52 protein-coding genes and 1 riboswitch (2 of these 53 running past the window's edge) are annotated in these 57366 nt (G+C 70.7%); of the genes, 37 read left to right on the forward strand and 15 right to left on the reverse strand.

What is annotated here, in order from left to right; all coding sequences use genetic code 11:
- From AB0E94_RS20305 to AB0E94_RS20320, 4 genes are all read right to left on the reverse strand, one after another.
- Positions 1 to 1084: the start of a S24 family peptidase gene (locus AB0E94_RS20305; protein ID WP_360328300.1), read on the reverse strand. Its footprint begins 2000 nt before the window's first position; the window shows 1084 of its 3084 coding nt (coding positions 1-1084); its start codon is at positions 1082 to 1084; the stop codon falls past the left edge of the window.
- A gap of 89 nt (positions 1085 to 1173) precedes the next feature.
- Positions 1174 to 1614 (reverse strand): hypothetical protein, encoded by a 441-nt coding sequence (locus AB0E94_RS20310; protein WP_360328302.1) that lies wholly within the window; start codon positions 1612 to 1614, stop codon positions 1174 to 1176.
- Between the two features lie 17 nt (positions 1615 to 1631).
- A riboswitch (cyclic di-GMP riboswitch) is annotated at positions 1632 to 1706 on the reverse strand.
- Between the two features lie 227 nt (positions 1707 to 1933).
- Positions 1934 to 2353 (reverse strand): ribonuclease domain-containing protein, encoded by a 420-nt coding sequence (locus tag AB0E94_RS20315; protein WP_317788666.1) that lies wholly within the window; start codon positions 2351 to 2353, stop codon positions 1934 to 1936.
- 585 nt (positions 2354 to 2938) lie between these two features.
- Positions 2939 to 4612, reverse strand: a complete 1674-nt coding sequence (locus AB0E94_RS20320; RefSeq protein ID WP_360328304.1) for a hypothetical protein — start codon at positions 4610 to 4612, stop codon at positions 2939 to 2941.
- 648 nt (positions 4613 to 5260) lie between these two features.
- On the opposite strand from AB0E94_RS20320, the gene AB0E94_RS20325 reads away from it, so the two are divergent.
- From AB0E94_RS20325 to AB0E94_RS20340, 4 genes are read left to right on the forward strand one after another with little or no spacing between them, the layout of a single operon-like run.
- On the forward strand, positions 5261 to 7849 hold the full coding sequence (locus AB0E94_RS20325; RefSeq protein WP_360328305.1) for a nitrate- and nitrite sensing domain-containing protein: 2589 nt from the start codon (positions 5261 to 5263) through the stop codon (positions 7847 to 7849).
- Positions 7846 to 8253, forward strand: coding sequence for a roadblock/LC7 domain-containing protein (locus AB0E94_RS20330; RefSeq protein WP_317788663.1), 408 nt, complete (start codon positions 7846 to 7848; stop codon positions 8251 to 8253). Before AB0E94_RS20325 ends, AB0E94_RS20330 begins: the two co-directional genes overlap by 4 nt.
- A gap of 43 nt (positions 8254 to 8296) precedes the next feature.
- Positions 8297 to 8659 (forward strand): DUF742 domain-containing protein, encoded by a 363-nt coding sequence (locus AB0E94_RS20335; RefSeq protein WP_360328306.1) that lies wholly within the window; start codon positions 8297 to 8299, stop codon positions 8657 to 8659.
- Complete coding sequence (locus tag AB0E94_RS20340) at positions 8640 to 9257, forward strand: ATP/GTP-binding protein (protein WP_360328308.1); 618 nt, start codon at positions 8640 to 8642, stop codon at positions 9255 to 9257. Before AB0E94_RS20335 ends, AB0E94_RS20340 begins: the two co-directional genes overlap by 20 nt.
- Before the next feature lie 24 nt (positions 9258 to 9281).
- On the opposite strand, the gene AB0E94_RS20345 is transcribed toward AB0E94_RS20340, so the two are convergent.
- Complete coding sequence (locus tag AB0E94_RS20345; protein WP_360328310.1) at positions 9282 to 10427, reverse strand: uroporphyrinogen-III synthase; 1146 nt, start codon at positions 10425 to 10427, stop codon at positions 9282 to 9284.
- 629 nt (positions 10428 to 11056) lie between these two features.
- Here AB0E94_RS20345 and rplM point away from each other — a divergent pair.
- From rplM to glmM, 3 genes are all read left to right on the forward strand, one after another.
- Entirely contained in the window at positions 11057 to 11500 is a 444-nt protein-coding gene (gene rplM, locus AB0E94_RS20350; RefSeq protein ID WP_014440773.1) for a 50S ribosomal protein L13, read from the forward strand.
- A 20-nt stretch (positions 11501 to 11520) separates the two neighbouring features.
- Complete coding sequence (rpsI, locus tag AB0E94_RS20355; RefSeq protein WP_360328311.1) at positions 11521 to 12045, forward strand: 30S ribosomal protein S9; 525 nt, start codon at positions 11521 to 11523, stop codon at positions 12043 to 12045.
- A 172-nt stretch (positions 12046 to 12217) separates the two neighbouring features.
- Positions 12218 to 13570 (forward strand): phosphoglucosamine mutase, encoded by a 1353-nt coding sequence (gene glmM, locus AB0E94_RS20360; RefSeq protein WP_360328313.1) that lies wholly within the window; start codon positions 12218 to 12220, stop codon positions 13568 to 13570.
- Here the strand turns inward: glmM and AB0E94_RS20365 are convergent.
- Together AB0E94_RS20365 and AB0E94_RS20370 are read right to left on the reverse strand one after the other, a co-directional pair.
- Positions 13567 to 14739: a pyridoxal phosphate-dependent aminotransferase gene (locus AB0E94_RS20365; RefSeq protein ID WP_360328315.1), complete on the reverse strand. Its 1173-nt coding sequence runs from the start codon at positions 14737 to 14739 to the stop codon at positions 13567 to 13569. The genes glmM and AB0E94_RS20365 overlap by 4 nt on opposite strands.
- A gap of 24 nt (positions 14740 to 14763) precedes the next feature.
- On the reverse strand, positions 14764 to 15519 hold the full coding sequence (locus AB0E94_RS20370) for an MmpS family transport accessory protein (RefSeq protein ID WP_360328317.1): 756 nt from the start codon (positions 15517 to 15519) through the stop codon (positions 14764 to 14766).
- Between the two features lie 181 nt (positions 15520 to 15700).
- Between AB0E94_RS20370 and glmS the strand changes: the two genes are divergently transcribed.
- A complete protein-coding gene (glmS, locus tag AB0E94_RS20375) occupies positions 15701 to 17581 on the forward strand; it encodes a glutamine--fructose-6-phosphate transaminase (isomerizing) (protein ID WP_360328318.1) in 1881 nt (626 codons plus the stop codon).
- A gap of 20 nt (positions 17582 to 17601) precedes the next feature.
- Here the strand turns inward: glmS and AB0E94_RS20380 are convergent, their stop codons facing one another.
- A complete protein-coding gene (locus AB0E94_RS20380; protein ID WP_360328320.1) occupies positions 17602 to 19101 on the reverse strand; it encodes an alpha/beta hydrolase in 1500 nt (499 codons plus the stop codon).
- Positions 19098 to 19379 carry a hypothetical protein gene (locus AB0E94_RS20385; RefSeq protein WP_360328321.1) on the reverse strand — a complete coding sequence of 94 codons (282 nt, stop codon included), beginning with the start codon at positions 19377 to 19379 and terminating at the stop codon, positions 19098 to 19100. Before AB0E94_RS20385 ends, AB0E94_RS20380 begins: the two co-directional genes overlap by 4 nt.
- Positions 19380 to 19545: 166 nt before the next feature.
- Between AB0E94_RS20385 and AB0E94_RS20390 the strand changes: the two genes are divergently transcribed.
- The 12 genes from AB0E94_RS20390 to AB0E94_RS20445 are packed head-to-tail and all read left to right on the forward strand — an operon-like array spanning position 19546 to position 30846.
- The gene (locus tag AB0E94_RS20390; protein ID WP_109598675.1) at positions 19546 to 19923 is read left to right on the forward strand and encodes a holo-ACP synthase; all 378 of its coding nucleotides are present in this window, start codon (positions 19546 to 19548) and stop codon (positions 19921 to 19923) included.
- A 22-nt stretch (positions 19924 to 19945) separates the two neighbouring features.
- A complete protein-coding gene (locus AB0E94_RS20395) occupies positions 19946 to 21406 on the forward strand; it encodes an NAD(P)H-hydrate dehydratase (RefSeq protein WP_360328323.1) in 1461 nt (486 codons plus the stop codon).
- A gap of 45 nt (positions 21407 to 21451) precedes the next feature.
- Entirely contained in the window at positions 21452 to 22573 is a 1122-nt protein-coding gene (gene alr / locus AB0E94_RS20400) for an alanine racemase (protein WP_360328325.1), read from the forward strand.
- Positions 22570 to 23652 carry an alpha/beta hydrolase gene (locus AB0E94_RS20405; RefSeq protein WP_360328327.1) on the forward strand — a complete coding sequence of 361 codons (1083 nt, stop codon included), beginning with the start codon at positions 22570 to 22572 and terminating at the stop codon, positions 23650 to 23652. Before alr ends, AB0E94_RS20405 begins: the two co-directional genes overlap by 4 nt.
- Entirely contained in the window at positions 23649 to 24098 is a 450-nt protein-coding gene (gene tsaE / locus AB0E94_RS20410; RefSeq protein WP_360328328.1) for a tRNA (adenosine(37)-N6)-threonylcarbamoyltransferase complex ATPase subunit type 1 TsaE, read from the forward strand. Before AB0E94_RS20405 ends, tsaE begins: the two co-directional genes overlap by 4 nt.
- Positions 24095 to 24778, forward strand: a complete 684-nt coding sequence (gene ung, locus AB0E94_RS20415) for a uracil-DNA glycosylase (RefSeq protein WP_360328330.1) — start codon at positions 24095 to 24097, stop codon at positions 24776 to 24778. Before tsaE ends, ung begins: the two co-directional genes overlap by 4 nt.
- Before the next feature lie 9 nt (positions 24779 to 24787).
- Entirely contained in the window at positions 24788 to 25570 is a 783-nt protein-coding gene (gene tsaB / locus AB0E94_RS20420) for a tRNA (adenosine(37)-N6)-threonylcarbamoyltransferase complex dimerization subunit type 1 TsaB (protein ID WP_360328332.1), read from the forward strand.
- Entirely contained in the window at positions 25567 to 26007 is a 441-nt protein-coding gene (gene rimI, locus AB0E94_RS20425) for a ribosomal protein S18-alanine N-acetyltransferase (RefSeq protein ID WP_360328334.1), read from the forward strand. The genes tsaB and rimI overlap by 4 nt, the downstream gene beginning before the upstream one ends.
- Positions 26000 to 27052 (forward strand): tRNA (adenosine(37)-N6)-threonylcarbamoyltransferase complex transferase subunit TsaD, encoded by a 1053-nt coding sequence (gene tsaD / locus AB0E94_RS20430; protein ID WP_360328336.1) that lies wholly within the window; start codon positions 26000 to 26002, stop codon positions 27050 to 27052. Before rimI ends, tsaD begins: the two co-directional genes overlap by 8 nt.
- Before the next feature lie 9 nt (positions 27053 to 27061).
- Entirely contained in the window at positions 27062 to 27316 is a 255-nt protein-coding gene (locus AB0E94_RS20435) for a hypothetical protein (RefSeq protein WP_317788646.1), read from the forward strand.
- Between the two features lie 42 nt (positions 27317 to 27358).
- Entirely contained in the window at positions 27359 to 29071 is a 1713-nt protein-coding gene (locus tag AB0E94_RS20440) for an ABC transporter ATP-binding protein (protein WP_360328338.1), read from the forward strand.
- Positions 29068 to 30846, forward strand: coding sequence for an ABC transporter ATP-binding protein (locus AB0E94_RS20445; protein WP_360328340.1), 1779 nt, complete (start codon positions 29068 to 29070; stop codon positions 30844 to 30846). The genes AB0E94_RS20440 and AB0E94_RS20445 overlap by 4 nt, the downstream gene beginning before the upstream one ends.
- 29 nt (positions 30847 to 30875) lie before the next feature.
- On the opposite strand, the gene groL is transcribed toward AB0E94_RS20445, so the two are convergent.
- Positions 30876 to 32531: a chaperonin GroEL gene (gene groL, locus AB0E94_RS20450; RefSeq protein WP_360328341.1), complete on the reverse strand. Its 1656-nt coding sequence runs from the start codon at positions 32529 to 32531 to the stop codon at positions 30876 to 30878.
- Positions 32532 to 32603: 72 nt separating this feature from the next.
- Positions 32604 to 32918 (reverse strand): co-chaperone GroES, encoded by a 315-nt coding sequence (gene groES / locus AB0E94_RS20455; RefSeq protein ID WP_014440794.1) that lies wholly within the window; start codon positions 32916 to 32918, stop codon positions 32604 to 32606.
- A gap of 215 nt (positions 32919 to 33133) precedes the next feature.
- Here groES and AB0E94_RS20460 point away from each other — a divergent pair, with 215 nt between their 5' ends.
- The 12 genes from AB0E94_RS20460 (at position 33134) to AB0E94_RS20515 (ending at position 47344) form a co-directional block, all read left to right on the forward strand.
- Positions 33134 to 34318, forward strand: coding sequence for a class I SAM-dependent methyltransferase (locus AB0E94_RS20460; RefSeq protein ID WP_360328343.1), 1185 nt, complete (start codon positions 33134 to 33136; stop codon positions 34316 to 34318).
- Between the two features lie 52 nt (positions 34319 to 34370).
- Positions 34371 to 34862: a Cys-tRNA(Pro) deacylase gene (gene ybaK, locus AB0E94_RS20465; RefSeq protein ID WP_360328345.1), complete on the forward strand. Its 492-nt coding sequence runs from the start codon at positions 34371 to 34373 to the stop codon at positions 34860 to 34862.
- A gap of 330 nt (positions 34863 to 35192) precedes the next feature.
- Positions 35193 to 36293 carry a substrate-binding domain-containing protein gene (locus AB0E94_RS20470; RefSeq protein WP_360328347.1) on the forward strand — a complete coding sequence of 367 codons (1101 nt, stop codon included), beginning with the start codon at positions 35193 to 35195 and terminating at the stop codon, positions 36291 to 36293.
- Positions 36294 to 36409: 116 nt separating this feature from the next.
- Positions 36410 to 37213 (forward strand): ATP-binding cassette domain-containing protein, encoded by an 804-nt coding sequence (locus tag AB0E94_RS20475; protein ID WP_360328348.1) that lies wholly within the window; start codon positions 36410 to 36412, stop codon positions 37211 to 37213.
- Entirely contained in the window at positions 37210 to 38466 is a 1257-nt protein-coding gene (locus AB0E94_RS20480) for an ABC transporter permease (RefSeq protein WP_360328350.1), read from the forward strand. The genes AB0E94_RS20475 and AB0E94_RS20480 overlap by 4 nt, the downstream gene beginning before the upstream one ends.
- Before the next feature lie 42 nt (positions 38467 to 38508).
- Positions 38509 to 39687, forward strand: a complete 1179-nt coding sequence (locus tag AB0E94_RS20485; protein WP_317788629.1) for an ROK family transcriptional regulator — start codon at positions 38509 to 38511, stop codon at positions 39685 to 39687.
- Positions 39688 to 39711: 24 nt separating this feature from the next.
- The gene (locus AB0E94_RS20490) at positions 39712 to 40653 is read left to right on the forward strand and encodes a hypothetical protein (RefSeq protein WP_360328352.1); all 942 of its coding nucleotides are present in this window, start codon (positions 39712 to 39714) and stop codon (positions 40651 to 40653) included.
- Positions 40654 to 40715: 62 nt separating this feature from the next.
- The gene (locus tag AB0E94_RS20495) at positions 40716 to 41639 is read left to right on the forward strand and encodes a hypothetical protein (protein ID WP_360328354.1); all 924 of its coding nucleotides are present in this window, start codon (positions 40716 to 40718) and stop codon (positions 41637 to 41639) included.
- Positions 41636 to 43282, forward strand: coding sequence for an insulinase family protein (locus tag AB0E94_RS20500; protein WP_360328356.1), 1647 nt, complete (start codon positions 41636 to 41638; stop codon positions 43280 to 43282). Before AB0E94_RS20495 ends, AB0E94_RS20500 begins: the two co-directional genes overlap by 4 nt.
- A gap of 21 nt (positions 43283 to 43303) precedes the next feature.
- Positions 43304 to 44245 (forward strand): hypothetical protein, encoded by a 942-nt coding sequence (locus AB0E94_RS20505; protein ID WP_360328358.1) that lies wholly within the window; start codon positions 43304 to 43306, stop codon positions 44243 to 44245.
- A complete protein-coding gene (locus tag AB0E94_RS20510) occupies positions 44242 to 45759 on the forward strand; it encodes an insulinase family protein (protein WP_360328359.1) in 1518 nt (505 codons plus the stop codon). Before AB0E94_RS20505 ends, AB0E94_RS20510 begins: the two co-directional genes overlap by 4 nt.
- 58 nt (positions 45760 to 45817) lie before the next feature.
- Positions 45818 to 47344, forward strand: coding sequence for a molybdopterin-dependent oxidoreductase (locus AB0E94_RS20515; RefSeq protein WP_360328361.1), 1527 nt, complete (start codon positions 45818 to 45820; stop codon positions 47342 to 47344).
- Positions 47345 to 47503: 159 nt separating this feature from the next.
- On the opposite strand, the gene AB0E94_RS20520 is transcribed toward AB0E94_RS20515, so the two are convergent.
- Positions 47504 to 47890, reverse strand: coding sequence for a WhiB family transcriptional regulator (locus AB0E94_RS20520; protein WP_317788622.1), 387 nt, complete (start codon positions 47888 to 47890; stop codon positions 47504 to 47506).
- A gap of 231 nt (positions 47891 to 48121) precedes the next feature.
- On the opposite strand from AB0E94_RS20520, the gene AB0E94_RS20525 reads away from it, so the two are divergent.
- Positions 48122 to 48970: a helix-turn-helix transcriptional regulator gene (locus AB0E94_RS20525; RefSeq protein ID WP_360328363.1), complete on the forward strand. Its 849-nt coding sequence runs from the start codon at positions 48122 to 48124 to the stop codon at positions 48968 to 48970.
- Positions 48971 to 49253: 283 nt separating this feature from the next.
- Here AB0E94_RS20525 and AB0E94_RS20530 read toward each other — a convergent pair whose 3' ends face one another.
- A complete protein-coding gene (locus AB0E94_RS20530) occupies positions 49254 to 49655 on the reverse strand; it encodes a DUF5319 domain-containing protein (RefSeq protein ID WP_360293211.1) in 402 nt (133 codons plus the stop codon).
- 120 nt (positions 49656 to 49775) lie between these two features.
- Here AB0E94_RS20530 and guaB point away from each other — a divergent pair, with 120 nt between their 5' ends.
- The gene (guaB, locus tag AB0E94_RS20535; protein ID WP_360328365.1) at positions 49776 to 51263 is read left to right on the forward strand and encodes an IMP dehydrogenase; all 1488 of its coding nucleotides are present in this window, start codon (positions 49776 to 49778) and stop codon (positions 51261 to 51263) included.
- Positions 51264 to 51290: 27 nt separating this feature from the next.
- The gene (locus tag AB0E94_RS20540; protein WP_360328367.1) at positions 51291 to 52409 is read left to right on the forward strand and encodes a GuaB3 family IMP dehydrogenase-related protein; all 1119 of its coding nucleotides are present in this window, start codon (positions 51291 to 51293) and stop codon (positions 52407 to 52409) included.
- Positions 52410 to 52662: 253 nt separating this feature from the next.
- Here AB0E94_RS20540 and AB0E94_RS20545 read toward each other — a convergent pair whose 3' ends face one another.
- Positions 52663 to 54054: a M1 family metallopeptidase gene (locus AB0E94_RS20545; protein WP_360328369.1), complete on the reverse strand. Its 1392-nt coding sequence runs from the start codon at positions 54052 to 54054 to the stop codon at positions 52663 to 52665.
- Between the two features lie 19 nt (positions 54055 to 54073).
- On the reverse strand, positions 54074 to 55174 hold the full coding sequence (locus AB0E94_RS20550) for an LCP family protein (protein WP_360328371.1): 1101 nt from the start codon (positions 55172 to 55174) through the stop codon (positions 54074 to 54076).
- Positions 55175 to 55303: 129 nt separating this feature from the next.
- Between AB0E94_RS20550 and AB0E94_RS20555 the strand changes: the two genes are divergently transcribed.
- A complete protein-coding gene (locus AB0E94_RS20555) occupies positions 55304 to 57133 on the forward strand; it encodes a S8 family serine peptidase (RefSeq protein WP_360328373.1) in 1830 nt (609 codons plus the stop codon).
- Between the two features lie 37 nt (positions 57134 to 57170).
- A protein-coding gene (gene guaA, locus AB0E94_RS20560) for a glutamine-hydrolyzing GMP synthase (protein WP_360328375.1) crosses the window boundary here: on the forward strand, positions 57171 to 57366 show its 5' end (the start). 1352 nt of this gene lie beyond the right edge of the window; the window shows 196 of its 1548 coding nt (coding positions 1-196); its start codon is at positions 57171 to 57173; the stop codon falls past the right edge of the window.

Here is a 57366-nt window from a genome sequence, read left to right on the forward strand (position 1 = left end):
CCAGCGACTCGGCGCTGCCAGCGAGGGTGAGCGCGAGCGGGGCTAGGTTCAGAGATAGTTGTGGGTCGAATGCGCTACCATCGCTGTGCCTTATCTGTGCGGTCAGTGCCAATGTGATCGGACCCATTTCGGCACCGATTGCCTTGCCTGCATCGACTGCGATCTGCTGCAACGACTGAAGGTCCAGTTGGGTCTCGCCCGTGTATCGGTTGGTGGTGAATTGTTTCTGCTGCGACAGTTGAAGAGTTTTATGCCAGCCGCTCTGAGAGGATAAGCGCGCGATGACTTGGATCCGGCCGGGTCTTCCGGTGTAGGCCATATGCAGATTTACTATCTGTGCAAGTCGTCGGAAGACTGGATCGGGAGAGTGCACGGTTGTGCCGTCATATGCGGCGGATTGTGGAACCTCTGCGGAGTACGAGAAGGTCATCGACTCGCCAGCCGTGCCACCGCTGGAAGCGGTCTCGGTGACCGGCTTCATCCAGCCGAGTATGCCAAGGGCGAGTCCTGAAATTCCGGCGATTGCGGCTGTGTAGGCGACTGCGCGAAGGGCGGGATGTAAGCGGCTGACGGCCTTGAAGATGGCCGTGGCCATTGCGAACGATCCGCCTCCGCCAGACATACCCTTCACTCTCTTCTTTCGGTGACCGCGCGGTATGTTCCGGCGATTATTAGGAAGAGCCGTGCCTGCGCCGAAAAACAGGAATCCGATCATGCCCAGACCGGTTGGGCTGAGTATCGGCTGTAGCCAGGTGCCACCCTTCGGTATGTGTAGTACCGCTTTCCCGATAATCTGCGCAGCAGTCGGTTTTGGCGGATCGACTGCGGCGTTATTGTCTCCTTTTAGGACATAGCCCGAGTCGGCATCGCCACCGATGATGCGGTGCAAGACCTCGAACGTGCCATCGGGGCTATGGTATGCGGCGATCTGCCCCGATTCGTAGGAATGAGACTTGATGACGAACACCAGGTCGCCCTGGGAGTAGGTCGGTTGCATGCTTACGCCGCGGGTGATGACGTACGAGACGCGGTGGGTGCTGATGGCCCACGTGCCAATGGCCGCCATCGCGAGGATGGCGGCCATGGCTACACGCTTCGTTTGTCCGATTTTGACCCCCAGGCCAGAGCGGCTCTCATTGAGGATGCCAGCCCATGGCGGAGGTTTGCCCTACATTAGGAGACTGTGATCGCGAGGCTGGTCAGGCCCGCGTAGTAGCTGGCCGCAGCGTGGGTGTTGTCGCTGTTGAGCGCGGTGATGCAGGTGACCGTGGCCGATCCGATGGCGGGGCAGTAGAACTCGTCCGCTGTGGCGGCGCCGTATGCGCCTCCGCCAGGAACGACGGTGATGGTTTTGCCGTTGGCTGCGGCGTCGTTGAAGGTGATCGTTACACCGGTGACCTGGGTGTTCGAAGGCGCGTTAGCGTACGCGTAGGTGATTCCGTTGATCCGTGCGCCGGATACCGTCTGAGTCACGGAGCCGCCGATGAACCGGCTGGAGGTGGCGGTCGAGGTCTCGGTGAGCCCGAGGCCGGCGCCGGCGGTGAAGGCGGTGCTGCCCGCGGCGACGACTCCGGCGACTGCGACGCCGCCCAGCAGCTGGATCATGTTGCGCATATCTGTGTCTCCCCTTGGTCGGTAGCCCAGCCGGCCTCGTGGGCCCTGTGGCTTTGCGTCCCCGGCTTGCGGCGGGTTTGCGTTTATCGGCCGAGCGGGTGCTCGTTGCTTGCGCCAGATTGTTCGGTCGGGGTGGGGCTCGGCTGATGGTTCGGGGAGCGGTTTTTCGTGTGACTTTCAGGGTTTCGCTGCCTGAGAGCCCGGGTGGTGCTAGGCGGTTGCAAGGCGGTTGCGCGGATCGGGTGGGTGTGAATTCGCGGGCGGAAACGGGGCGCGGCGGCCGTCGGGGGACGGTCGCCGCGCGTACCAGAAACGGGGTTTAAAGCTTGTAGAAGGTCACGTAGTGGTCGGGGGTGAAGTAGGCGACTCGGGTGCTGCGGTTGACCACGATGCGGTAGGCGTCCCGGGAAGCGCCGCGGGCGCGGGAATAGACGTCGTATTCGCTGTACGTGGCGGTGGGGAGCTGGCCCTCGCGGTTGTAGAACTGGCCGCCGGTGTAGTTGTAGTTGCCGTAGGGCCAGGAGTACCAGCCGGCCGACGTGGGCCAGCCGAGGGACTGCCAGCCGGTGAAAGCGGTACGCGCGGCCGAACAGCGACTGATCGTGCAGGTGCTGTAGACGGCCGCCTGAGCTGCGTCGGTCGACGTCGGCGACACGACCGCGGGGGCGATGAGGGCGGTCCCGGAGAGGGCCAGGACCAGGGCCAGGCCGGAGAAGAACCGGCCGATGCGGGTGATCATGTTCGGACTCCCGATGTTCGGTGGGGGGATGAACCCGGACATCGAGCATCGTCACTTCTCTGGGTGCTCCGCGGTACCTCCCGATTCCATCATTCCATCGATGTTCGCGGATGTTTTACGGCGGCGAAACTCAGGCGGCAGGGCTCTGGCCAGGAGTTCACGACGATGCAACCGAGGGAGAGAGTGGCGGCAACGTCGATGTGGCGCGGGGCGTGCCACGAAAGTGGCAGCGGATTGCGTCCGGTCGGCTCGAGGTTCGGCAAAGCGGTGACGGGAGCACACGTTGGCGTTGTGCGTGACCTGGTCGTCGCCAGGGCGTGGATGAACGCGCGCGATCGGCTCAACGTGTGCGCCTGCCTCTGCTCCGGCGACGACGGAAGCCCGCGTTCGGGGATTGTGTGCGCTGGTCGACGCTGCCGATGCCAGGTCTGCCTGCATCAGCAAGATCGGGGATGGCGCCGGCGGCTATCAACGCGACGGGGTGGGGAGTGACGACCCGCAGCGAACGGCGGAAGAGGCGGCGGCCGGGACGAGGTACTAGAAAGGCCCGGACGCGTGTGTGCCCGGGCCTTCGAGATTTCTGGGTCAGGCGCCGCCTAGGCCGTTGACCCAGTTGACGTATTCGTCCTCCTTGCGGACCTGCGGGCTGGGCGCGGTGGGCGGCGGCGCGATCGGCGTCGGCTGGGGCAGGGGGGCGCTGATCGGGGTCGGCTCCGGGGTCAGCGGGGCCCGCTGTGTCACCCGTGGGTGTTCGGCGGTGTCGATGCCGGTTCGCGGGACGGGCTGGCTCGTGGTGAAGCCGTTGAACGAGCCGGTGTCGCCGGTCAGGGCCGGCGACGGTGTGGCGGGCTGGGGTTCGGGGGCGGACTTACGCGTACGCCAGCCGCGTCGGAGACCACCGCCGGCCTTGGCGGGCGCCTGCTGCTGTTGCCCGGAGAAACGTGGCTCCGCCGTCGGGCCGTAGGACCCGGGGGGATAAACGGCGGCCGGCGCGACGCCCGGCGGCAGCGTCGCCGGGGGGTGACCGGCGGCCGCCGACTGCGATTGCGCGGCGAAACCGGCTGCCGCCGGCTGGGGCACGGCGAAACCGGCTGCCGCCTGGGGCGCGGCGAAACCAGCGGCCGCCGGTTGTGGCTGCGCGGTGAAACCGGAGGTCGCCGAGGCGCTCAGGTCCTGCAGCGGGTGCGGGCGTTCGGCGACCGCCACCGGGAGGACGCCGGTGTCCGAGGGGCGCAGCTCGTTCTCCGGGCGGCGTGCCGCGGCAGCCGCGGCCTGCGCGATGGCGGACTGCACGGGCGCGTCCCGGCGGGGCAGCGTGGCGCGGCCGGAGGCGGTGGCGGGCGCCGGCTCGGGCTTGGCGTCGGCGGGCTTGTCGGCGACCGGGGTCTCCGGCTCGGGGGTGCGGGCCGGCTCGGGAGAGCTGCGGATGATGGCGGCCAGCACCGAGCCGAGCACTCCGGCGCCGGCTGCGGTCATCGCGCCCCAGTAGGGGTCGAGGTGGAAGCCGCCGCCCGCGGCCGGGCCGGCGATCAGGTACGCCACGGTCAGCAGAGCCGGGCCGGCGAGCCCGCTGAGGGCCACGGTGAGCGTCGGCATCTTCCGGCCGCGGGCGACCCAGCCGACGATCAGGCCGGCGAGCAGTGCGATGACCGGCATGGTGGCGAACTGGGTGCGCTCGACGACCGCGCCGGGGATGAGGTCGCCTTCGAGCACGCCGAGGCGGGCGGCGTCCTGGGTGCGGCCGGGCAGCAGGGACGGCGCCACCGAGATCAGGGCGACGAACCAGACGGCGACGGTCAGGGTGGCGACGCTCCAGCGGGCGACGGCACGGGCCGCGGTCGCGTAGCCGGCGAAGATGCCGGTGGCCGCGCCCAGGCCGGCGCAGATGCCGATGACCAGGACCGGCTGCACGCCGGCGACCTGGGCTGCGCGGGCCGGCTGCATGGTCAGCGGCAGCACCGCGAGGGCGCCGAGACCAGCCGCCAGGCCCATCGCGAGGGCGCCGCCGCCGCTCACCGGGCGCGGTGACCAGCGGGGGCGCAGACCGGTCGCGACCACGGCACCGATTGCGGCGGCGGTCATCGTGATCCAGGCGACCCAGGCCAGTTGCGCTGTCCATTGGTCACGCTGAGTGAGTTCCAAAGTCTGGTCGAGCCGCACCATGCCCAGCCCGTAGGCGATGCCGAGTTGACCGGCCCCGACAACCGCGGCCGCCGTGGTGGTGGCGGCCAGCAGCTTCAGCCAGCTCCGAAATGCCATGGTGGGCACGTTACGGAATGTTCCGCATGATGCGCCAGTCCGGGGTGGCCTTCTTAAGGCAGCCTAAAGTCGCGTACGTCTATGATCGACGTTCATCGATCAAAAATCGGTGACTTACGGTGACTTCCGGGCAACTCCGGAGCGACTTGCCAGATGTTGAGTCCAGAGTGGACACTGTCGCGCACGGACAACGAGTCCGTCCTGTCACGCCAAACCTTGTCAACGTGTTCATCGAGGTCGCGGGACAGAACTCCCACATAGTGGTTGGAATTCTGATGGTGTCCGGTGATCACGACCTCACGGACGGTCGTGCGTGAGGTATTCGCGCACGTCAACACCGGGCGAGTTGACGCCGAGTGAAGTCGCGCGCACTTATCACCTGGACAGCGGAGCCTTTTACAGGAGGATCCAGACTTCCCAAAAGGCCCGGCGTTCTGATGAAATCGCCGCCGTGCCGGAAACGGCGCGGGCCTTGCTGCGGCCATCGGACGGGGCCGGACCGCGGCCCGGAAAGGGCCGCCTCCCGCCGTGGTGCGGAGCGGGGACGACCGTGAAGGAGATGTCGTGAGCACGGGATCCTCGCCCCTGGCTGCGCGACGTGGCCTGCGGAGTCAACGCCGGCCGCGACTTCGGAGCCGGCTCGCCGGCATGCTGGTCCTTCCCCTTCTCGCGGTGGCCGGTGTCTCGTCGATGCGGCTGCTCCAGGTCGGCCAGGAGGCGAGTGACGCCGAGCGGGTCGCGCAACTCGCCGAGCTGGGCACCGACATCTCCAACCTGAGCCGCCTGCTGCACGACGAGCGGATGGCCGCCGTCGAGTTCCTGGCCACGCCGGACGGGCCGGTCACCGGTTTCCGCGAGGCGGTCAAGGCGGTCGACGCGCAGGCGCAGGAGTTCCGTACCGACCGGGCCGCGATCGTGCTGATCCCGGAACGGGTCGAGACCCGCCTCACCGCCATCGAGGTGCAGCTGGACAGCCTGACCGACCTGCGGGCCGCGGTCGGCGGGCGCAGCGGCCCCGGGGTGGTCGACGCGGCCCGGCGTTACGGCGCCGTGCTGGCCGGCCTCAACGGGTACGAGAACCTGCTCAGCCAGATCGCCGAACGCGGCGAGGTCGCCGACGGCCTGCGTACGGTCGCCGCCTTCACCGAGCTGGAGGGCGCCGCCACCGAACAGGCCGCGGTGGCGTACATCGCCCGGGCCACCAACAGCCTCGACGCCGAGCAGCAGCGGACCCTGATCGCGGCGCAGGCCACCCGAGCCTCGGCCGTCGCCGAGCTGCGCGAGGTGGGCACCCGTGACCAGGTCGCCCTGGTCGACTCGGTGCTCGCCGATCCGGCGATCGCCCGCGCCGACGAGTTGAGCGCCCGCCTGACCGGTGACGGAGCGGCCGACCTGGCCGAGGTCTCGGATGCCTTCGGCGACATGATCGTGCTGTTCCGCGGGGTGGAACGGCAGCTCGAGGAACAGGCCGTCACCCTCGCCGAGGACGAGCGGACCTCCACCACCCGCCTGGCCACCGTCGAGTTCATCACGGTGCTGGTGGTCCTGATCGCGACCGTCACGATCGCCGTCTACCTGGGCCGGTCGCTGCTGCTCTCGGTGCGCCGCCTGCGGGAGGGCGCCCTCGCGGTGGCCAGCCGGGACCTGCCCGAGGCGGTCAGCCTGCTCCAGGACGTGGAGAGCCTCGGTGAGGGCGGCGTCGACCGGATCGTGGCGCAGAGCCGGGACCCGATCGATCTCGCCGACCGCGACGAGTTCGGCGAGGTGGCCGAGGCGTTCAACATGGTCCACCGGGAGGCCATCCGGGTCGCCGCCGAGCAGGCCGCCCTGCGGATCAGCCTCTCCACCATGTTCCTCAGCCTGGCCCGGCGCAGTCAGTCGCTGGTCGACCGGATGATCGGCGAGCTCGACCAGATCGAGCGGATGGAGGAGGACCCGAAGCGGCTGGCCCGCCTCTTCGAACTCGACCACCTCGCCACCCGGATGCGCCGAAACGACGAGAACGTGCTGGTGCTGGCGGGCGCCGAGGTCGGCACCCCGCGCCGCGAGGACGCGCTGCTGATCGACGCGCTCCGGGCCGCCCAGTCGGAGATCGAGCTCTACCACCGGATCGAGTTCGGCACCGTCGACACCGACGTGCTGATCACCTCGGCCGCCGTCAACGACGTGGTCCGGCTGATCGCTGAGCTGCTCGACAACGCCACCCGCTTCTCCGCGCCGGACACCGTGGTGATGGCCCAGGCCGGACGCATCGGCGGGCACGCCGTGGTCCGGATCGAGGACCGTGGCCTGGGCATCTCCGCAGAGCAGATGGAACAGCTCAACATCAAGCTCAGCGAGCCGGCCGAGGTGGACGCCTCGGTGTTCCGGCTGATGGGCATCGCGGTGATCGGCCGGCTGGCGTCCCGGCACGGCATCCGGGTCGACCTGCGGGCCGGCCAGGAGGGCGGTGTCGTCGCCGAGGTGGCGCTGCCGGCCGACATCATCGTCATGCCCGGCGCGCCGAGTCCGCTGCCACCGCGGGCGGCCAGCTGGACCCGGCCGGGACCGCCGCCCCAGTTGCCGATCGGGATCCCGCGTAGCCCGGAGGCACGGCCCGTGGTGCGTACCGCTCCACCACCGGCGGCGCCGCCGATGCGGGCGCCGACTTTGGGCGTACCCATGTCCGAATTGGATCTGAACCCGACGCCGAATCGGCCGAAGTTGCCGACGCGGGTTCCGAAATCCGTGGACCCGGTGCCCGCAGCCGAAGCGACACCACCGCCACCACCCCCACCGCCTGCCCCGGCGCCGCCTGCGTCCATTCAGATGGAGATGCAGCACAGCTGGTTCGAGGGCGAGGAGGAGCAGGCCGACGCGCATGGCATGCCGACTGCGGGATATGCCCCACCGCCGACCCCGCTGACCGTTTCCGAACAGCCGGCCCCGAAGCCGCGCCCGACCAACGGGGACGACCGCTGGCGGACCGCGGCCGACGAGGGCTGGCATCGCGCCAGGGCGGCGTCCGACCCCAAGGACGCCGGCACCACCCGATCCGGGCTTCCCAAGCGGATCCCACAGGCCCAGCTCGTCCCCGGCGGGGTGGAGGCCACCCCGCGGGCGCAACAGCGGCGCAGTCCGGATGAGGTCCGCGGGCTACTTTCCGCGTATCACAGAGGAGTGCAACGAGGGCGGACGGACGGCGTTGCCGAGACCGCCGCCGCGGTACCACAGGCTCCTAAGGAGAACGAACAGTGACCAGGCCCCCCACCATGCACGACATGGGCTGGCTGCTCAGCAACTTCGCGGACAGCGTCGCAGGCATCGCGCACGTGATCGCGGTCTCCGCCGACGGGCTGCTGCTGGCCTCGTCCCGGGATCTGCCAGGCGATCGTGCCGACCAGCTCGCCGCCATCACCTCCGGCGTGGTCAGTCTCACGGACGGCGCGTCCCGGATGTTCAACGCAGGCGCGGTGCAACAGACCATCATCGAAATGGACAGCGGCTATCTTTTCCTGATGTCCATCAGCGACGGTTCATCGATGGCAGTCCTGGCGGCGCGCAGCTGCGATGTCGGTCAGGTCGGCTACGAGATGGCCCTGCTGGTGGAGCGCGTCGGCGCGGCCCTGTCGCCAGCGGCGCGCGAGGCCGTCAGCCACTAGTCGCCGGGGTTGATCGCCCTGGCGGAGACGAGGTGACCGCGACATGACACAGCCGCATGATCCCCGGGGCAACCTGGTGCGGCCGTATGCGGTCACGCGCGGCCGGACCGAACCGAGCCGGGACATCCCGATCGAGGCGCTCCTGTTCGCGAGTCCGCCGGCCGTGCAGGAGGCACGGTTCGCCGGACACGACAAGTACCGCATAGCCGTGCTGTGTGAGCCGAAAGCGATTTCGCTGGCCGAGCTCGCGGCGCACACCCGGTTGCCACTGGGGGTGACCCGGGTGCTCGTCGCCGACATGGTCGCCGACGGATTGCTACAGCTGCACAGTGCCGCTCCCAAGACCGGCTTCACGGAGCGGATGGACCTGCTGGGAAGGGTGTTGGGTGGACTTCGCAAGCTCTGAGGAGCGGCCGCGGCCGAATCCCGCCGAGATCACCTCCGCGAAGATCGTGGTCGCGGGTGGTTTCGGCGTGGGTAAGACGACTCTCGTCGGGGCGGTCTCCGAGATCGAGCCACTCACCACCGAAGCGGTGATGACGGTGGCCGGCCAAGGGATCGACGACGCCTCCAAGGTGCCCGAGAAGGGCAGCACCACCGTCGCCATGGACTTCGGCCGGATCACCATGGCCGAGGACCTGATCCTCTACCTGTTCGGCACGCCCGGGCAGACCCGGTTCTGGTTCATGTGGGACGAGCTGATCCGTGGTGCGGTCGGCGCGGCGGTGCTGGTCGACACCCGCCGGCTCACCGATGCGTTCGCGCCCCTCGACTACTTCGAGAACCGGCATCTGCCGTACCTCGTCGCGGTCAACTGCTTCGACGGCGCGCCCCGCTACGAGCCGGAGGAGGTCCGTGAGGCGCTGGCCATCCCGGCCCGGGTGCCGCTCGTCATGTGTGACGCCCGCCACCGGGATTCGGTGAAGTCGGTGCTGATCAGCGTGGTCGAGCACGCGATGGCGACTCTGGTGGCCGAGCACGAGCGGGCCACGCCGGTCGGCTGATCCGTCCGGGCCGGGTCCCGTCCGTCAGGACGGGATCCGGTAACCGCGTTTCACGACGGTCTGGACGACTCCGGGCACGGCCAGACCGGCCCGGAGCCGGGCCACCGCCATCTCGACGGCGTGCTCGTCGGCGCCACGTGGCAGGGCCTGGAGGAGAGCGGCACGGGACAGGACCCGGCCTGGGGAGTTGGCGAGCGCCCGGAGGACCGCCATCGGGGCCGGCGCCAGCGGGTGCAACTCGCCGTCGACCACCGCGGCATGGCCGCGGAGGGTGATCGAGTGTCCGGACACCTGAAGCGTCACGGCCCGTTTCGGCAATTCATCCACGATGGTACGAACCAGCGCGCTCAGCCGGGCCCGGCCGGGAGTGGCCACCGGTATGCCGTGGCGGCGCAGGGGCGCCGAGGTGACCGGTCCCACACACGCGGCCATCACGTCGTCGCGGAAGGCCTCCAGCAGAGTGTCCGTCCCCGGTCCGGCCGCACGCAGGACGGCCTGCACGGCGGCGGCTGAGGTGAACGTCACGGCGTCGACCAGGCGCCCCATGATCAGATCGGTCAGCCGGTGCAGCGGCGCCGGATCGGTCGGCGGTGCCCAGCGGTAGACCGGCAGCTCGATGACCCGGGCGCCGGCCGACTCCAGGGCCTCGGTGTACTCCGGCTGGCTCTCCCCGTGCAGTTGCATGGCGACGGTCAGGCCGGCCACGCCGCGGGCGGTCAGGTGCTCGACGACCTCCTCGTAGCCCTCACCCTCGGGGGACCACTGGTCGTGCAGCCCGGCCGCGCGGACCGCGGCCCGCGCCTTGGGCCCGCGGGCCACCAGGTAGGCCCGGGTGAGGATGGCGCGCAACGGCTCGCCGAGACCCCAGTTCTCCGCCGCCTCCAGCCAGCCGCGCATGCCGATACCGGTGTTGACCAGCACGATGTCGGGCGGGGTGTCGAGACAGGCACGGGTGGCGGCGCGTAGCTCGGCGTCGTCGGAGATCGGGACGATCCGCAGGGCCGGGGCCAGCACCACCCGGGCGCCGCGCGCCTCCAGGAGGGTGGCCAGCTCGTCCTTGCGACGGTCGGCAGTGACACCGATGGTGTAACCGGACAACGCGGCAGCCGGCTCCGCCAGGGCGGCCGCCGTCAGAACCGCCCGTCGGGCGCCCGGGGTCCGGTCGGTCATCCGATCCCCGGGTCGAGAAGTCGCGGCGTGGCCGAACGGTCCACCGAAGGGCACGCTCGAAGCCCGCCGTCCTCAGCGTAGACCCGCTCCCACGTCACGCTTGCGTTCCTCGCCATGCCTCCGTCCGGGGCACGCCGCGACTCCTCTTCACCGAACCGGCGAGCCGGCTCGGTGAACACCGCCAGGTCCGTCCTCAACCCTGACGGCGGTCTCTCCATGGTGCGCCACGAGGCGCGGCATCGGCCAATGCCGGGCCGCGTCGTTGTGAGCTCCGCACCGATGGCCATGCACCGAAGCGTGCCGGGGTGGAATTTCCTACGAGCGTCCCATTTGTTTCGAGCCTGCTAAGTCGGACCGATGTGCCGCGTGCGACCCGCTGTGAGGTCGCACGCCGCGCGGAGTATGCTGGGCTCGTTTGGAGTTCATCGGGCTGAGGGTTTGCAACCAGAACCTTCGCCGGATGTTTTATGCCCTGAACACTGCCTGTTTTGACCACGCGCCGCGCAGCCGGGTATCGTTGCCTGCTGTTGTGCGACTGATGCGAGTGGTCCCTCTGCGGGGTTGCTTGACGCATCTGCTCGATGCGGCCAGCGCGCACCCTCAGACCGACGACGAGACAAGGTAATTCTGTGCGTACGTACAGCCCGAAGCCGGGTGAAATCGAGCGTCAGTGGCACATTATCGACGCTTCTGACGTCGTTCTGGGTCGCCTGGCCACCCACACCGCGAACCTCCTGCGTGGCAAGCACAAGCCGACGTTCGCGCCGCACGTCGACACCGGCGACTTCGTAGTGATCATCAACGCCGGCAAGGTCGCCCTGACCGGCAACAAGCGGCAGACCAAGGTCGCCTACCGCCACTCCGGCTACCCGGGTGGTCTGAAGCAGGTCGGCTACGAGGAGCTGCTCACCAAGCGCCCCGAGAAGGCGATCGAGCTGGCCGTCAAGGGCATGCTCCCGCACAACAAGCTCGCGCGGCAGATCATCAAGAAGCTGAAGGTCTACCCGGGCGCTGAGCACCCGCACGCCGCTCAGCAGCCCCAGCCGTTCGAAATCAAGCAGATCGCGCAGTGAGCGCGGGAGAAGGCAGCAGCATGTCCGACATCATCGAGCCCGAGGTCGTCGAGGCCGAGACCGAGACCGTCGAGGCCGTCGTCGAGACCGTCGAGGAGCCCGCTGAGACGGTCGTCGTCGTCGAGACTCCCGCGCCGGCCCGCGTCGTCCGTCCGGGTGGACGTCCGATCCAGACCGTCGGCCGCCGCAAGGAGGCCATCGTCCGGGTGCGTCTCGTGCCCGGCAACGGCAAGATCACCTGCAACGGCCGTGACCTCGAGAACTACTTCCCGAGCAAGGTCAACCAGCAGCTCATCCGCGAGCCGCTCGTCACCGCTGAGCGGACCGAGCAGTTCGACGTGATCGCGAACCTCCGTGGTGGTGGCATCACCGGCCAGGCCGGCGCCCTCCGCCTCGCGATCGCCCGCGCCCTCATCGAGAGCGACCCGGACGACCGCCCCGCCCTGAAGAAGGCCGGCTTCCTGACCCGTGACGCTCGGGTCAAGGAGAGCAAGAAGTACGGTCTCAAGAAGGCCCGTAAGGCTCCGCAGTACTCGAAGCGCTGATTTTTGCGCCTCGGTCCGTATCGACGGCCGAGTACGCCCCTTTTCTCAAGGGACGTGCTCGGCCGTCGATGTTTAGGTTCGACTCCCTCCCCAACTAGCCGTTCCGGTACTCGTGACCAGCCGAACAGTGATGCAGGCTTGAGGTCGCTATCACCGGTGAAAGGAAGCCGCCATGGGGCGACTCTTCGGCACGGACGGCGTTCGCGGCCTCGCGAACGGCGAGCTGCTCACTCCGGAACTGGCCCTCTCGGTCGCCGTCGCGGCGGCCCGGGTGCTGGTCGAAACGGACGGCAGCCATCCGCCCCTCGCCATAGTGGGGCGTGACCCCCGGGCCAGCGGCGAGATGCTCGAAGCCGCCGTCGTCGCAGGGCTGGCCAGTGCCGGAGCCAACGTGGTCCGAGTCGGGGTGCTGCCCACACCGGCCGTCGCCTACCTCGTCGGGCAGACCAACGCCGACCTCGGCGTGATGATCTCCGCGTCGCACAACCCGATGCCCGACAACGGGATCAAGCTGTTCGCGGCCGGCGGCACCAAACTGCCGGACGAGCTCGAAGAGCGCATCGAGAAGGCGATCGAGGACGGCCACGGGCTGGTCGGCCGCCCCACCGGCGCCGGGATCGGCCGGGTCAACGACCTGCTCGACGGCGCCGAGTACTACATCAAGCACCTGGTCGAGTCGATCCCGCACCCGCTCGCCGGGCTCAAGGTCGTGGTCGACTGCGCGAACGGGGCGGCCAGCGAGGTCGGGCCGGTGGCGTACCGGGAAGCCGGCGCCGAGGTGATCGCCATCCACGCCGAGCCGGACGGGCTCAACATCAACCTGGACTGCGGCTCCACCCACCTCGACTCGCTCCGGGAGGCGGTCCTCCGGGAGGGCGCCGACCTCGGCATCGCCCACGACGGCGACGCCGACCGTTGCCTGGTCGTCACCGCCGCCGGTGAGGTCGTCGACGGCGACCAGATCATGGCCATCCTGGCGCTGGCCATGCGCGACGCCGGCACCCTCACCGACGACACCCTGGTCGCCACCGTGATGAGCAACCTGGGGCTGCGCATCGCCATGAAGCAATCAGGCATCCGGCTGCTGGAGACCAAGGTCGGCGACCGGTACGTGCTGGAGGAGCTGCAGAACGGCGGCCTCGCCCTCGGCGGCGAACAGAGCGGCCACATCGTGATGCCGGCCTTCGCCACCACCGGCGACGGCGTGCTCACCGGCCTGCACCTGATGTCACAGATCGCTGCGTCCGGCAAGTCGCTCGCCGACCTGGCCGCCGTGGTGCACAAACTGCCGCAGGTGCTGATCAACGTGAAGGTCGGCAACCGGGACGCGGGCGCCTCCGCCCCGACCGTGCAGGCCGCCGTCGCGCTCGCCGAGAACGAGCTCGGTGAGACCGGCCGGGTGCTGCTGCGGCCGTCCGGCACCGAGCCGCTGGTCCGGGTGATGGTCGAGGCCGCCACCGAGGACCAGGCCCGTGCCGTGGCCGAGCGGATCGCCGACGAGGTGCGATCGGCCAGCCCGGCCTAGCTCTTGAGCCTGCGCACCGCCTCGTCGATCACGTCGGGGCGTTTGCAGAAGGCGAAGCGGATGAGGTGCCGGCCCGCGTCCTGATGGTCATAGAAGACCTGGGTCGGCACCGCCACCACGCCGGAGCGGGCGGGCAGCGAACGGCAGAACTCGACGCCGTCGGTCCCGCCCAGCGGGCGGATGTCGGCGGTCACGAAATACGTTCCGTAGGACGGGAACACGCCGAACCCGGCCTCGCGCAGTCCGGCCGTCAGATGATCCCGGTTCGCTCGCATCCTGGCGTTGAACTCGGTGAAATACGCGTCAGGGAGCCCCAGCGCGACCGCCACGGCCGGCTGCAACGGCGAGGCGTTCACGAACGTCAGGAACTGCTTGACCCGCTGCACCGCGGAGACCAGTCGCGCGGGCCCGGTGGCCCAGCCGACCTTCCACCCGGTGCAGGAGAAGGTCTTGCCCGCCGACGAGATGCGCAGCGTGCGTTCCCGCATCCCGGGCATGGTCGCGAGCGGGACGTGCTCGCCTTCGAAGACCAGGTGCTCGTAGACCTCGTCGGTGACGGCGAACGCGTCGTACTCCTGGCAGAGCTCGGCGATCAGCGCCAGTTCGTCGACCGAGAAGACCTTGCCGGTCGGGTTGTGCGGGGTGTTGAGCAGAACCAGCCGGGTGCGCGGCCCGAACGCCGCCCGCAGCGCCGCCTCGTCGAACTCGTACCGCCCGCCCATCTCCGGCCGCAGCGTCACCGGCCGCCGGACCGCCCCGGCCAGCGTGATCGAGGCGGCGTACGAGTCGTAGTACGGCTCGAAGCACACCACCTCGTCGCCCGGCTCGCAGAGCGCCAGGATCGCCGCCGCAATCGCCTCGGTTGCGCCGGCGGTGACCACGACCTCCCCGTCGGGATCCCGGTCGAGGCTCCAGAACCGCTGCTCGTGGGCGGCGATCGCGTGCCGCAAGGCGGGGATGCCGGCCAGCGGAGGGTACTGATTGGCCCCGCTCGCCAGCGCCTCGGCGGCCGCGGCGAGCATCTCCGGCGGCCCGTCGGTGTCGGGGAAGCCCTGTCCGAGGTTGACCGCCCCGGTCCGGACCGCGAGCGCCGACATCTCGGTGAAGATCGTCGTGCCGAACGGGCGCATCCGTTCGACGAGCGGATCCGCCGGGGTCGAGGTGGTCACCGTGCTCCCTGGGCTGCCGTGTGATCAGTAGAGGACGAGGTCGTAGCAGTTGGCCGTGGCCAGGCCGCCCTCGGCGGTGTGCTCGGCGACCGCCTTGCCGTCGACGGTGGCCCGGCAGCTGATCGAACCCGGGTCGACGCTGGATCGGATCGCGATGACCGAGATCACCGACGGGTTCTTCATCGTGGTCGTGATCTTCCACGGCAGCTTGACGTTGCCGACCCGCTTGGGCGTGCCGTCCAGCTTCTCCATGTAGAAGATCTCGGCCGGACCGTCGCCGCTCACCTCATACGTCACCGAGATCTCCTTGCCCTCGCCGAGGCCCGGAATGTCGGTGGGCAGCGCCGGGAGGTCGGGCAGCGCCGGGAAGTCCGGCACGCCGGAGGGCAGCAGATCGGGGAAGGTCGGGTCGGTGATCGGCTCGGCAGCCTTCTTGGCCTCGTCGGTGACCTCCTCGACCTTGTCGACGGCCCGGTTGACCAGGATCACCGACGCGGTCACCACACCGCCGCAGAGCAGCAGCGTGATGGCCAGGACCAGGGCGATCAGCGGCGCCTTGCTACGGCGCGGCGGCCGGCCGTAGCCGGGCTGCGGCGGATAGCCCGGCTGCGGGGGATAGCCGGGCTGCGGCGGGTAGCCGCTGTTCGGGTCGTAGGGCGGCGGCTGCGCATAGCCGGGATCGGAGCCGACCGGCGGGAACTGAGCGGTCGGGGGGTAGTCGGGCGGCGGCGTGAAATGCGGTGGGCGTGGTGGCTGCCGCGGCTCGTTCGGATCGCTCATCTTTCCTCCCGGTGGGGCACCGTCTTCCGACGGTACGCCAGCGCCGCACGGCGAGGTTCAACCACCCGTACGGCCGACAGAGGCGACGACCTGGCTCGACTAAGGTTCCGATCACATATGATGCTCATAAGCGGGCCTCGCGAGCATGACTGGTGAGCGAAAGTCGGTTAGGCTGCCCGTCATGTGTGGGATCGTGGGTTACGTAGGTAATCGTCCGGCATTGAGTATCGTCATCGATGGGCTCCGCCGACTTGAATACCGCGGTTACGACTCCGCGGGCGTCGCCATCATCGACGGCGGCCTCAAGACCGAGAAGAAGGCAGGCAAGCTCGCCAACCTGGAGAAGGCGCTGGCCGAACGGGCCGGCGACGGCATCGAGGCCGGCGTCACCGGCATCGGCCACACCCGCTGGGCCACCCACGGCGGCCCCACCGACCGTAACGCCCACCCGCACGTCTCCGCCGACGGCCGGGTCGCCGTCATCCACAACGGCATCATCGAGAACTTCGCCCGCCTGCGCGTCGAGCTCGAGGCGACCGGCGTCGAGTTCCGCAGCGACACCGACACCGAGTGCGCGGCCCACCTGCTCGCCGCCGAGATGCGCAAGCTGCGCGAGTCCGGCGCCGCGGACGGCCCGGCCCTGCTCGCCGAGGGCATGCGCCGTGTCGCCAACCGGCTCGAAGGCGCGTTCACCCTGCTCGCCGTCGACGTCGAGGTGCCCGACGCGGTGGTCGCCGCCCGGCGCAACTCACCGCTCGTGGTCGGCCGCGGCAACGGGGAGAACTTCCTGGCCAGTGACGTCTCCGCGTTCATCGAGCACACCCGCGAGGCGATCGAGCTGGGCCAGGACCAGGTCGTCCTGATCACCCCGGCCGGCATCGAGATCACCGGCTTCGACGGCTCGCCGGCCACCGGCACCGAGTTCCACATCGACTGGGACGCCTCGGCCGCGGAGAAGGGCGGCTACGAGTACTTCATGCTCAAGGAGATCGCCGAGCAGCCGCAGGCGATCGCCGAGACGCTGCTGGGCCGGCTCTCCGAGCGCGGCGAGATCATCCTGGACGAGGTCCGTCTCACCGACCAGGACCTGCGTGACGTCGACAAGGTGTTCATCGTCGCCTGCGGCACCGCCTACCACGCCGGCATGGTCGCCAAATACGCCATCGAGCACTGGGTACGCATCCCGTGCGAGGTGGAGCTGGCCAGCGAGTTCCGCTACCGCGACCCGATCCTGGACCGGTCCACCCTGGTCATCGCGATCAGCCAGTCCGGCGAGACGATGGACACCCTGATGGCGATCCGGCACGCCAAGGAGCAGAAGGCCCGGGTTCTCGCCATCTGCAACACCAACGGCTCCACCATCCCGCGCGAGTCGGACGCCGTCCTCTACACGCACGGCGGCCCGGAGATCGCGGTGGCCTCCACCAAGGCGTTCCTCACCATGCTGGTCGCCTGCTACCTGATCGGCCTGCACCTGGCCCAGATCCGCGGCGTGATGTATGCCGACGAGGTCGCCGCCGTGGTGTCGCGCCTGCGCCGGACCCCGGACAACCTGCGTGACCTGCTCGGCCGGATGGAAGAGGTGCGTGCCCTGGGCCGCGACCTCAAGACCGCCTCGACGATGCTCTTCATCGGCCGGCACGTCGGCTTCCCGGTGGCGCTGGAGGGCGCGCTCAAACTCAAGGAGCTCGCCTACATCCACGCCGAGGGCTTCGCCGCCGGCGAGCTCAAGCACGGCCCGATCGCCCTGATCGACAAGGGCACCCCGGTGGTCTGCGTGGTGCCGTCCCCGCAGGGCCGCGGCGTGATGCGGGACAAGGTCGTCTCCAACATCCAGGAGGTACGCGCCCGCGGCGCCCGCACCATCGTGATCGCCGAGGAGGGCGACGAGGACGTCCGGCAGTTCGCCGACCACCTGATCTACGTGCCGCACACGCCGACGCTGCTCGCCCCGCTGATGACCACCGTGCCGTTGCAGATCCTCGCCTGCGAGATCGCCTCGGCCCGCGGTTACGACGTCGACCAGCCCCGCAACCTGGCCAAGTCGGTCACCGTCGAGTGACCGGCCGTTGAAGCGCCGGCTCACGGCGCCCCGCCCAGGGTGATCCGGGCGAGGGCGTCGAGGGCCGGCCCGCCCCGGTCCCAGTAGCCCAGGTGGCCCGCGTCGAACTGGCTGGCGAAGACGTGGGCGCCGAAGCCCGGCTCGCTCGGGTTCCGCCCGAACCACAGATGTTTCCGGCCGTCCGGCAGGACGTCCCGCGGGGCGACCGCGAACTGGATCGGGTCGGTCGGCGACGTCGTCGACCACACCCGGTCGGCGGGGAACCGCAGCTCCGATACCGAGTCCACGCCGACACCGGGTGAGCCGACGAAGACCACGCGGTCGGCGCGCAGCCCACCGGCGGCGGCCGCCTCACCCACCACCAGCGAGCCGTAGCTGTGCCCGAGCACCGTCTGATGCGCCGGGCCGCCCTCGTGGGTGGCCCGCAGCGCCTCCTGGAAGCGGATCAGCTCCGCAGCGCCATCGCGCGCCTGACGGTCCGAGGCGGCCTCGTGCACGAAATCCGGGGCGTCGTAGCCGAGCCACAGCACCGCGCTCGCCGGCTCGGCCGGGCCCAGCTCACCGGCACGCACCGCGACCCGCTCGGCCCGGGTCAGCTCGCCACCGAGCGACTTCAGATCCGAGGTCATGCCGGGCACGTGCGTGAGGACGTGCGCGGACCGGTCCGGGTCGCCGAGGGCGACCACCGCACGACCCTCACCATCAAGACCCAGATCGATCAGGTACGCCCGGGGCGCGCCCTCCTCCGCCAGGCGCGCGGTCAGCCGGTCCAGCCCGTCGCGCAGATCACGGACCCGGCCCGGGCCGGCGCCGGCGGTCCGCATCCGGTCCAGTTCGAGCCGGGCGTCGTCGAGCAGCAGCCGGTTCGCGATGTCACGGTCGGCGATCGGGATGCCGTCGGCCCCGGCGAACGCGGCCGGGGAGGCGACCAGCAGCCACGTGCGCTCGGCCGGGGAGAACTGCTCCCACCAGCGCCGGACCTCGTCGGGCGGGGCGGTGCACGGCGGGAACGTCGCCGGCGCCGGGGGAGAGGCGAGCTCGGCCAGGGCGGTGAGCCGGGTGGCGGCGGTGCGGTCCGCCTCGGCGGCGACGGCCAGGGCGCTGGACAGAGCACCGGTGACGGCCCGGACCGCCTCATCCGTGCCGGGGTGGCCGTGGACCGTACCGTAATCGTCGATTTTCAAGCCGTGACCTCGCGCCGTCGCGCCTGCCCGGTCGAGAAGCGCGCGGGCCCGGCGCAGGGCCGCGCCGAATTCGCTGAGCGCCTGGTCGGCCCGCCAGCAGACCACCCGGAAATACGCCGCGCGGCGGCGCAACGCGCCGAGCGTGGCCAGGGCGGCCTCGGCCGCCGCACCCGACCATGAGCCGCGCAACCGGTTGAGCAGGTCGCCGAACTCGGTGCACAGCGCGCCGGCCAGGGCCGCCCACCGGCGCCAGGTCAGCGCGGTGGCCAGCCAGCGGTCCGGGTCGGTGGCCCGGAGCCTCGCGTAGGTGACCGCGGACGCGTCGGCGGCGTTCATCGGGCCAGCCTGGTCGCGACCCGGGTGTCGGTCTCCTCGTAGGCCGCGGCGGCCTCTCGGATCCGGGCGGCCGTCTCGGCGGTGTTGTGGCCCAGCGTGATCACCAGGCGGCGGGCGGAATCGGCGGCGAACGCGGTGGCGGTGGTGGTCGCCCAGCGCGGCGCCGCGTCGGCGACCGGGGCGGCGGCAGCGGCGCCGGTGACCCGGTCGGCGAAGGCGGCGATGGCCGTCGCGTCCCGGTGCAGGCCCACCGTGTCGACCTCAAAATCAGGATTCATCGGGCAAACCTCCTGGAGGGCGAGGGGATGCGACGACGTTAGAGGCTCGCGGAGGCCGCCCGGGACAGCCTGTGGACGACCGTCCACAGGCCTTGCGCCCGCAGACGGCGTCCTGATAGGCGGGCGGCCCCGGGAAAGTGACCGGATGCGCCGATAGGGTGACGTTGTGATCGTGTCTGTCGGCATCGACGTCGTCCTGGTGGAACGCTTCGCCCGCGCGCTGGACCGGACTCCGCTGCTCGCGGACCGGCTCTTCACCGAGGCCGAGCGGCTGACCAGGTCCGGGAACCCGCGGTCGGCCGAGTCGCTGGCGGCCCGGTTCGCGGCCAAGGAGGCGGTCGCCAAGGCGCTCGGCGCACCCGTCGGCATGCGATGGCACGACTGCGAGATCGTCACCGATCCGGACGGCCGGCCGTGGTTGACCGTCTCCGGTACGGTCGCCGCCGCGGCGACCGAGCGTGGCATCGGTCGATGGCACCTGTCCCTGTCGCACGACGGCGGGATCGCCTCGGCGATGGTGGTCGCCGAGGCGGGAAGCGAGTGATCGCCGACAACTAGGAGGAACCTTGCGCCAGGCGTGGCGGGTCAGCGATGTGCGGGCGGCCGAGAAGAACCTGATGGCGACCCTGCCCGAGGGCACCCTCATGCAGCGGGCGGCCGCCGGTCTGGCCCGGCGCTGCGCCCTGCTGCTGGAGGAGACCGGCGGGGTGTACGGCGCACGCGTCCTGCTGCTGGTCGGCAGCGGTGACAACGGCGGCGACACGCTCTACGCCGGCGCCGCGCTGGCGAAACGGGGCGCCCAGGTACGCGCCCTGCTGCTGACGCCGGGGCGGGTGCATCTGGCCGGTCTGGCCGCGCTGCGCCAGGCCGGCGGCTTCACCACCCGTGACCTGCCGACCCGCGCCGACCTGGTGCTGGATGGCATCGTCGGGATCGGGGCGAGCGGCGGGCTGCGCTCCGAGGCGGCGGCGATCGTGCGGGAGATCGGCGGCCTGCACGGCCGGACCGGCGATCGGGCCGTGGTGGTGGCCGTCGACGTCCCGAGCGGTGTGACCGTGGACACCGGCGACGTGCCGGGTGAGGCGGTGACCGCCGACGTCACGGTGACCTTCGGCTGCCTCAAGCCGGCCCACGTGCTCGGCCCGGCCGCGGTCCGCTGCGGCCAGGTCGATCTGGTGGACATCGGCCTCGGCCCGGCCCTGACCGGTGACCCGGCGGTCCGGGTGCCGGACGTCACCGACATCGCCGGCTGGTGGCCCCGGCCCGGCGCCACCTCGGACAAGTACACCCGTGGCGTGGTCGGCCTGGCCACCGGCTCGGCGTTCTATCCCGGCGCGGCTCTGCTCTCCACCGCGGGCGCGCTGGCCGGCCCGTCCGGCATGGTGCGGTACGCGGGCAGCGCCCACCGCGAGGTGGTCCGCGCGCACCCGTCGGTGGTGGTCGCGGACCGGGTGGCCGACGCCGGCCGGGTGCAGGCCTGGGTCTGCGGCTCCGGGCTCGGCGCCGGCGACGAGGCCCGGACCGAGCTGCGCAGCGTGCTCGCCACCTCGTTGCCGGTGCTGCTGGACGCGGACGCGATCAACCTGCTGGTCGGTGGCGAGCACGCCGACGACCTGCGCCGGGACGCCCCGCTGGTGCTCACCCCGCACGACGGCGAGTTCAAGCGGCTGGCCGGGGAGGCGCCGGGCGCGGACCGGGCCGGAGCGGCCGCGCGGCTGGCCGTGTGGACCAACGCCGTGGTCCTCCTGAAGGGTGACCGGACCATCGTGGCCACCCCGTCCGGGCAGATCTGGGCCAATCCCACCGGCAGCCCGGCTCTGGCCACGGCCGGCAGCGGGGACGTGCTGGCCGGGCTGCTCGGGTCGCTGCTGGCGGCCGGGTTGCCGGCGGTCCGGGCTGCGGTCGCCGCCGCCTACGTGCACGGGCTGGCCAGCCGCCGGGCCGCCGAGGACGGGCCGGTCACGGCACCGGACGTGGCCGCCGCACTGCGTTCGGTGCTGGCCGATCTGCTGGCTCACCCCGCCTGAGGACTGTCCGGCGGAAATTGTCATACGCCTCAGTAGGGTGGAGGCATGTGGCAGGCCGAAGTCCGCGTCGATCTGGACGCCATCCGGGACAACGTCGCGATGCTGCGCGCCCGCACCTCCGCCGAGGTGCTGGTGGCGGTCAAGGCCGACGGCTACGGCCACGGCCTGGTGCCGGCCGGTCGCGCCGCGCTGGCCGGCGGCGCCACCTGGCTCGGCGTCGCCACCCTCGACGAGGCGCTCACGCTGCGCCGGGCCGGTGTCGAGGCGCCGGTGCTGGCCTGGCTGCTCAGCCCCGGCCTGCCGCTGCACGAGGGCGTCGAGGCCGGTGTCGATCTGGGCGCCGCGACCACCGGCCTGGTCGACGAGCTGGTGTCGGCCGCCCGCCGGGCCGGGCGCCCGGCCCGCGTGCATCTGAAACTCGACACCGGCCTGGCCCGCGGCGGCGCCGGCTCGGCCGACTGGCCGGCCCTGCTGGAGGCGGCGGCCAAGGCGCAGGCCGACGGCGACATCGAGGCGGTCGGGGTGTGGAGCCACTTCGCCTGCGCCGACGAGCCCGGTCACGAGTCGATCGACAGGCAGCTGGCCGCGTTCCACGAGGGCCTGGCCCTGGCCGCGACCTACGGCATCGCCCCGCGCTATCGCCACATCGCCAACTCGGCGGCCACCCTGACCCGGCCTGACACGCACTTCGACCTGGTCCGGGCCGGCATCGCGGCCTACGGCCTGTCGCCGATCGCGGGCGAGACCTACGGGTTGCGCCCGGCCATGACGGCCCGTGCCCGGGTGGCCCTGGCCAAGCGGGTTCCGGCCGGTCAGGGTGTGTCCTACGGGTTGACCTACACGACTCCGCGGGAGACGACGCTGGCCCTGGTTCCGCTCGGCTACGGCGACGGTGTGCCCAGGCACGCGTCGAGCGCCGGCCCGGTGCGGGTCGGTGGCACGACGGCCCGGATCGCCGGGCGGGTCTGCATGGACCAGTTCGTCGTCGACGTCGGTGACGAGCCGGTCCTGCCGGGTGACGTGGCGACCCTGTTCGGGCCGGGTGACGACGGCGAGCCGACCGCAGACGACTGGGCGGCCGCCACCGGCACGATCAACTACGAGATCGTCACCAGGTTCGGCAGCGGCCGGGTGCCACGCCACTACGTCGGGGAGGCGGCCCGGTGAGAAGCGGGTCGACGAGGCGGTCGCGGGTCGCCAAGAACGCGGGCATTTTCGGGGCTGTGGTGGGCGTCGCCGCGGCCGGTCTGGCCACCGCCTTCGCGGTGGAGCGGGCGCTGGTCCGTCGCTCGGTCAACGCACCCGGTGACCCGTTCGTCGAGGAGCCGTTCGGCGACCAGCCGTTCGATCGGGAGCTGACCGTCACCGCCGCCGACGGCACCGACCTGCACGTGGAGATCATCGAGCCGCCGAGCGCGCCGGGTGAGCCGACGATCGTCTTCGTGCACGGGTTCGCCCTGGACATGGGCACCTTCTACTTCCAGCGCAAGGTGCTGGCCGAGCGGGGCTCACACCGGATGGTCTTCTACGACCAGCCGGGCCACGGCCGGTCCAGCAAGCTCAAATCCGGGACATATGACCTGGCCGCCCTGGGCCGGTCACTGGCCGCGGTGCTGACCGAGACCGTGCCGGAGGGCCGGATCATCCTGGTCGGGCACTCGATGGGCGGCATGACGATCATGGCGTTCGCCGAGCAGTTCCCGGCCTGGTTCGGTAACCGGGTGACCGGTGTGGTGCTGATCTCCACCTCGGCCGACCTCTTCGAGAAGGCAAAACTCGGCATCACGAACGTGGTGGCCCGGGTGAGCGCCCCGTTCTTCCCGCTGTGGGACAAGGCGGCGCAGCTCGGCGGCGGCACCATCGACCGGGCCCGGGTGGCCTCCTCCGACCTGGCCTGGCTGCTGACCCGGCGGTATGGGTTCGGCGAGGCCAAGCCCAGCCCGTCGCTGGTGACCTTCGTGGAGAGCATGAATTCGAAGACCTCCGCGGAGACGCTGACCAAATATCTCCAGACCCTCTACACACACCACCGCTCACCGGCGCTGTCCGCTCTGCGGGGCGTCCCGGTGCTGGTCGTCGTCGGCGACCGTGACTACCTGACCCCGGTCACGCACTCCGAGCAGATCATCGAAAACCTGCCGGAGGCCGAGCTGCTGATGATCGAGAACAGCGGTCATGTGGTGATGCTGGAGAAAGCCGATCAGGTCAACGCGGCGCTCATCCCCTTCCTGGAGAAACTGACGTGAAACTGGCGACTGTCGAGGACACTCGCGAGTTCGGGCGGCGGCTGGCAGCCGTGCTCCGGCCCGGCGACCTGGTGCTGCTCACCGGTCCGCTGGGGGCCGGCAAGACGGCCCTGACCCAGGGCATCGGCGCCGGGCTCGGCGTGCAGGGCCCGATCACCTCACCGACCTTCGTGATCGCCCGGGTGCACCGGGGCCCGGTGCCGCTGGTGCACGCGGACGCATATCGGCTGGGCGACCGCCCGGACCCGCGCGCCGAGATCGACGACCTGGATCTGGACGCCTCGGCCGACGACGCGATCACCGTCGTCGAGTGGGGTGTCGGCCTGGTCGAGCAGCTCAATGACGAATACCTACAGGTCCGGCTGGACCGGCTGGACGACGACACCCGCACTGTCGAACTGTTGCCGCACGGCGGCGACTGGGCACACCGACTGGAGACCATGTGAACCTGACCGAGCAGCTGCCGGCCGAGTGGCGCGCCGAGCTGTCCCCCCACCTCGACGCCGCCGCGACCACCGCCCTGGGGGAGTGGGTGGCCGGGGAGTACGCCACGGAGACGATCTACCCACCGGTGGAGGACCTGTTCGCGGCGTACCGGTTGTGCTCGCCGGCGCAGACCCGGGTGCTGATCCTGGGGCAGGACCCGTATCACGGTCCCGGCCAGGCGCACGGTCTCAGCTTCAGCGTGCGCGAGGGGGTCCGCCGTCCGCCGTCGCTGAGCAACATCTTCAAGGAGCTCAACGAGGACCTGAATGTGCCGAAGCCGCCGGGTGGCGACCTGACCGGCTGGGCGAAACAGGGTGTGCTGCTGCTCAACGCGGTGCTGACGGTCCGGGCGGGCAAGGCCGGGTCGCACGGCAACAAGGGCTGGGAGGCGTTCACCGACGCCACGATCAAGGCCCTCAACGAGCGTGACGAGCGGATCGTGTTCCTGCTCTGGGGCAGCTATGCGAAAAAGAAGGCGGCGCTGGTCACCAACCCGGTGCACGCGGTTCTGGAGGCCGGTCACCCGAGCCCGCTGAACCGGGTCGGGTTCCTCGGCAGCCGTCCGTTCAGCGCGGCCAACAAGGCCCTGGCCGACGGCGGTCGGCCGGTCATCGACTGGGACCCGAAGGCCACCGTCTAGGGTTTCGCTGTGCTGGTACTGGCCTTGGACACCGCAACTCCCGCGTCGACGGCGACGCTCGTCGAGGTGACCCCGGACGGGCTGTCCGGGATCGCCGAGCGCCGCACCGTCGATCCGCGCGCGCACGGGGAGCGCCTGGCCCCGGAGATCGCCGCCGTGCTGGCCGACGCAGGGCTGCGGCCACGTGACCTCACCGCGATCGTGGCCGGGCTCGGGCCGGGGCCGTTCACCGGTCTCCGGGTCGGGCTGGCCACGGCGGCGAGCATGGGGCAGGCGCTGGGCATCCCCACCTACGGGGTGTGCTCGCTGGACGGGCTGGGCCGGGCCGCGGGGCCGGGGCGGGTGCTGATCGCGACCGATGCGCGGCGTCGTGAGGTGTATTTCGCGACGTATGCCGACGGGGAGCGGGTGACCGGCCCCGAGGTGGCGAAACCCGCCGACGTGGCGGGCCTGCTGCAGGGCGCGGTGGGCGGGGCGCTCCCGGCGGGCCTGCTGGTCGGCGCGGGCGAAACGGCGGGTAAGGAGACAGGCGAGCCGGTCCGGGGCGGAGACCACGCCGGAGCCACGGTGGCCGGGCTCGTTGATCGGTCGGCGGGCGAGGGCGCCTTGAAATATGGGGACCTGTTCGGCGTACCCGTCGAGGAGCATCTGCTCTATCCGCCGGGTGCCGCGCTGGTCGCGCTCGCTGCCGATCGCATCCGTGGGGCCGCGCCGAGCGAGATCCTCACTCCGCTGTATCTGCGGCGGCCGGACGCGGTCGAGCCGTCCGCCCGCAAGCCGGTGCTGACGTGACGGAGATCGAGCGGTTCCGCTGGTGGCACATCGAAGAGGTGCTGCCGATCGAGGAGGACCTCTTCGGGCCGGAGAAGTGGTCCGCCGCGATGTTCTGGAACGAGCTGGCGACCGGCCAGTTCTACCTGGCGGCACTCGACGGCGAAGAGGTCGTCGGTTACGCCGGGCTGTCCGTCGTGGACGAGCACGAGTCCTGGGTGCAGAACATCGCGGTCCGCCGGGACGCCCAGCGGCACGGCCTCGGCCGGCGGCTGCTGGAGGCGCTGCTCGCCGAGGCGGCCCGCCGTGGCGCCCGCAAGACGCTGCTCGAGGTGGCCGTCGACAACGCGCCGGCGCAGCGGCTGTACGCGAGTTACGACTTCGAGCCGGTCGGTATCCGGCGCGGCTACTACCAACCCAGCAACACGGACGCCCTGGTGATGATGCGCGATGCGTGACGAACCCCTGGTCCTCGGGATCGAGACCTCCTGCGACGAGACGGGTGTCGGCATCGTGCGCGGGCACACCCTGCTCGCCGACGCGCTGGCGTCGAGTGTGGACCAGCATGCCCGGTTCGGCGGGGTGGTGCCCGAGGTGGCCAGCCGCGCGCACCTGGAGGCGCTGGTCCCGACCATGCAGCGGGCGCTGGACGAGGCCGGGGTGACCCTGGCCGACGTCGACGCGATCGCCGTGACGAGTGGTCCCGGCCTGGCCGGTGCACTGCTGGTCGGGGTGGCCGCGGCGAAAGGGTATGCGCTGGCCGCGGAGAAACCGATCTACGGCGTCAACCACCTGGCCGCGCACGTGGCAGTGGACACACTGGAGCACGGGCCGCTGCCCGAGCCGGCGATCGCGATGCTGGTCTCCGGCGGTCATTCGTCGCTGCTGCTGGTCGACGACCTGACCGCGGGTGTGACCCCGCTCGGCGCGACCATCGACGACGCGGCCGGGGAGGCGTTCGACAAGGTGGCCCGGCTGCTCGGGCTGGGTTTCCCGGGCGGGCCGATTATCGACCGGTCGGCCCGCGACGGCGACCCCGCCTCGATCCACTTCCCGCGTGGGCTGACCGCGGCGAAAGACCTGGCCGGGCACCGTTTCGACTTCTCCTTCTCGGGGCTGAAGACGGCGGTGGCGCGCTGGGTGGAGGCGCGGGAGCGGGCCGGTGAGCCGGTGCCGATCGCCGATGTGTCGGCGAGCTTCCAGGAGGCGGTCTGTGACGTGCTGACCGCGAAAGCGATCGACGCGTGCCTGTCCAACGGGGTGCAGACCCTGGTCATCGGCGGTGGCGTGGCGGCCAACTCGCGACTGCGGGTGCTGGCCGAGGAGCGGGCCGCGAAACACGGGATCGCGGTGCGTGTGCCCCGGCCGGGTCTGTGCACCGACAACGGCGCCATGGTCGCCGCGCTCGGGTCGCACCTGGTGGCCGCCGGGGTCGCGCCGAGCCGTCTCGATCTCCCGGCGGATTCGTCCATGGGTTTGACCGAGGTCAGTGTCCCGGGGTAGGAAGCGTTCATGATCGCGCGGATGTGGGAGGTGCGGGCCTCGCGCAGTGGCTTCAACGAGCTGCTGGCCTGGGTCTGCGACACGGCGGTGCCTGCCCTGGAGGTACTGCCACAACATGTGTCGAGTGACGTCTATTCGTCCACCGATCAACGCATCGTCGTCATCACCAAATGGCGCAACTCGCCGGAGAACCTGCGTACCCCGCCGGAAAACCTGGTGGCACGCGCTCCGCACGTCTGGGATTTCCACCCCGTAGACCGCTGACCAGTCGCAGTCGTCGCACCCCGGCCTTACCGTCGGGGCCTGATGCGAAGACTGCCTGTGCACGATCCCGGTATTCCCGACTTTCGATCCGCCACCCGATATCTCCTCTGGCTGATCAGGCGTTCCCGCCTGACGGTCACCGCCGCCGCGCTGCTGGCGATCACCTGGATGGGGTGCCAGGCGCTGGTGCCCGCGTTCGTCGGACGGGCCGTGGACGCCGCCGTCAACCGGGACGCGGCCACCCTGGCGGCCTGGGCGGCGCTGTTGCTCGGCGTCGGGCTGGTGCAGGCGTTCACCGGCATCGCCCGGCACCGGTTCGCGGTCACCAACTGGCTGTCGGCGGCGTTCCGGACCGTGCAGGTGGTGGTCCGGCAGGCGAACCGGCTGGGCGCCACGCTGCCACGCCGGCTCGACGCCGGTGAGGTGGTGGCGATCGGCACCACCGACATCACCCACATCGGCAGCGCCATCGACATCACCTCGCGGGGCATCGGTTCGCTGCTCGCCGTGATCACGGTCACCGTGGTGCTGCTGCACACCTCGGTGCCGCTGGGGCTGGTGGTGCTGCTGGGCGTACCGCTGCTGATGTCCGTGGTCGGGGTGCTGATCCCGCCGCTGCACCGGCGGCAGCGCGTCTACCGGGAACGGCAGGGCCACCTCACCGGGCGGGCCGCGGACCTGGTCGGCGGGCTGCGGGTGCTGCGCGGGGTGGGCGGCGAGGCGACCATGGCGGCCCGCTACCGGGCCGAGTCACGGGCACTCGGCGCGGCCGGGGTGCACACCGCGCGGATCGAGGCGCTGCTGGAGGCGGCCCAGGTGCTGCTGCCCGGGCTGTTCCTGGTGCTGGTCACCTGGCTGGGCGCGCGCTTTGCGGCGGACGGGCGGATCACCGTGGGGCAGCTGGTGGCGTTCTACGCGTACGCCGCGTTTCTGGTCGCGCCGCTGCGGCAGCTCACCGAGGCGATCGACAAGCTGACCCGCGGGCACGTCTCCAGCCGCCGGGTGGTCACCATGCTGCGCGAGCGCAGCGACCTTCCGGACCCTCCGGTTCCGGCGCCACTCCCGGCAGGCGATCTCTTCGACCCGATCTCTGGGGTACGGGTGACGCCCGGCCGCCTCACCGCGATAGCCGCCACGGCGCCCGTCGACGCGTCCCGGATCGCCGATCGACTGGGCCGGTACGCCGACGGCGCCACCCTGGGCGGTGTCCCGCTGGCCGGCGCGGCCCGGTCCGAGGTGCGCCGACGGATCCTGGTCGTCGACAACGAGGCCCGCCTGTTCTCCGGCAGGTTGCGGGCGGACCTCGACCCGTACCGCAGAGGGGCTTTGGATCCGGCCCTTGAAGTGGCGGCAGCCACCGAGATCGTCGACGGACTGCCGGACGGCCCGGACTCCGTGGTGACCGATCGCGGCCGGTGCTTCTCCGGTGGCCAGCAGCAGCGGCTGCGCCTGGCCCGGGCCCTGATCGCCGACCCGGAGGTGCTGGTCCTGGTGGAGCCGACGAACGCGGTGGACGCGTGGACCGAGGACCGGATCGCCGAGCGGCTGCGCACCGCCCGGACCGGCCGGACCACGGTGATCTGCACGAACAGCCCGCTGCTGCTGAGCCGGGCCGACCACGTGTGTTTCGTCGAGGACGGCCGGGTGATGGCGACCGGCACACACGCCGAACTGCTGAGCGCCGAATCCGCATACGCCGGTCTGGTCCGGCGTGGGAACGGGGCGGCGTCCGATTCGGGAGACGAGGAGAAGTGACCCGGTTGCTGCCGGTCGCGAGCGCCGCGCAGGCCCGCCGCTACGCCCGTGACCTGATCCACCAGTATCCGGGTCTGTTCCGGGCCACGATCTGCCTGCACGTGGCCGCCGCACTGACCGGTCTGGCCGCTCCCCGCCTGCTCGGTGAGCTGGTGCAGGGCGTCCACGACCGGGTCGCGATGTCCGAACTGGACCTGCTGGCGCTGGCCATCGGCGGGTTCGTGCTGGTACAGACGGTGCTGATCAGGTTCGCGCACGTGGCGTCGGCGCGGCTCGGGGAGCGGGTGCTGACCCGGCTGCGGGAGGAGTTCGTCGGCCGGGTGCTCGCGCTGCCGCTGTCCACGGTGGAGCGCGCCGGGTCGGGGGACCTGTTGACCCGCACCACCCGGGACGTGGACGCACTGTCCAACTGTGTCCGGTTCGCGGTGCCGGAGACACTCATCGCCCTGATCACTCTCGGGCTCGTGGTCGGGGCGTTGCTCCTGGTCAGTCCGATCTTCGCGGCGCCGCTGCTGATCGGTGTGCCGATCATGGCGGCCGGGACGCGGTGGTACCTGCGCTACGCGCCACGTGGCTACCTGCGGCAGAACGCCGCCTACTCGGACGTGACCGAGGGACTGACCGAGACCGTGGACAGCGCCCGAACCGTCGAGGCGTTCGGCCGTCAGCGGCAGCGGGTTGCTCGTACCGACCTGGACCTGCGGCGCTCCTGGCGGGCCGAGCGGTACACGCTGCACCTGCGGACCGTGTGGTGGCCGGTCATCGAGATCAGCTACGTGGTGCCGATGGTGCTGACCCTGCTGGCCGGCGGCTGGCTCTACCTGAACGGCCGGGTGACCCTCGGCGCGCTCACCGCCGCAGTGATCTACGTCCAGCAACTGGTCGACCCGCTGGACCGGCTGGTCGGCTGGCTCGACGAACTGGAGGTCGGCGCGGCCGCCCTGGCCCGGCTACTGGGCGTCACGGCCGATCCGGCGCCCGCGGTCACCGACGTCCCGGAACCGGCCGACAACCGGATCGAGGTACGCGGCGTGCGGTTCGCCTACGAGCCGGGGCGTGAGGTGCTGCACGGCGTCGACCTGGTCCTGGAACCGGGCGAACGGCTCGCCGTCGTCGGCGTCTCCGGGGCCGGCAAATCCACCCTCGGGCGGCTCCTGGCCGGGGTGCACCGGCCCACCTCGGGCCGCATCACGGTCGGCGGCGTGCCGCTGGACGCGCTGCCACCGGACCGGCTGCGCGCCGAGGTTGCCCTGGTCACCCAGGAACACCACGTCTTCATCGGGACCCTGCGTGACAACGTGGCGATGGTCCGGCCCACCGCGCAGGAGGGGGAGATCCGGGCCGCGCTCACCGCCGTACAGGCCCTGTCGTGGGTCGACGAGCTGCCGGACGGGCTGGACACGGTGGTCGGCTCGGGTGGCCTGCCGCTCACGCCGGCACAGGCACAGCAGGTGGCGCTGGCCCGGCTGGTGATCGCCGACCCGCACACGCTGGTCCTCGACGAGGCGACCGCCATGCTTGACCCGCGGGCCGCCCGGGATCTGGAACGCTCGCTCGCCGCCGTGGTCAGCGGCCGGACCGTGGTGGCGATCGCCCACCGGCTGTTCGCGGCACACGACGCCGACCGGGTCGCGGTGATGGCGGACGGGCGGATCGTCGAACTGGGGTCGCACGACGAACTGGTGGCCGCGGGCGGGGCGTACGCCGAGCTGTGGAACTCGTGGCAGGGCGGGGGCATGAAAAAGGCGCGCCCGGAAGGCGCGCCTTTTCCCTGAGCCGTCCTATCCCTGAACGGTTGGACCGATCAGAAGCCCGGACCGTGCTGGTGGCCGTGCCCGTGACCGCCGTGGCTGTGGCCGTGGCCATCGCCGGCGGCCGGAGCGGCCTCGGCCGGCTTCTCCACCACGAGGCTCTCGGTGGTCAGCAGGAGCCCGGCGATCGAGACGGCGTTGGCGACCGCGTTGCGGGTCACCTTCACCGGGTCGATGATGCCGGCCGCGGCCAGGTCGACGTACTCGTCGGTGGCGGCGTTGAGGCCGTGGCCCCAGCCCAGCTCGTTGACCTTGCCCACCACGACGTAACCGTCGTGGCCGGCGTTCTGAGCGATCCAGCGCAGCGGCTCGAGCAGCGCCTTGCGGACGATGCCGACGCCGAGCGCCTCCTCGCCGGTGAGGCCGAGGTTGCCCTCGAGCTCCTTGGCGACCTGGGCGAGAGCGGCGCCGCCGCCGGGGACGGTGCCTTCCTCGACGGCCGCCTTGGTCGCCGCGATGGCGTCCTCGATGCGGTGCTTGCGCTCCTTCATCTCGACCTCGGTCGCGGCGCCGACCTTGATCACCGCGATGCCGCCGGAGAGCTTGGCCAGCCGCTCCTGCAACTTCTCGCGGTCCCAGTCGGAGTCGGACGCCTCGATCTCCTTGCGGATCTGCGAGACCCGGTCGGAGACGTCGGAGGAGTTGCCGCCACCGTCGACGATGGTGGTGTTCTCCTTGTCGACGACGATGCGCCGGGCGCTGCCCAGCGACTCGAGGCCGACCTGGTCGAGCTTGTAGCCGAGCTCGGGGGCGATCAGCTCGCCACCCGTGGCGATCGCGAGGTCCTGGAGGATCGCCTTGCGGCGGTCACCGAAACCGGGCGCCTTCACCGCGACGACCTTGATGGTCTTGCGCAGCGAGTTGACCACCAGGGTGGACAGGGCCTGGCCCTCGACGTCCTCCGCGACGATCAGCAGCGGCTTGCCGGTCTGGAGCACCTTCTCCAGCAGCGGGAGCAGCTCCTCGATGCTGGAGATCTTCTGCGTGGTGAGGAGGATGTGCGCGTCCTCCAGCACCGCCTCCTGCGCCTCGGCGTCGGTCACGAAGTTCGGCGAGATGAAGCCCTTGTCGAACTGGAGACCCTCGGTCACGTCGAGCTCGGTGTGCAGCGCCGAACCCTCCTCGACCGTGATGACGCCGTCGCGGCCGACCCGGTCCATCGCGTCGGCGATCAGCTCGCCGATGTTCGCGTCCTGGGCCGAGATGGTGGCCACGTTGGCGATCGCCTTGTGGTCGGCGACCTCGACGGCCTTGGCCAGCAGCGCCTTGGACACGACCACCGAGGCCTGGTCCATGCCGCGCTTGAGACCGATCGGGTTGGCGCCGGCGGTCACGTTGCGCAGGCCCTCGCGGACCAGCGCCTGCGCGAGCACGGTCGCCGTGGTGGTCCCGTCGCCGGCGACGTCGTTGGTCTTCGTCGCCACCTCCTTGACCAACTGGGCGCCGAGGTTCTCATACGGGTCGGTGAGCTCGATCTCCTTGGCGATGGTGACGCCGTCGTTGGTGATCGTGGGCGCGCCGAACTTCTTGTCCAGGACGACGTTGCGACCCCGCGGACCGAGGGTGACCTTGACCGTGTCGGCGAGGGTGTTGACGCCGTGCTCCAGGAGGTGCCGGGCGTTGTCTGAGAAGCTGAGGATCTTCGCCATGAATGGTCCCTTCACGCACCAGCGCCCTGCCCCGAGCTATCGGAACAGGGCGCAAGCGCAATCAGTTAGGTCTTACTTCTCGATGACCGCGAGGACGTCGCGGGCGGAGAGCACCAGGTACTCCTCGCCGGCGTACTTGACCTCGGTGCCGCCGTACTTCGAGTAGAGGACGACGTCGCCGACCTTCACGTCGAGCGGAACGCGGTTGCCCTTGTCGTCGATCCGGCCGGGGCCGACGGCGAGGACGGTGCCCTCCTGGGGCTTCTCCTTGGCGGTGTCGGGGATCACGATGCCGGAAGCGGTCGTGGTCTCAGCCTCGTTCGCCTGGACCACGATGCGGTCCTCGAGCGGCTTGATCGCAACCTTGGTCGCGGTAGTCACGGGCATACCCTCCTGGGTACAGGTTTCGCCGGCCTTGAACCAGGCCGGTCAATGCCTCATGCCACCGGGCGGGGCCGTCGTCGCGGGTGCCGGTCCGCCTGGTGCCTAACCGCCACGGAGGACCCGGGCGGCTGGCACCCTCATGTTGAGAGTGCTAACCGGAGACTATGCCGGAACTAGCACTCCGTCAACCAGAGTGCCAACCTGTCACGCCAGGGAGAATGCCTCTCGTGACCCCCGAGTTGTTGCAACTGTTGCGTACCCCCGAAGGGTTGAAAGCCCTGGCCGCGGCGGCTGAGGTGACCGGCGGTGAGCCGCTCGCCGCGGCCTCGGCCCTGCGGGCCCGGGGCTTCGGCGCGGAGCTCTCCGCGGCCGCCTTGACCCAGGCTAGTTTGCGCGAGCGCGCCGCGATGAAGTTCGGCCCGGACGCCGCCGGGATGTTCTTCACCAGGGCCGGTCTGGAGCAGGCGACCCGGGCCGCGGTCGCCGACCGGAGGGCCGCACGGCTCGTCGCGGCCGGGGTCGAGACCCTGGCCGATCTGGGTTGCGGTCTCGGGTCCGACGCGCTGGCCGCGGCCCGACACGGCATCACCGTGTACGCGGTGGACGCCGACCCGGTCACCGCGGCGATGGCGGCCGCGAACGCCGAGGCCGCCGGGCTCGCCGACCGGATCACGGTGACCTGCGCCGACGCCACCACGGTCCCGGTCGAGCGGTACGACGCGGTCTTCGCCGACCCGGCCCGCCGCCAGGCCGGCCGTGGCCGGGTGTTCGACCCGAAGGCCTACTCGCCGCCATGGGACTTCATCGCCGGGCTCCCCGGACGGACCCCGCGCACGGTGCTGAAACTCGCGCCGGGCATCGACCACGCGCTGTTGCCGCCCGGCGCCGAGGGGGAGTGGGTGAGCGTCGGCGGCGACCTGGTCGAGGCCGCGTTCTGGTGCGGTCCGCTGGCCGGAGCGCCCCGCCGGGCCACGCTGGTCGGCCCGGACGCCGGTTTGACCGGGTCAGGCAACAAAACCGGGGAGGTCGGTCCGGTCGGCGCGTGGATCTACGACCCCGATCCGGCGGTGGTCCGCTCGCATCTGGTGGCCGAGTTCGCCGAGTCGATCGGTGGATGGTTGGCCGACCCGGAGATCGCCTACGTCTACACCGACGAGCCGGTGGACACGCCGTTCGCACGCCGGCTCGGGGTGACCGAGATGCTGCCGTTCTCGCTGAAACGGCTGCGTGCGCTGCTGCGCGAGCGTGGGGTCGGGGTGCTGGAGATCCGCAAGCGGGGCTCGGCGCTGGTGCCCGACCAGCTGCGCAAAGACCTCCGGCTGTCCGGGCCGAACACCGCCGGGCTGGTGCTCACCCGGGTGGCGGGCGCACCTGTCGCGTTGATCACCACGGCGGCGATGTAACTGCCGGAAGGCGGGGACAAGCGGACGGCCGCGGCGATGTAGCTTTCTGCTCATGGCCAAGAAGGCGGCCGGAACGCCGGCGACCGTGCTGCTGAACAGCGAGCGGGTGGCGCACACCCTGCATCCGTACGAGGTGTCGCCGGACGCCCCCAACTACGGCGCGCTGGTGGCCGAGGCCCTGGGTGTCGCGCCGGAGCGGCTGTTCAAGACGCTGGTGGCCGAGGTGGACGGCGCTCTCGTGGTCGGTGTCGTGCCGGTCACCGGCGACCTGGACCTGAAGGCGCTGGCGTCGGCCGCGGGCGGCAAGCGGGCCGCGCTGGCCGACCGGACGGCCGCGGAGCGCAGCAGTGGTTACGTCCGGGGCGGGATCAGTCCGCTCGGGCAGCGGAAGCGACTCCCCACCGTGATCGACGACACGGTGGCCGGGCTCGATCTGATGTATGTGTCGGCCGGCCGCCGTGGGTTGCAGGTGTCGCTCGCCCCGGCCGACCTGATCCGGTTGACCAGTGCGATCGTCGCCCCGATCCGGGCGGGCGCATCCTAGTACGGGCGGATAAAAGTCTGTTCTTCGGGTTTCCGCCAACTTCTTTCGCTGAAACTACTTAGCGTTACTTTGTGCAGACCGGCGGGCGATTTTCGGTAACAAGGCTGCGACCTCGGCGAACGGCCATGTTGCCGGATTGTTATCCCTCGTTACGAGATAGACCGCCGTTGCCGCTTGTGTTCTCCGCCACCATGGGAATACGTTGCCGGGCACAACAAACCGGCACCTGATCCATCGGCGTCATGGCTCAGCAGTGGTTCTCCCAGGCGCTGCTTGTCCTGACAAATCCGAACAAGGCTCCGGATTTACCCCCCGAAAGGACATATAAGGATGCGTAAGGGAATGTTCGCCCTTGCCGCGGCTGGCCTTCTGGTCACGGGAAGCCTGTCCGCCTGCGGCTCCGAGAGCAACTCCGGCACCGGCACCGGCTCCTCGGGCGGCGGCGCCACGGTCGGCGTGATCCTGCCCGATACCAAGAGCTCGGCCCGCTGGGAGACGGCGGACCTGAAGTACCTCACCGACGCGTTCAACGCCGCGGGCGTCAAGGCAGACATCAAGAACGCCCAGGGTGACAAGGCCTCGTTCCAGACCATCGCCGACGGCATGATCCAGAGCGGCGTCAAGGTCCTGATGATCGTCAACCTGGACTCCGGCACCGGCAAGAACGTGCTGGAGAACGCCAAGAAGGCGGGCATCAACACGATCGACTACGACCGTCTCACGCTGAGCGGCGGCGCCGACTACTACGTCTCCTTCGACAACGTCGAGGTCGGCAAGCTGCAGGGCCAGGGCCTGGTGGACTGCCTCACCGAGAAGAAGGTGACCAAGCCGGTCGTCTCCTACCTCAACGGCTCGCCCACCGACAACAACGCCACCCTGTTCAAGGAGGGCTACGACTCGATCCTCAAGCCGAAGTTCGACTCGGGCGAGTACACCAAGGGCCCGGACGACGCGGTTCCGGACTGGGACAACGCCAAGGGCGGCACGATCTTCGAGCAGCAGCTCACCAAGGACAACAAGATCGCCGGCGTGCTCGCCGCGAACGACGGCCTCGGCAACGCGGCCATCGAGGTCCTGAAGAAGAACAAGCTGAACGGCACCGTCCCGGTCACCGGCCAGGACGCCACCGTCCAGGGCCTGCAGAACATCCTCGCGGGCGACCAGTGCATGACCGTCTACAAGGCGATCAAGAAGGAAGCCGACGCGGCCGCCGCGCTGGCCATCGCGCTGGCCAAGGGTGAGACCCCGACCACGGCCACCGGCACCGTGACCGACCCGGAGTCGAAGGCCACCGTCAAGTCCGTGCTGCTCAAGCCGGAGGCGATCACCAAGGCGAACGTGAAGGCGGTCGTCGACGACGGCTTCGTCACGAAGGCCGAGCTCTGCACCGCAGCCTTCACGAAGGCCTGCACCGACGCGGGCATCAGCTGACCCTCAGCACCTCCCGCTGAACTCGGCGACGGCGCCGCCCATGTCACCCCATGGGCGGCGCCGGAGTCGATTCCGCGGACGGAACCGGTCGGTCACCGAACGAAGGAGAAACATCCGTGGCCGCGACACCCCTACTGGAACTGCGCGGGATCGACAAGAGCTTCGGTCCTGTCCAGGTGCTGCACGATGTCGGCCTGAGCGTCTACCCCGGCGAGGTCACCGCACTGGTCGGTGACAACGGCGCCGGCAAGTCGACGCTGGTCAAGTGCATCAGTGGCATCTACACGATCGACGCGGGCACGGTGACCTTCGACGGCCGGCAGGTCTCCATCCACAGCCCCCGGGACGCCTCCGACCTCGGTATCGAGGTCGTCTACCAGGACCTCGCGCTCTGCGACAACCTGGACATCGTCCAGAACATGTTCCTCGGCCGGGAGAAGAAGCGCGGCATCGTCCTGGACGAGCCGACCATGGAGCAGATGGCCGGCGAGACCCTGGCCAGCCTCTCGGTACGCACCGTCAAGTCGCTGCGCCAGCTCGTCGCCAGCCTCTCCGGCGGCCAGCGCCAGACCGTGGCGATCGCCAAGGCGGTGCTCTGGAACAGCCGGGTCGTCATCCTCGACGAGCCGACCGCGGCTCTCGGCGTGGCCCAGACCGCCCAGGTCCTGGAGCTGGTCCGCCGGCTGGCCGACAACGGTCTCGGCGTGGTGCTGATCTCGCACAACATGAACGACGTCTTCGCGGTCTCCGACCGGATCGCCGCCCTCTACCTCGGCCGGATGGCTGCCCAGGTGAAGGCGAGCGACGTCACCCACGCCCAGGTCGTTGAGCTGATCACCGGTGGGCGCAGCGGCAACCTGGGCCTACCGCCGGAGAACCCCACCGACTTCGCAGACATCACGCCGGGAGTTTCGAAGTGACCACGACCCTCGAGACCGCCGGTGGCGTCAAAGTAGTCAAGCCGACCGTAGCCAGCCACCTCCGCGACTACGTGGGCCGGATACGTGGCGGTGACCTCGGCGCCATGCCCGCCGTGCTGGGCCTGGTCATCCTCACCCTGATCTTCGGCACCGCGCGCCCGGAGACGTTCTTCAGCGCCGGCAACTTCGCGAACCTGTTCAACCAGGCCGCCGGCCTCACCATGATCGCGATGGGCCTGATCTTCGTCCTGCTGCTGGGCGAGATCGACCTCTCCGCCGGTTACGCGGCCGGCGTCTGCGGTGCGGTGATGGCGATCATGCTGACCGAGAAGGGGTACGGCGAGCCGCTCGCGCTCACCGGCGCCCTGGTCGCCGGCCTGATCATCGGCCTGGTGCTCGGATTCCTGGTGGCGAAGGTGGGTATCCCCTCCTTCGTGGTCACGCTCGCGGCGTTCCTCGCCTTCCAGGGTGTCCTGCTGAACCTGCTCGGCGAGGGCAAGAACATCTCGATCCCGGACGGCTTTCTCAAGTCGCTCAACAAGGACAGCCTGCCGGTCGTCTGGAGCTGGGCGCTGGCCCTCGCCGCGGTGGCCGTCTTCGCCTTGATCCAGTTCCTGCGTTACCGCGGCCGGGCGGCCCGTAACCTGGTCACCGAGCCGGTCGGGATCATCCTGCTCCGGATCGCCGGCATCGCGGCGCTGATCCTGATCACCACCGCGGTCCTCACCCAGGAGCGGGCGATCAACCCGAACGTCGCCTCGCTCAAGGGCGTTCCGATCGCCGCGCCGGTGATCGGCGGCTTCCTGGTGCTGTGGACGTTCGTGCTGGGCCGCACCTCGTACGGCCGGCACGTCTACGCGGTCGGCGGCAACGCCGAGGCCGCCCGCCGGGCCGGTATCCCGGTCGACCGGATCCGCATCTCGGTCTTCGTGATCGGCTCGTTCATGGCCGCGGTCGGCGGCATCATGCTGGTCAGCCGGGCCGGGTCGGTCGACCCGAACACCGGTGGCAGCAGCACCCTGCTCTACTCGGTCGGCGCCGCGGTCATCGGCGGCACCAGCCTCTTCGGTGGCAAGGGCAAGGTCATCCACGCGGTGATCGGTGGCGCGGTGATCGCGGTCATCGACAACGGCATGTTCCTGATGGACTTCTCCTCCGGGACTCGCTACATCTTCACCGGTGTGATCCTGCTCATCGCCGCAGGTGTCGATGCGCTGGCTCGCCGCCGCGCGGCGGCGACCGGCAACCGGTAACCAGGGCCTGATGGAGACGACGGGGCAGGGGACGGGGCGCTGATGCGGGCCGGCCCGAGCCAGGAAGAGGTACGAAAGCACAACCTCGGGACATTGCTGCGTTACGTGCACATGCACGGCGCGACGTCCCGGGCTGAGCTCACCACCCGGCTGGGCCTCAACCGCAGCACGATCGGCGCGCTCACCGCCGACCTGATCGGCGCGGGGCTGGTCAGCGAGGCGGCGCCACGCGAGACCGGCCGGGCCGGACGACCGTCACTGGTCGTCCGGCCCGAGTCCGGGCGGGTGTACGCCTACGCGCTCAGCATCGAGGTGGACCGGCTGCGCGCGGCCCGGGTCGGGCTCGGCGGCCGGATCCTGGAGCAGTACGAGACCGAACGCCCCCGCGGCATGAGCGCCGGCGAGGCGGTCCGCCCGCTGGCCCGTTACGTCCGCACCATGCGTTCCGGTGTGCCCGCCGACGGCCGGTGCGTGGGCAGCGCCGTCGCCGTCGCCGGCATGGTGCGCCTGGAGGACGGCATGATCCGCCTGGCGCCGACGATCGGCTGGGTGGACGAGCCGATCGGTGCGGCGCTGCGTTCCGAGCTGGAGGAGTTCGGCCCGCTCAGCGTCGGCAACCACGCCGACGTGTGCGCGCTCGCCGAGCATTCCCGCGGGGCCGCGGTCGGTTCGGACAACGTCATCTACCTGTACGGCGACGTCGGTGTCGGCGCCGGGATCGTGGCCGGCGGCCGGCGGGTGCACGGGCACGGTGGCTACGGCGGCGAGGTCGGCCACATGGTCGTCAACCCGTACGGCCGGACGTGCAGTTGCGGCTCCCGGGGCTGCTGGGAGACCGAGATCGGCGAGCACGCGCTGCTGCGCCTGGCCGGGCGGGAGGACCGCAGCGGCCGGGAGGCGGTGCTGGCCGTGGTGGACGCCGCGATGCGCGGGGACAGTTCGGCACAGCACGCGTTGCGGCAGGTCGGCGACTGGGTCGGGTTCGGTGTCGGCAACCTGGTGAACATCTTCAACCCGGAAGTCGTGATCTTCGGCGGCACCCTGCGGGACGTCTACCTCGGCGCGGCGGCCCAGATCCGCAGCCGGCTCAACGCGGTCGGGCTGCCCGCCTGCCGGGAGCACGTCCGGCTGCGCACCCCTGAGCTGGGCCCGGACGCGGCGCTGATCGGGGCGGCCGAACTGGCCTTCGAGCATCTGCTCGACGACCCCCTCGTGCCCTGACCGCTCACGTTCTACGCTGCGGCCATGCTGCTGCGCCCACCGGTGATGGATCCGGCCGCCGCCTACCCGAAACTGACGACGCTGCGGACCGGGCTGCGCGCCGGTGACTGGGCGGCCTGCCGGGCGGTTCTGGACTCGGCGGAGCCGGTGGAGCGTACCGAATTGATCCGCTCTGCTTCGGATGCCTCAGGTGTGGAGCCGTTGCTGCGGCAGGTGCTCGACCGGGACCCCGACGACAGCACTGCCGCCGCCGTGCTGGGCTCGCACCTGGTCCACGTCGGCTGGGAGATCCGCAGCTCGTACCGGGCCCGGCACGTCAGCCGTAAGCAGTTCCAGGCGTTCCACGAGAAGCTGCGCCAGGCCGAACACGTGCTGTACCCGGCGACCGAGCGCCACCCCGACGACCCGGCGCTGTGGGTGATCCGGCTCACCGTCGCCCGCGGCCTGGAGCTGGGCCAGGACGAGGCCCGCCGCCGCTACGACCGGCTGGCCGAGATCGATCCCCAGCACCTGCCCGGCCAGCTCCAGTTGCTCCAGCAGCTCTGCCCGAAGTGGGGTGGCTCGTGGCCGGCGGTGTGGGACTTCGTCGGCCGGGTGGCCGGCACCGCCCCGTTCGGCGCGCACAACCACATGGTCATCGCCGAGGCGCACATCGAGGAGGCGACCGACGACGACTGGACCAGCGCCCGCCGCCGGCTCTCCGTCGCCGGCGTGCAGGCGGTGATCAAGGAGGCGGCGAACCGGTCGGTGTGGCACCCCGAGTTCCGTCGCAGCCACGGCTGGGTGCTGGTGCTGAACACCTTCGCGGCGGCGTTCAGTCTGGGCGGCGATCTCCGGTCGGCCAAGTCGATGTTCCGGATGCTCGGCGACTTCGGCAGCGAATACCCGTGGGGCAGCCTCGCGCCGAGCCCGGCCTCCACCATCTGGCTGCACAGACTCCGCACCGCGTTCGTCCGGGAGTCCTGATCGGACGGTCGGGGGCCACCGTCGTGAGTGGGCGCTCGCACCGAAGATCTATGCTGCCCGCCATGCTCCCGCGACAGCCAGTTCTGGACCCGGCGGCCGCCTACCCGCGGATCACCGGTCTGCGGGATGCCCTGGACTCCGGGGACTGGCCGGCCTGCCGTGCCGTCCTCGACGCCGCCGACCCGGTGGAACGCACCGAACTCACCATGATCGCTTTCGCCGAGCCGGGCCTGGAGACGTTCCTGCGCGGAGTGCTCGACGGCGACCCCGGCGACGGCGCGGCCGCCGCGTTGCTCGGCCAGCACCTGATCGGCGCGGCCTGGCGGATCCGGACCAGCGCCCGTTCCGAGCAGGTCAGCCCGGAACGGCTGGCCGCGTTCACCGACGGGCTGGTGACCGCCGAGCGGCTGCTTGTCGACGCCGCCGCCCGCAGCCCGCACGACCCGGCGATCTGGACGGCCCGGCTGATCACCGCGCGGGGTCTGCGGCTCGGCCTGTCCGAGGCACACCGCCGATACGCCCGGCTGGCCGAGATCGACCCGCACCACCTGCCAGGACAGTGGCAGTTCCTCCAGCAGCTGTGCCCGAAGTCCGGCGGCGACTGGGCGCGGGCGCACGCCTTCGCCCGGGAGACCGCCGACGCCGCCCCGCGCGGGTCGTTCGGTCCGGTGCTGGTCGCCGAGGCACACCTGGAGCACTGGCTGGAGTCCGGACTCCGCTATCTCGCCACCGACCAGGTCCGGGCCGAGCTGCACGAGGCGGCCCGCCGCTCGGTGTGGCACGCCGACTTCCGGCACACCCACGGCTGGGTCCGGGTGGTGAGCACCTTCGCGATGGCGTTCGCGCTGCTCGATGACCGGCCGGCGGCTGATTCGCTCTTCACCGAGCTCGGCGATCTCGGTTCCGAACGTCCCTGGGACTACCTCGGCGAGCCGGGATCGGTGATCGTGAAGTATCGGAAACGGGCGGCAGGAGGCGGCACATGAGGCGACTGGAGGTCGACGGGATCCCGGCGGTGCTCGCGCCGGTGACCGGCCCCGCCCACGCCGGCCTGGTCTTCCGGGTCGGCACGGCGGACGAGCCGCTGGCCCGGCGGGGCATCACCCGCCTGGTCGAGCACCTGGTGACCGACGGTCTCAGCGCGGCCGGGCGGACGAGCTGGACGACCGGACCGGAACACACCTACTTCCACGTGCAGGGTTCGCCGGCCGAGATCACCGACTTCCTGACCGGGGTGTGCGAAGCCCTGCGGAACCCACCCGTCGCCCGGCTGGCCACGGTGCGCGACCTGGTCCAGGGCGCTCAGCCGGAACGGGACCCGCTGCCCATGTGGCGGCACGGCGCCCGTGGCTTCGGGGTCGTCAGCTATCCCGAGTGGGCGCTGCCCGGGCTCACCGCCGAGCACCTCCGCGACTGGATCGCCCGCTACTTCACCAAGGAGAACGCGGCGCTCTGGGTGGCCGGCGACGAGGTGCCGGCCGGGCTGCGCCTGGACCTGCCGGCCGGTGAGCGGCAGCCACCACCGTCGGTCGCCACGACCCTGCCCGTCACGCCCGCCTGGTTCACCGGCGGAGTCGGCTGGGACACGGTGATCGCCCGGAGCCCGAGCGCGGCGGTCTTCGCCAACGTGCTGGAGCGCCGGGTCCGCCGCGACCTGCGTGACCTGACCACGCAGACCCGCACCGAGTACGTTCCCCGGGCGGACGGCACCGCCCGGATCCTGACGATCGCCGAGCCGCTGCCGGAGGAGCCGGAAGCGGCCCACGGCGGCCTGGTCGACGTGCTGGCCTCGATGCGGGCCGGCCGGATCGACCCGGACGAGGTGGCCGCCGTGGTGAAACTCACGTGCGAGGGTCTGCGCGACTCCGAGTCACGGGGCGCCCGGCTGCCCGGCCAGGCTTTCAACCTGCTCGCCGGGCGCGACCTGCAGCCCCTGGAGGAGGCGCTCGCCGAGGTGCGGGCGGTCACCGCCGCCGACGTGGCCCGGGTCGCCGGGGAGGCGTACGACGCCGGCCTGCTGATGACCCCGCCCGGCAGCACCGCCGAGTGGGCCGGGTACACGGCTGCCCCGGCGATGTCCGAGACCATGCCGGCCGGCCGCGTCCATCGTGGCCGCCGCGACCCGTCCCGGCGGCTGATCAGCGGCGCCGAGGGGATCGGCGTGACCGGCCGGGGCGTCGTCGCCGCGGTCCGCTGGGACTCCTGCGCGGCCCTGCTGGCCTGGCCGGACGGCGGCCGCCACCTGATCGGCGAGGACGCTGTGACGGTCCGGGTCGAGCCGACCCTCTACCGGAACGCCGACCGGGTGGTGCGCGAGGTGGACGCCCGGATCCCGGAGCGGCTGCGGATCGAGATGCCGGCCCGCGACCGCGACCGCATCCCACGGCCGGAGCCGGCGCCCCGGGACGGCGTGGCCCGGCGATATGCGGCGGCGATCCTCTGCGGTGTGCTCGCGCTCTTCTTCGTCAGCGGCGGTGTCTGGATCCTGACTCAGCTGCTGGCCGGGCCGGGCACCGGCAACCCACGCGGCGAGGACCTGCTGGCGCTCGGCGGATCGGTCGTCTTCGGCGTCCTCTTCGGCCGCTACAGCTGGGCCATCACGCGGGAACTGGGCAGCCGCCGCGGGTGAAGTGCCTCTATAGTGCGCGCCATGATCGGATCCAGCGACGTGGTGCTCGACGGGGCGGCCGCGTACCCGGAGATCGCCGGGCTCCGGGCGGCGCTCCAGCGCCGGGACTGGCCGGGCGGCCGGGCCCTGCTCGACCAGTTGGAGCCGATGGCCCGCAGCGCCGCGCTCCAGGCCTGTGCCGGTGAGCCCGGCCTGGAGGAGTTCCTGCGCGGGGTGCTGGCCGCCGACGTCACCGATGCCGCCGCGGCCGCGCTGCTCGGTCACCACCTGATCCACACCGGCTGGGAGATCCGCTCCGGGCGGTACGCCGAACACGTGAGCTCGGGGCAGTTCCACCAATTCCACGACTGGCTGCGCAAGGCCGAACTGGTGCTGATCGACGCCGCCGCCCGGCACCCGAAGGACCCGGCGATCTGGACCGCGCGGCTGCTCACCGCCCGCGGCCTGCAACTGGGCCTGGCCGAGGCGCGCCGCCGGCTGGACCGGGCGCTAGCCGCCCAGCCCCACCACCTGCCGGCCCAGCTCCAGTTCCTCCAGCACGCCTGCCCGAAATGGGACGGCACCTGGGAACTGCTGCACGAGTTCGCCCGGGACGCGATGCTGGCCGCACCGCCCGGGTCGCCGCACGCCGTCCTCGTCGTCCACGCGCACGTCGAGCACATCTTCGGCGACGACGACACCGACGTCTTCCGGTACCTGGCGGCCGAGGCCGTGCGTACCGAGATCTACGAGGCGGCGCACCGGTCGATCTGGCATCCGGAGTTCCGGCACGGTCCGGGCTGGGTGCAGGCGCTCAACGCGTTCGCGCTGATCTTCACGATGCTCGACGACAGGCGTTCGGCCGCGACCGCGTTCACCAGGCTCGGCAACCTGGCCGCGGAGTACCCGTGGAACCAGATCGGCAGCGATGTCAACGCGCAGGTCCGGGAGGCCAGGGCATGGGCGTACGAGGGGGCCGCATGACCGTCCGGCAGGAGGTGGACGGCGTACCGGTGCTGATCGCGCCGACCACCGGGCCGATGAGCGCCGGACTCGCCTTCCGGGTCGGTTTCGTCGACGAGTCGCTGTCCAAGCGCGGCATCACGCACCTGATCGAGCACCTGGCGCTGCACTCGCTCGGGGTCGCCGACTACCACTTCAACGGCGCCACCGGGGTCGAGCACACGGTCTTCCACATGCAGGGCGCCGAGGCCGACATCGTGGCGTTCCTGCACGGCGTCTGCGCCGGCCTGGCGAACCTGCCGATGCAGCGGCTCGCCGTGGAGAAGGAGATCCTGCGGACCGAGCAGAACTCCCGCGGCGAGGGCCCGGCCGGGCGGCTGGCGCTGTGGCGGCACGGCGCCCGCGACTACGGTCTGGCCAGCTATCCGGAGTGGGGTCTGTCCGCGATCACCCCGGACGATCTGCGCGCCTGGGTGGCCCGCTACTTCCACCGGGGCAACGCGGTGCTCTGGATCGCCGGGCCCGGCGTGCCCGCCGGCCTGCGGCTCGATCTGCCGGACGGCACGCGTCAGGTGGCCCCGGCGCCTTCTTCGATTCTTCCGGTACGCCCGGCGTACTTCCCCGGCGCCGAGGATGCGGTCGCCTGGGACACCGTGGTCGACCGGGGCGAGCCGGCAGCGGTCTTCGCCGAGGTGCTGCGACGGTCGATGTTCCGTTCGCTGCGGCAGGAGAGTGGCCTCTCCTACAACGTGGTGACCGACTACACACCCCGGGCCGACGGCCGGGCCGTGATCATGGCGGCCGCCGACTCGCTGCCGGAGAAGCAGGGCGCCGTGCTCGGCGGGCTCGTCGACGTGCTGGCGGCGGCCCGCCTCGGCATGATCGACGAGGCCGAGGTGACAGCCGTGGTCAACAAGCGCCGCGAGGAGCTGCGACAGGCCGGCGCCACCGGGGGACGGCTGCCCGGCCAGGCGTTCGACCTGCTCGACGGCCGGCCGGTGCGTGACCTCGACGAGGTGCTGGCCGAGCTGGACGCGGTCACGCTCGATGACGTGGTCACGGTCGCCGCGGCCGCCTGCGCCGACGGCCTGCTGATGACACCCGGCGAGACCCAGGCCGACTGGGCCGGATACGCCGACGCGCCGGTCTCCTCGGTGCCGCTGGTGGACGGGGTGACCTACCGGGCGCTCGGTGGCTCGGCGCCGAGCCTGGTCGCCGGTGAGCGGGGGCTCAGCCTGATCCGGCCGGGCTCGACACTCACCGTGCTCTTCAGCGAATGCTCGGCCGTGCTCGCCTGGCCGGACGGCGGCCGGATCTTCATCGGCCACGACGCCGCCCAGCTACGTGTCGAGCCGACCCTCTACCCGGACGGTTCCGCGCTGGTGACCGCCCTGGACGCCCGGGTCCGGCCGGAGCTGCGGATCCCGATGCCGGCCCGCGAGCCGGACCGGATCCCCCGCCCGGACACACCCGAGGAGCCGGTTCCGGCCGGATCGATCCTCTCCCGTGCTCTGCGCCGGATCCGCGGTCGGTAACGAATCCGTAAGGCCCGCAGCCGTTCCGGTCGTGGCCAGGACCGGAGACGATGGCAGGGTGAAGGCGTTGATCAGGTCCGGGCTCGGTGGGGTGGCGGCGGCCGCGGCCGCGCTCGGGGTGGCCGAGCTGGCCGCTCTGGTGACCGGGGCCCGCTCGGCCCCGATCGTCGCGGTCGGCGGTGTGGTGGTCGATCACGTGCCGGCCCCGGTCAAGGACTTCGGCATCGCCGTGTTCGGGGTGCACGACAAGACCGCCCTGATCGTCGGCACGGTCCTGCTGCTCGCCGCCTACGCCTTCGGGGTGGGTGTGCTGGCCCGCCGTCGATGGGCACTGGCGGTCGCCGGGGTCGCGCTGTTCGGGCTGGCCGGAGCAGCGGCGGCGGTGACCCGGCCGGGTGCGGGCGTGACCTCGGTGATCCCGTCGGTGATCGGCGCCGCGGTGGCCGTGCTGGTGCTCCACCACCTGCGCGGACGGGCGGACGCGGCCGAAATCGACGACGTGGGCGGTACGCCGTACCAGATCGAGGAAAGCCGTCGCCGTTTTCTCCGTGACCTGGGGATCGTCGCCGCAGCCGCCGCGGTGGCCGGGGTCGCCGGCCGGATGCTCACCTCGCGCCGCGCGGTGACCGCGGCCCGGCAGTCGGTCGCGTTGCCGGCCGCCGCCGAACCCCGTCCGGTGCTGCCGCCGGGCGTGGACGTGCCGGGCACGACCCCCTATGTCACGCCCAACCGGACGTTCTACCGGATCGACACCGCCCTGGTCACGCCGCAGGTCGACCCGGAGGCCTGGCAGTTGCGGATCCACGGGATGGTCCGCAACCCGATCACGATCACCTGGGCCGATCTGCTGAAACGGCCGATGGTCGAGCGGTACGTGACGATCGCCTGCGTCTCCAACGAGGTCGGCGGCGACCTGATCGGCAACGCGCTGTGGCTCGGCACCCCGATCAAGGACCTGCTGGACGAGGCCGGCCCGCTGCCCGAGGCCGATCAGGTGGTGCAGCGCTCGGTGGACGGCTGGACCTGTGGCGCGCCGACCGCGGTGCTCCGTGACGGCCGGGACGCGCTGCTCGCGATCGGGATGAACGGTGAGCCGTTGCCGGTCGAGCACGGCTTCCCGGCCCGGATGATCGTTCCCGGACTGTACGGCTACGTCTCCGCCTGCAAGTGGATCACCGAGATCGAGCTGACCCGGTTCGCCGACTTCGACGCCTACTGGGTGCCGCGCGGGTGGTCGGCGCTGGCCCCGGTGAAGACCCAGTCACGAATCGACAGCCCCCGCGACGGGAGCCGGAAACCGGCGGGCGACGTGACGGTGGCCGGAGTCGCATGGGCGACACATCGGGGGATCGCCTCGGTCGAGGTGCAGGTGGACGACGGTCCCTGGCAGACCGCGCGACTCGCCGCGGCGGTCTCCGCGGACACCTGGCGGCAGTGGAGCCTGACCTGGGCCGCCTCCGCCGGGCGGCACACCCTTCGGGTACGTGCGACCGATCTCGATGGGGTGACTCAGACCCCCGTGGAGGCGCCGCCGGCCCCGGACGGAGCCACCGGACTGCACCAGGTGACCCTCGACATCGGGTAGTTGAAAGCCGCACTTTCGGTCCGACTCGGGAAAGCAAGTCGCTCATACGGTGGCTTGCATGTCCACCAATGCGGTTGAAGAACCGCTGAACCACTCGACACGGTCCTCGGTGGAGGACCGTGCCGGAAGCCGTGTGGTGATGCCGCGTGCCGGGCGGCGTCAGGCCGCAGGTGCCTGCCGTTGTGCGGGCACCGCCGTCTTGTGGGGCCGGCCGAGGCGAGCCTCGAGCCGGAGCAGGTCGACCCGTCCGTGACGGTCCGCCAGATCCTCCCAGCCGACCGCGAGCAGCCGCAGCCGCTCCGATTCGCTGAAACCTCCCCATACCCCGTACGGCTCGCGAACAGCGAGGGCGTGCGCGGCGCACTCGGCCCGGACCGGGCACGCGCCGCACATGGTCTTCGCCTTGGCCTCCCGGCGATTGCGGGACGACCCGCGTTCGCCGTCGGGGTGGAAGAACTGTGCGCTGTCCCGGCCGCGGCAGAGCCCCAGTCTCTGCCAATCCCAGAGATCGGCGATGGGACCGGGCAGTCTGCGAACGTTCGACATCAACACCCTCCTCCCGCGCGGCACCGCGGAGCGTTCGTCGTGAGGGGCCAGGAACCGGCCTTTCGCCGGTGTACCCAGGCAACGCCAACCTCACACGCGCCATGTCGATGTCTTCGCGAGCGGTATGGCAAAGGGGTGGCAAGTCATACCTTTCTTTCCCGTTTTTTCCATCTAAAGCGCGTAATGCTGCGGCCCTCGCGTGATCTCCTCTGAGAGAGAAGGAGGATCACTGTGCGTACCGTCCTCGTGTGCGTCCGAACCCCGCTGGCGGCCCAGACCGTCGCGTCCACCGCGGCCAGGCTCGGCATGACCGGCGTCGTCCGGACAGCGGTCAGCGAGACCGAGGCCATGATCCGACTGGCGGAACGGCCCGCCGAAGTGGTCCTGGCCGACACCGCCGTGACCCGGCCCGACAGCGTCGGCTTCACCCGGCGTGTGCTCGCCCGTGCCCCCCAGGCGCAGGTGGTGCTCTTCGGAGCGGAAGACCCACGGGTCGCCGCCGCGGCAGTCGCCGCCGGTGCCCGGGGCGTCATCCGTGGCGTCGAACATGACCTGGTCAGCGTCGTCGCCAAGGCGCTGCTCCTACTACTGCTGCCGGTGCGCCCCCAGGGCATGCCGATCAACGGCGCCAACGCTCAGCCGGCCACGGTGGCCGGCGGGGTGCGCAACAACAACTCCCCGGCGGCCCGGGGCCAGTACCAGCAGGGCGGCATCGGTGTGCACAACGCCGCATCGGTGCCGGCCATGCTGGGACCCAACGCGCCGATGGTCCCGGCGCAGCGCGGCGACGCACCCATCGACCCGGCCACCGGCCGGCCGATGGTGGCCTGGCCGGGCAACGAGGCGGGCGTCGGCATGACCGACGCGCAGCCGGCCGGCCGGCGGCTGACGCTCACCGAGCGTGAGCTTCAGGTGCTTCGAGGAATGGCGGACGGCAAGAGCAACGCCGAGATCGGCCGCGAACTCTTCGTCTCCGAGGACACCGTCAAAACCCACGCACGGCGTCTCTTCCGCAAACTCGGCGCACGAGACCGAGCACACGCGGTCGCGGCAGGCTTCCGGGCAGGGCTTGTCGCTTAACTGGCTGGCTCCGCTTCGCTCCGCTGGCAAAACGCCTTTTAACCGGCGATGAGGCAGGCGATTTCCCGCCACCCCGCAAACCCCGCGGGGCGTCGGCAAACCGACTGCCTCATCGCCGGCGGCGTTTTGCGGGCCGCTCTGTGGCTACGTGCGCACTGGGAAACTACGGGGTTCTAGCGGCGTGGCTACGTGCGCACCGGGAACTACGGGGTTCTAGCGGCGTGGCAGCGTGCGCACCGGGAAGCTACGGGGATTCAAGGCTCGGCCACGTGTGCTCTGGTGGCTATGGGGTCTCGTCGTCGCTGCCCTCGGTTAGGGTGTCGTGGACGCCGTCGGCGTAACCCCGGGCGTACTCCCACGTGACGTAGTGGTCGGGGTCGGGGTCGTAGGCGGGCTCGTGCACCCGTGGCCGCCCGCTGCTCAGCAGGTGGCGCAGGTTGCCCCGCAGCAGATCCCAGTCGAAGTAGTGCGGCTCGTGGCAGTCCTCGCACTCGATCACCAGCCCGCGGATGCCCGTCGGACTCAGCAGCGCCTGATAGATCTCCAGGTCGGAGAGGTCCTCCAGGACATCCTGCCGCTCGTCCTCGGTCAGCGGTTCGGACTCGGCGTCCTCGTTGAGGTCGTCGAGACCGGCGGCCGGGTCGGTCGGGTCGCCGTTGAACGGGTCGATGGGCTCATCTTGCACCCCCATACCGTACTCACCTCTCGTGCGTGTGTGCTGGCCCGCACGTTCTGTCCGCCAGCCGGGTGCCCCGTCCGGGATGGGTAGGATGATGAACTCCGCCTCTTCTCTAGGGAATGATCTGTGGAAACTGACAGCGCTCGCACCGTTCCTCTCGGCCTCACGTTCGACGATGTGCTGTTGCAGCCAGGCGAATCGGACGTGGTGCCCAGCCGGGTGAACACGGTCACGCGCCTGACCCGTAACGTCGAGCTCACGATCCCGCTGCTGTCCGCGGCGATGGACACGGTGACCGAGGCGCGCATGGCGATCGCCATGGCGCGTGAGGGCGGCATCGGCGTGCTGCACCGCAATCTCTCCGCGGAGGACCAGGCGGCCCAGGTCGACCTGGTGAAGCGGTCCGAGTCGGGCATGATCACCAACCCGATCACCTGTAGCCCGGACGACACGCTCGGCCAGGTCGACGCCCTGTGCGCGAAATACCGCATCTCCGGCGTCCCGGTCGTCGACGCCGGCGGCAAGCTCGTCGGCATAGTGACCAACCGTGACATGCGTTTCGTCACCGACGGCGACACCAAGGTCCGCGACGTGATGACCAAGTCGCCGCTGATCACCGCCCCGGTCGGGGTGAGCAAGACCGACGCCCTCGACCTGCTGCGCCGCCACAAGGTGGAGAAACTGCCGCTCGTCGACGAGCAGGGCCGGCTGCGCGGGCTGATCACCGTGAAGGACTTCACGAAATCCGAGCAGTATCCGGACGCGACGAAGGACGAGCAGGGCCGCCTGCGGGTCGCCGCCGCGGTCGGGGTCGGCGACGATTCGTACAAGCGGGCCCGCGGCCTGATCGACGCCGGCGTCGACGTGATCATCGTGGACACCTCGCACGGTCACCAGCGCCAGGTGCTCGACATGATCGCCCGGCTCAAGAAGGACACCGTCACCGACATCGTCGGCGGCAACGTGGCCACCTACGCCGGCGCCAAGGCGATGGTCGAGGCCGGCGCCGACGCGGTGAAGGTGGGTGTCGGCCCGGGTGCGATCTGCACCACCCGGATCGTCGCGGGCGTGGGTGTGCCGCAGATCACGGCGATCATGGAGGCGGCGCGGGCGTGCAAGCCGGCCGGGGTTCCGGTGATCGGTGACGGGGGAATTCAGTACAGCGGTGACATCGCCAAGGCTCTGGTCGCCGGCGCCAACGCGGTGATGCTCGGTGGTCTGCTGGCCGGCTCGGAGGAGAGCCCCGGCGAGCTGATCTTCGTGAACGGCAAGCAGTACAAGTCGTACCGGGGGATGGGCTCGCTCGGCGCCATGCAGTCCCGGGGCCAGGCCAAGTCCTACTCGAAGGACCGCTACTTCCAGCACGACGTGCCGGAGGAGAAGCTGGTTCCGGAGGGTGTCGAGGGCCAGGTGCCCTACCGTGGCCCGCTCTCCCGGGTGGTGGCCCAGCTGGTCGGCGGTGTCCGGCTGGCGATGGGTTACGCGGGCGCCGAGACGATCCCCGACCTCCAGGAGCGCGGTCAGCTCATCCGGATCACGGCGGCCGGCCTCAAGGAGAGCCACCCGCACGACATCCAGATGACCGTCGAAGCCCCCAACTACCACTCGCGGTAACTCCGCACTGATAAGGATTGACAGGCCATGCGTGACGTCGTGGAGATCGGCCTCGGTAAGACCGCCCAGCGCGGCTACCACCTGGACGACATCGCCATCGTTCCGAGCCGTCGTACCCGCGACGTCGACGACGTGTCGACCGAGTGGAAGCTCGACGCGTACCCCTTCAAGATCCCCTGCGTCGCGCACCCGTCGGACGCCACCCAGAGCCCGGACTCGGTGATCGCCCTGGGCCGCCTCGGCGGCCTGGGCGTGCTCAACGCTGAGGGCCTCTGGACGCGTTACGAGGACCCCACCAAGATCCTCGAAGAGCTGGCCTCACTCGACGAGGACGCCGACGCCACCCGGCGTCTGCAGGAGGTCTACGCCGAGCCGATCAAGCCGGAGCTGATCGCCGAGCGGGTCCGTGAGATCCGTGCGTCAGGCGTCACCACGGCGGTCCGGGTGTCGCCGCAGCACACCCTGGCCCTCGCGCCCGTCGTGCTGGACGCCGGCGTCGACCTGCTGGTCATCCAGGGCACCCTGGTGTCGGCCGAGCACGTGTCCACGACGGACGAGCCGCTCAACCTCAAGGAGTTCATCGCCGACCTGGACCTGCCGGTCATCGTCGGCGGCTGCACCGACTACAAGACGGCGCTGCACCTGATGCGGACCGGGGCGGCCGGCGTCATCGTCGGTGTCGGCGCCGACGAGTGGTCCACGACCGACACCGTCCTCGGCATCCGGGTGCCGATGGCCACCGCGATCGCCGACGCCGCGGCCGCCCGCCGCGACTACCTGGACGAGACCGGTGGCCGTTATGTGCACCTGATCGCCGACGGCGGCATCGCCACCAGCGGTGACATCGCCAAGGCGATCGGCTGCGGCGCCGACGCGGTCATGCTCGGCGAACCGCTATCCCTCGCCGAGGGCGCCCCGGCCGGCGGTGCGTGGTGGCACTCGGCGGCGTCGCACCCGGCGCTGCCGCGCGGCGGTTTCTGCATCGCCGGCGAGCCGGACGGCACCCTGGAAGAGGTTCTCTACGGTCCGGCCAACAGCGCCAACGGCCAGCTGAACCTCTTCGGTGGCCTGAAGCGGGCGATGGCCAAGTGCGGCTACCGCGACGTCAAGGAGTTCCAGAAGGTCTCCCTGGTCCTGGACCACTGACCAGCCGGCAGCGACGAACGGCGGGCCGAAAGCCCGCCGTTCGCCATTCCCGCGTGCCCACCTGCGGTCCGATTCGCGCCGCAGTTCGGCACGCAGCGGGCCGCGCCGGTTCGCGTGGTGATGTGTGGTCAGGATTGCGCCGCAGGTCGGCACGTAGCGGGAGTGGGCAACCAGCCCGGCGGTCGCGTTTCGGTCTGGTGCCGGGACTGCGTTGCGGGGACAGCCACGGGACCCTTCGTAGGTCGTACCAAAGTCAGGGTTTTGGCGGTTTGGTCGTCGCGGTGAGCCAGGCGTTGAAGAACGGGGTCAGATCGCGGCCCGCCGCGGCGGATGCCGCCTTGATGAACTGGTCGGTGGTGACGTTGCCGTCGCGGTGTTCGGCGGTCCAGGATTTGACCAGTTCGAAGAAGGCCTCGTCGCCGAGTGTCTTGCGCAGCGCGTGGACGGTCATGCCGCCGCGCTGGTAGACGGCGTTGCCGAAGAGGCGTTTCGGGGTCGGGTCGCCGGGCGCCTCGGACCAGTTGAAGCCGCTGTAGCGCCGATCGAAGATCTGCTGCGCGGTCTGGGCGCCGGTGTGTTCCGACCAGAGCCACTCGGCGTAGGTCGCGAAGCCCTCGTTGAGCCAGATGTCCTGCCAGCGGGCGAGCGCGACGCTGTCGCCGAACCACTGGTGGGCGAGCTCGTGCGCGACGACCCCGGTGTTCTCGCCGGTGAGGAAGAACGTGTTGCCGTAGACCGGGCGGGACTGCGTCTCCAGGGCGTAGCGGATCCGCTCCTCGTCGACGACGACCCCGCCGTTGGCGGCGAACGGGTACGGCCCGAACTGTGTCTCCAGGAAGTCGGTGATCTCACCGGTCCGGGCCAGCGATTCGGCGGCCGGTCCGTCGGCGGGCATCGACTCGGGGACCGCGATGACCATCGGGCGGCCGGCATGGGTGCTCTCGGTGATCCGGTACTGCCCGATCACCACGGTGGCGAGATAGCTGGCCATCGGCGACGACTCGGTCCAGCGCCAGGTGGTCCGGCCGTCCGCGGTCTCCTTCGGGCCGGGGACGCCGTTGCTGATCACCTCGACGCCGTCCGGCACGGTCATCGCGAGCTGGAACGTCGCCTTGTCCGACGGGTGGTCGTTGACCGGGAACCAGGTGCTCGCCGACTCCGGCTGGCCGAGCGCGACCGCGCCGCCGCTGTCGCCGTCGCGCAGCCAGCCACTGGTGCCGAGCGTGTCGTTCCTGGTCGGCCCGGGTGTGCCGCCGTAGTCGACGACGACGGTGAAGCCGGTGCCCTTCGGAATGCCGGCGGCCGGGGTGATCACCAGCTCGGCCGCCTCGGTGGTCGAGGCGGCGGCCGTGCCGTCCACAGTGACCTTGGTGACACCGAGGCCGTCCAGGTCGAGGTTGAACCGGGACAGGTCCTGGGTGGCGGTCGCGGTGATGGTCGCGGTGCCCTCCAGCCGGCCTGCCGACGGGTCGTAGCGCAGCGCCAGGTCGTAACCGCCGACGTCGTAGCCGCCGTTCCCGTACTTCGGGTAATACGGGTCGCCGGCGCCGTCGGCTCCGGGCGTGAAGACCGGGAGCGGGACAGGGGCGGGGGTGGAGGAGCACCCCGCCAGCAGCAGAACCAGCCCGTACTTCCAGACCCTCATGCCTTCGAGGGTACGTCCATCACTTGTCGACCAGTTTGGGGTGTGCTGCGAGGTATGCGCGGTGGGTGCCCTTGGCGAGCGCCTTGACGAACCCGCGGCCCTCCTCCTTGAGCTGCTCACCGAGGTATCCGCCACCGCTGCCGACACCCGCGCCGGGCAGCGTCACCGTGGTGATCTTGTCGGGGCTGAGGTCGCGGAGCGCGTAGGCGTACTCGAACGGGGTACGCCCGCCCACGTAGACCAGCGACTTGCCGAGCGCGTTGATCACCGAGCCGAGCTTCGCCGGGTCGCTCAGCCCCTGGGTCAGCGCCTTGGCCAGGATCGCCTCGACCATCTGCCGCTGGTGCCGCTGCCTGTCGTAGTCGCCGTTGGGCAGCCCGTACCGCTGCCGGGCGTAGTCGATCGCCTGCCAGCCGACCAGGTGCCGGGTGCCGGGCTGGTAGGTGGCCTGCGGTCCGATGTAGTCGCCGCCGGAGAGGGTCCGCATCGAACCGTCCGGTTTGCGGTGCCGCGACTTCACCTTCTGGTCGATCTTCATGTCGATGCCGCCGAGCTGGTCGACCAGCTTGTCCAGGCCACCGAAATTGAGGATCGCGCCGCCGTGGAAGGTCTTGATCCCGGTATACGCACTGAGAGTTTTCGTGAGCAGTTCGTAACCCTGCTCGACGCTTTTCTTCTCCGAACCCGGAATCCGGGAGCCCCGGCTCATCGCCTCGGTGATCTTGTGTTTTCCACCGCCGAAACCCGACTTCTGGTACGCCGGAATGTCCACCCGCAGGTCCCGGGGCAGCGAATACAGATAGGCGGACCGCAGATCCGCCTCCACGTGCAACAGCATGATCGTGTCGGCGTGCGGCTCCCAGTCGGGGATGCTCACCCGGGTGTCGACGCCGATCAGCACCAGATCGAGCGGTCCCTTGATGTCCGCGCCGGGCGACGGCGCGGGCGACGCCGACACGCTCGGCGCGCTGCTGGGAAGCGGGACGACACTGGCCGATACGACAGGTGCGGCAGCCGGTTCGGACGAGCCCCGGCCCACCGCGATGGCGACGCCGATTCCGACGATCAGGGCCAATGCGACGCCGGCCACGATCGACCAGGTGATCTTGCTGTTCCGCATAGCGCGAACCATAAATGACATCGCGGTAACGCTCAATGCCGTGGGCTATTGCCGAATTCAAGATCACCGGTACGCTGGCTCGGCGATTCGCCGGTCCGCGGCGGTCGCCTACGGGGAGGCAGTCCGAGAATGAATTCCACTCGACGGCGGGTCATCGTTGGCCTCGCCGCCGTCACTGCGCTGACCGCCGGGGTCGTCCTGGCCCCGGTCGCGGGCGCGTCGGTGACCGGTTCCGCCCGCGCACTTCCGGTGCGTCTCCTGGTCGGCCTGCGCTCCGGCGTGGCCGCCGACGTCACTCTGCCCAGCCTCCAGCGCCTCGGCCTGCCGACGGCCGACGGCGACAGCACCACCCGCCGCCTGCTCGGTGAGATCCGGGCCAAGGCGATCGAGGTGCCCAGCGCCCGCGCGGCCGCCGTGACCGCGGCGCTCAAGGCCGACCCGAACGTCGAGTACGTTCAGGTCGACCCGCAGGTCGAGAAGGCCGATGTGACGCCGAACGACCCGCTGTTCACGCAGAAGCGCCAGCCCGAGCTGGCGCAGATGAACGTGCCGGCGGCCTGGGACACCACGACCGGCTCGGCGGTGACCGTCGCGGTCGTGGACACCGGCGTGAACGCGGTCGGCGACCTGTCCGGCAAGGTCCTGTCCGGATACGACTTCCACAACAACGACGGGTACCCGAGCGACGACGAGGGTCACGGCACCATGGTGTCCTCGCTGATCGCCGCCACGCCGAACAACGGCGTGGGCATGGCCGGCGTCTGTGCCCAATGCAAGATCCTGCCGGTGAAGGTGCTCGGCGCGAGCGGGTTCGGGTACCACTCGAACATCGCCAAGGGCATCATCTACGCCGCCCAGAAGGGCGCGAAGATCATCAACCTGTCGCTCGGCGGTTACGACACCTCCGCCGTGCTCCAGGACGCGGTGGCCTACGCCAACGGCAAGGGCGCCCTGGTGGTCGCGGCGGCCGGCAACGAGAACACCAGCCAGAAGAGCTACCCGGCGGCGTACGCGGACGTGCTCGCCGTCGGCGCGACCGACACCCGCAGCACGAACGGCCGGGCGCGTGCCGAGTTCTCCAACTTCGGCAGCTGGGTGGACGTCGCGGCTCCCGGCATCACCGCGGCCATGAGGTCCAACGGCACCTACTGCTACGACGACCCGATCTCCTGCTGGGTCTACTGGACCGACCCGGAGACCGGCCAGCTGATGGACGACTACGAGGTCCAGGGCACGTCCTTCTCGGCGCCGCTGGTGTCCGGTGTGGCCGCGCTGGTGGCCTCGGCGCACCCGAACTACTCGGGTGGTGGCCTGCGCTACGCGATCACCAACTCGGGCCGCCGGGACAACACCTGGACCCAGTTCGGCTCGGTCGACGCGGTCCGCGCGATCAACACCGGCAGCGACACCAAGGCGCCGACCGCCACCGGCTACTGGCCGTCGGCGAACGCCAAGGTCCGCGGCAACGTCACGATGAGCCTGTACGGGCTGACCGACGACTGGTCCGGCATCCGCAACGTGAACCTCTACGTCGACGGCAAGTGGCACAACTGGGACTACGTCGCCCCGTTCACCCCGGTCCTCAAGACCGGCACCCGTAACGGCGCGATGAAGGTCCAGCTGCTCGTCTACGACAAGGCCGGTAACCACCTGTGGCTCCCGGCCCGCTGGTACACCGCCGACAACCTGGCGCCGACCGTGTCGATCACCAAGGCCCCGGCCAACAAGGCCAAGGTCAAGGGCACGGTGAAGGTGTACGCGAAGGCGTCCGACAAGTCCGGGATCAGCAAGGTCGAGCTGATCGTGAACGGGAAGGTCGTGGCGACCGACCGGACAGCGAGCTACCTGCTCAGCTTCAAGGTCGCGAGCCAGAAGAAGACGATGAAGGTCCGGATCCGGGCGTACGACATGGCGGGCAACGTGAGGTACACGACGATCCGCACGTACTACCGAGCCTGACAAGTTCGGGGTGCTCACCCGTCGGTAAACTCGCCGGGTGAGTACCCCGCGTCCCGTTCTCGTCGTCGACTTCGGCGCCCAGTACGCTCAGTTGATCGCCCGCCGGGTCCGCGAGGCCCGTGTCTACTCCGAGATCGTCCCGCACTCGATGCCGGTGGCCGAGATGCTGGCGAAAAATCCCGCCGCGATCATCCTTTCCGGTGGCCCCTCCAGCGTCTACGAGCCGGGTGCGC

Source organism: Actinoplanes sp. NPDC026670, assembly GCF_040638175.1.
In the GTDB taxonomy this organism is placed as follows: domain Bacteria; phylum Actinomycetota; class Actinomycetes; order Mycobacteriales; family Micromonosporaceae; genus Actinoplanes.

What these genes read in the sequence shown, in the direction of transcription:
- AB0E94_RS20310 (WP_360328302.1), bottom strand. Translation starts at nt 1,614, where the DNA reads ATGCGCAACATGATCCAGCTGCTGGGCGGCGTCGCAGTCGCCGGAGTC.
- AB0E94_RS20315 (WP_317788666.1), bottom strand. Translation starts at nt 2,353, where the DNA reads ATGATCACCCGCATCGGCCGGTTCTTCTCCGGCCTGGCCCTGGTCCTG.
- AB0E94_RS20320 (WP_360328304.1), bottom strand. Translation starts at nt 4,612, where the DNA reads ATGGCATTTCGGAGCTGGCTGAAGCTGCTGGCCGCCACCACCACGGCG.
- AB0E94_RS20325 (WP_360328305.1), top strand. Translation starts at nt 5,261, where the DNA reads ATGCTGGTCCTTCCCCTTCTCGCGGTGGCCGGTGTCTCGTCGATGCGG.
- AB0E94_RS20335 (WP_360328306.1), top strand. Translation starts at nt 8,297, where the DNA reads ATGACACAGCCGCATGATCCCCGGGGCAACCTGGTGCGGCCGTATGCG.
- AB0E94_RS20345 (WP_360328310.1), bottom strand. Translation starts at nt 10,427, where the DNA reads ATGACCGACCGGACCCCGGGCGCCCGACGGGCGGTTCTGACGGCGGCC.
- rpsI (WP_360328311.1), top strand. Translation starts at nt 11,521, where the DNA reads ATGTCCGACATCATCGAGCCCGAGGTCGTCGAGGCCGAGACCGAGACC.
- glmM (WP_360328313.1), top strand. Translation starts at nt 12,218, where the DNA reads ATGGGGCGACTCTTCGGCACGGACGGCGTTCGCGGCCTCGCGAACGGC.
- AB0E94_RS20370 (WP_360328317.1), bottom strand. Translation starts at nt 15,519, where the DNA reads ATGAGCGATCCGAACGAGCCGCGGCAGCCACCACGCCCACCGCATTTC.
- glmS (WP_360328318.1), top strand. Translation starts at nt 15,701, where the DNA reads ATGTGTGGGATCGTGGGTTACGTAGGTAATCGTCCGGCATTGAGTATC.
- AB0E94_RS20380 (WP_360328320.1), bottom strand. Translation starts at nt 19,101, where the DNA reads ATGAACGCCGCCGACGCGTCCGCGGTCACCTACGCGAGGCTCCGGGCC.
- AB0E94_RS20385 (WP_360328321.1), bottom strand. Translation starts at nt 19,379, where the DNA reads ATGAATCCTGATTTTGAGGTCGACACGGTGGGCCTGCACCGGGACGCG.
- alr (WP_360328325.1), top strand. Translation starts at nt 21,452, where the DNA reads ATGTGGCAGGCCGAAGTCCGCGTCGATCTGGACGCCATCCGGGACAAC.
- tsaD (WP_360328336.1), top strand. Translation starts at nt 26,000, where the DNA reads ATGCGTGACGAACCCCTGGTCCTCGGGATCGAGACCTCCTGCGACGAG.
- AB0E94_RS20435 (WP_317788646.1), top strand. Translation starts at nt 27,062, where the DNA reads ATGATCGCGCGGATGTGGGAGGTGCGGGCCTCGCGCAGTGGCTTCAAC.
- AB0E94_RS20440 (WP_360328338.1), top strand. Translation starts at nt 27,359, where the DNA reads ATGCGAAGACTGCCTGTGCACGATCCCGGTATTCCCGACTTTCGATCC.
- groL (WP_360328341.1), bottom strand. Translation starts at nt 32,531, where the DNA reads ATGGCGAAGATCCTCAGCTTCTCAGACAACGCCCGGCACCTCCTGGAG.
- groES (WP_014440794.1), bottom strand. Translation starts at nt 32,918, where the DNA reads ATGCCCGTGACTACCGCGACCAAGGTTGCGATCAAGCCGCTCGAGGAC.
- AB0E94_RS20460 (WP_360328343.1), top strand. Translation starts at nt 33,134, where the DNA reads ATGCCTCTCGTGACCCCCGAGTTGTTGCAACTGTTGCGTACCCCCGAA.
- ybaK (WP_360328345.1), top strand. Translation starts at nt 34,371, where the DNA reads ATGGCCAAGAAGGCGGCCGGAACGCCGGCGACCGTGCTGCTGAACAGC.
- AB0E94_RS20470 (WP_360328347.1), top strand. Translation starts at nt 35,193, where the DNA reads ATGCGTAAGGGAATGTTCGCCCTTGCCGCGGCTGGCCTTCTGGTCACG.
- AB0E94_RS20485 (WP_317788629.1), top strand. Translation starts at nt 38,509, where the DNA reads ATGCGGGCCGGCCCGAGCCAGGAAGAGGTACGAAAGCACAACCTCGGG.
- AB0E94_RS20490 (WP_360328352.1), top strand. Translation starts at nt 39,712, where the DNA reads ATGCTGCTGCGCCCACCGGTGATGGATCCGGCCGCCGCCTACCCGAAA.
- AB0E94_RS20495 (WP_360328354.1), top strand. Translation starts at nt 40,716, where the DNA reads ATGCTCCCGCGACAGCCAGTTCTGGACCCGGCGGCCGCCTACCCGCGG.
- AB0E94_RS20500 (WP_360328356.1), top strand. Translation starts at nt 41,636, where the DNA reads ATGAGGCGACTGGAGGTCGACGGGATCCCGGCGGTGCTCGCGCCGGTG.
- AB0E94_RS20505 (WP_360328358.1), top strand. Translation starts at nt 43,304, where the DNA reads ATGATCGGATCCAGCGACGTGGTGCTCGACGGGGCGGCCGCGTACCCG.
- AB0E94_RS20510 (WP_360328359.1), top strand. Translation starts at nt 44,242, where the DNA reads ATGACCGTCCGGCAGGAGGTGGACGGCGTACCGGTGCTGATCGCGCCG.
- AB0E94_RS20520 (WP_317788622.1), bottom strand. Translation starts at nt 47,890, where the DNA reads ATGTCGAACGTTCGCAGACTGCCCGGTCCCATCGCCGATCTCTGGGAT.
- AB0E94_RS20540 (WP_360328367.1), top strand. Translation starts at nt 51,291, where the DNA reads ATGCGTGACGTCGTGGAGATCGGCCTCGGTAAGACCGCCCAGCGCGGC.
- AB0E94_RS20545 (WP_360328369.1), bottom strand. Translation starts at nt 54,054, where the DNA reads ATGAGGGTCTGGAAGTACGGGCTGGTTCTGCTGCTGGCGGGGTGCTCC.
- AB0E94_RS20550 (WP_360328371.1), bottom strand. Translation starts at nt 55,174, where the DNA reads ATGCGGAACAGCAAGATCACCTGGTCGATCGTGGCCGGCGTCGCATTG.
- AB0E94_RS20555 (WP_360328373.1), top strand. Translation starts at nt 55,304, where the DNA reads ATGAATTCCACTCGACGGCGGGTCATCGTTGGCCTCGCCGCCGTCACT.